The organism is Clostridium sp. J1101437_171009_A5, assembly GCF_015547905.1.
Taxonomy (GTDB): Bacteria; Bacillota; Clostridia; order Oscillospirales; family Oscillospiraceae; genus Pseudoflavonifractor_A; species Pseudoflavonifractor_A gallinarum.
The window spans coordinates 169,088-226,758 of record NZ_JADMVY010000003.1 but is presented as its reverse complement, the minus strand read 5'-3'; the positions used below and the strand labels follow the sequence as shown (position 1 = coordinate 226,758).

46 protein-coding genes (2 of these 46 running past the window's edge) are annotated in these 57,671 nt (G+C 61.8%); 17 read left to right on the top strand and 29 right to left on the bottom strand.

Features of this window, described 5'->3' with window-relative positions:
* Together ybaK and I2C21_RS06450 are read left to right on the top strand one after the other, a co-directional pair.
* On the top strand, positions 1 to 20 hold the 3' end of the coding sequence (gene ybaK, locus I2C21_RS06455) for a Cys-tRNA(Pro) deacylase (protein WP_101692381.1). 457 nt of this gene lie to the left of the window's left edge; the window shows 20 of its 477 coding nt (coding positions 458-477); the start codon falls outside the window, past its left edge; it ends in the stop codon at positions 18 to 20.
* A gap of 145 nt (positions 21 to 165) precedes the next feature.
* The gene (locus I2C21_RS06450; RefSeq protein WP_195278829.1) at positions 166 to 2,322 is read left to right on the top strand and encodes a YcdB/YcdC domain-containing protein; all 2,157 of its coding nucleotides are present in this window, start codon (positions 166 to 168) and stop codon (positions 2,320 to 2,322) included.
* A gap of 79 nt (positions 2,323 to 2,401) precedes the next feature.
* Here the strand turns inward: I2C21_RS06450 and I2C21_RS06445 are convergent, their stop codons facing one another.
* Positions 2,402 to 3,346 carry a putative ABC transporter permease gene (locus I2C21_RS06445; protein ID WP_101692383.1) on the bottom strand — a complete coding sequence of 315 codons (945 nt, stop codon included), beginning with the start codon at positions 3,344 to 3,346 and terminating at the stop codon, positions 2,402 to 2,404.
* Between the two features lie 171 nt (positions 3,347 to 3,517).
* On the opposite strand from I2C21_RS06445, the gene I2C21_RS06440 reads away from it, so the two are divergent.
* The 3 genes from I2C21_RS06440 (at position 3,518) to I2C21_RS06430 (ending at position 6,306) form a co-directional block, all read left to right on the top strand.
* On the top strand, positions 3,518 to 4,312 hold the full coding sequence (locus tag I2C21_RS06440) for a DUF4358 domain-containing protein (protein WP_195278828.1): 795 nt from the start codon (positions 3,518 to 3,520) through the stop codon (positions 4,310 to 4,312).
* Positions 4,313 to 4,457: 145 nt separating this feature from the next.
* Positions 4,458 to 4,943, top strand: coding sequence for a MarR family winged helix-turn-helix transcriptional regulator (locus I2C21_RS06435; protein WP_101692385.1), 486 nt, complete (start codon positions 4,458 to 4,460; stop codon positions 4,941 to 4,943).
* Positions 4,924 to 6,306, top strand: coding sequence for an MATE family efflux transporter (locus tag I2C21_RS06430; protein ID WP_195278827.1), 1,383 nt, complete (start codon positions 4,924 to 4,926; stop codon positions 6,304 to 6,306). The genes I2C21_RS06435 and I2C21_RS06430 overlap by 20 nt, the downstream gene beginning before the upstream one ends.
* 62 nt (positions 6,307 to 6,368) lie before the next feature.
* On the opposite strand, the gene I2C21_RS06425 is transcribed toward I2C21_RS06430, so the two are convergent.
* Together I2C21_RS06425 and I2C21_RS06420 are read right to left on the bottom strand one after the other, a co-directional pair.
* Positions 6,369 to 8,153: an ABC-F family ATP-binding cassette domain-containing protein gene (locus I2C21_RS06425; RefSeq protein WP_195278826.1), complete on the bottom strand. Its 1,785-nt coding sequence runs from the start codon at positions 8,151 to 8,153 to the stop codon at positions 6,369 to 6,371.
* Between the two features lie 83 nt (positions 8,154 to 8,236).
* Complete coding sequence (locus I2C21_RS06420) at positions 8,237 to 9,097, bottom strand: LysR family transcriptional regulator (protein WP_193535852.1); 861 nt, start codon at positions 9,095 to 9,097, stop codon at positions 8,237 to 8,239.
* A gap of 109 nt (positions 9,098 to 9,206) precedes the next feature.
* On the opposite strand from I2C21_RS06420, the gene I2C21_RS06415 reads away from it, so the two are divergent.
* A complete protein-coding gene (locus I2C21_RS06415) occupies positions 9,207 to 10,238 on the top strand; it encodes a YeiH family protein (RefSeq protein WP_193535850.1) in 1,032 nt (343 codons plus the stop codon).
* 56 nt (positions 10,239 to 10,294) lie between these two features.
* On the opposite strand, the gene I2C21_RS06410 is transcribed toward I2C21_RS06415, so the two are convergent.
* Complete coding sequence (locus I2C21_RS06410; protein WP_243207906.1) at positions 10,295 to 10,663, bottom strand: hypothetical protein; 369 nt, start codon at positions 10,661 to 10,663, stop codon at positions 10,295 to 10,297.
* A 212-nt stretch (positions 10,664 to 10,875) separates the two neighbouring features.
* Here I2C21_RS06410 and I2C21_RS06405 point away from each other — a divergent pair, with 212 nt between their 5' ends.
* Entirely contained in the window at positions 10,876 to 11,361 is a 486-nt protein-coding gene (locus I2C21_RS06405; protein ID WP_101692391.1) for a deoxycytidylate deaminase, read from the top strand.
* 58 nt (positions 11,362 to 11,419) lie between these two features.
* Here I2C21_RS06405 and I2C21_RS06400 read toward each other — a convergent pair whose 3' ends face one another.
* The 7 genes from I2C21_RS06400 to dpaL form a co-directional block, all read right to left on the bottom strand.
* Positions 11,420 to 12,757 (bottom strand): uracil-xanthine permease family protein, encoded by a 1,338-nt coding sequence (locus tag I2C21_RS06400; protein ID WP_195278825.1) that lies wholly within the window; start codon positions 12,755 to 12,757, stop codon positions 11,420 to 11,422.
* Positions 12,758 to 12,963: 206 nt separating this feature from the next.
* Positions 12,964 to 14,304: a uracil-xanthine permease family protein gene (locus I2C21_RS06395; protein ID WP_186963140.1), complete on the bottom strand. Its 1,341-nt coding sequence runs from the start codon at positions 14,302 to 14,304 to the stop codon at positions 12,964 to 12,966.
* Positions 14,305 to 14,556: 252 nt separating this feature from the next.
* Complete coding sequence (locus tag I2C21_RS06390; protein ID WP_186963141.1) at positions 14,557 to 14,931, bottom strand: Rid family detoxifying hydrolase; 375 nt, start codon at positions 14,929 to 14,931, stop codon at positions 14,557 to 14,559.
* A 95-nt stretch (positions 14,932 to 15,026) separates the two neighbouring features.
* The gene (gene arcC, locus I2C21_RS06385; RefSeq protein WP_195278824.1) at positions 15,027 to 15,968 is read right to left on the bottom strand and encodes a carbamate kinase; all 942 of its coding nucleotides are present in this window, start codon (positions 15,966 to 15,968) and stop codon (positions 15,027 to 15,029) included.
* Positions 15,969 to 16,267: 299 nt separating this feature from the next.
* Positions 16,268 to 17,467: a knotted carbamoyltransferase YgeW gene (ygeW, locus tag I2C21_RS06380; RefSeq protein ID WP_101692397.1), complete on the bottom strand. Its 1,200-nt coding sequence runs from the start codon at positions 17,465 to 17,467 to the stop codon at positions 16,268 to 16,270.
* A 145-nt stretch (positions 17,468 to 17,612) separates the two neighbouring features.
* Entirely contained in the window at positions 17,613 to 19,025 is a 1,413-nt protein-coding gene (locus tag I2C21_RS06375; RefSeq protein ID WP_101692398.1) for a YgeY family selenium metabolism-linked hydrolase, read from the bottom strand.
* Positions 19,026 to 19,152: 127 nt separating this feature from the next.
* A complete protein-coding gene (gene dpaL / locus I2C21_RS06370; RefSeq protein WP_193535846.1) occupies positions 19,153 to 20,406 on the bottom strand; it encodes a diaminopropionate ammonia-lyase in 1,254 nt (417 codons plus the stop codon).
* 357 nt (positions 20,407 to 20,763) lie between these two features.
* Between dpaL and xdh the strand changes: the two genes are divergently transcribed.
* The 3 genes from xdh (at position 20,764) to I2C21_RS06355 (ending at position 26,096) form a co-directional block, all read left to right on the top strand.
* Entirely contained in the window at positions 20,764 to 23,337 is a 2,574-nt protein-coding gene (gene xdh, locus I2C21_RS06365) for a selenium-dependent xanthine dehydrogenase (protein ID WP_101692399.1), read from the top strand.
* A 487-nt stretch (positions 23,338 to 23,824) separates the two neighbouring features.
* The gene (locus I2C21_RS06360) at positions 23,825 to 24,898 is read left to right on the top strand and encodes a BMP family lipoprotein (protein ID WP_195278823.1); all 1,074 of its coding nucleotides are present in this window, start codon (positions 23,825 to 23,827) and stop codon (positions 24,896 to 24,898) included.
* 154 nt (positions 24,899 to 25,052) lie between these two features.
* Positions 25,053 to 26,096, top strand: a complete 1,044-nt coding sequence (locus I2C21_RS06355) for a BMP family lipoprotein (protein ID WP_195278822.1) — start codon at positions 25,053 to 25,055, stop codon at positions 26,094 to 26,096.
* Positions 26,097 to 26,155: 59 nt separating this feature from the next.
* On the opposite strand, the gene I2C21_RS06350 is transcribed toward I2C21_RS06355, so the two are convergent.
* On the bottom strand, positions 26,156 to 27,094 hold the full coding sequence (locus I2C21_RS06350; RefSeq protein WP_193535840.1) for a selenium metabolism-associated LysR family transcriptional regulator: 939 nt from the start codon (positions 27,092 to 27,094) through the stop codon (positions 26,156 to 26,158).
* A gap of 115 nt (positions 27,095 to 27,209) precedes the next feature.
* On the opposite strand from I2C21_RS06350, the gene selD reads away from it, so the two are divergent.
* The 4 genes from selD to I2C21_RS06330 all read left to right on the top strand — a co-directional run bounded on the left by selD (position 27,210) and on the right by I2C21_RS06330 (position 30,111).
* Complete coding sequence (gene selD / locus I2C21_RS06345) at positions 27,210 to 28,265, top strand: selenide, water dikinase SelD (RefSeq protein ID WP_101692403.1); 1,056 nt, start codon at positions 27,210 to 27,212, stop codon at positions 28,263 to 28,265.
* 311 nt (positions 28,266 to 28,576) lie between these two features.
* Positions 28,577 to 29,641 carry a YedE family putative selenium transporter gene (yedE, locus tag I2C21_RS06340; RefSeq protein WP_195278821.1) on the top strand — a complete coding sequence of 355 codons (1,065 nt, stop codon included), beginning with the start codon at positions 28,577 to 28,579 and terminating at the stop codon, positions 29,639 to 29,641.
* A gap of 22 nt (positions 29,642 to 29,663) precedes the next feature.
* Complete coding sequence (locus I2C21_RS06335) at positions 29,664 to 29,867, top strand: sulfurtransferase TusA family protein (protein WP_101692405.1); 204 nt, start codon at positions 29,664 to 29,666, stop codon at positions 29,865 to 29,867.
* Position 29,868: 1 nt separating this feature from the next.
* Positions 29,869 to 30,111, top strand: a complete 243-nt coding sequence (locus I2C21_RS06330) for a putative Se/S carrier protein (protein WP_101692406.1) — start codon at positions 29,869 to 29,871, stop codon at positions 30,109 to 30,111.
* A 50-nt stretch (positions 30,112 to 30,161) separates the two neighbouring features.
* Here I2C21_RS06330 and cuyB read toward each other — a convergent pair whose 3' ends face one another.
* From cuyB to I2C21_RS06265, 13 genes are all read right to left on the bottom strand, one after another.
* A complete protein-coding gene (cuyB, locus tag I2C21_RS06325) occupies positions 30,162 to 30,878 on the bottom strand; it encodes a cysteate racemase (RefSeq protein WP_101692407.1) in 717 nt (238 codons plus the stop codon).
* Between the two features lie 20 nt (positions 30,879 to 30,898).
* Entirely contained in the window at positions 30,899 to 32,107 is a 1,209-nt protein-coding gene (locus I2C21_RS06320) for a carboxylate--amine ligase (protein WP_186963147.1), read from the bottom strand.
* Positions 32,108 to 32,183: 76 nt separating this feature from the next.
* On the bottom strand, positions 32,184 to 34,421 hold the full coding sequence (locus I2C21_RS06315) for a RelA/SpoT family protein (protein WP_195278820.1): 2,238 nt from the start codon (positions 34,419 to 34,421) through the stop codon (positions 32,184 to 32,186).
* A 33-nt stretch (positions 34,422 to 34,454) separates the two neighbouring features.
* Positions 34,455 to 36,524: a single-stranded-DNA-specific exonuclease RecJ gene (gene recJ / locus I2C21_RS06310; RefSeq protein ID WP_195278819.1), complete on the bottom strand. Its 2,070-nt coding sequence runs from the start codon at positions 36,522 to 36,524 to the stop codon at positions 34,455 to 34,457.
* 475 nt (positions 36,525 to 36,999) lie between these two features.
* Complete coding sequence (locus I2C21_RS06305) at positions 37,000 to 37,743, bottom strand: MFS transporter (protein WP_195278818.1); 744 nt, start codon at positions 37,741 to 37,743, stop codon at positions 37,000 to 37,002.
* A 137-nt stretch (positions 37,744 to 37,880) separates the two neighbouring features.
* On the bottom strand, positions 37,881 to 39,770 hold the full coding sequence (locus tag I2C21_RS06300; RefSeq protein WP_195278817.1) for a glycoside hydrolase family 13 protein: 1,890 nt from the start codon (positions 39,768 to 39,770) through the stop codon (positions 37,881 to 37,883).
* 36 nt (positions 39,771 to 39,806) lie between these two features.
* Entirely contained in the window at positions 39,807 to 42,038 is a 2,232-nt protein-coding gene (locus I2C21_RS06295; protein WP_193535827.1) for a penicillin-binding transpeptidase domain-containing protein, read from the bottom strand.
* A 54-nt stretch (positions 42,039 to 42,092) separates the two neighbouring features.
* The gene (locus I2C21_RS06290; protein WP_193535825.1) at positions 42,093 to 42,605 is read right to left on the bottom strand and encodes a rod shape-determining protein MreD; all 513 of its coding nucleotides are present in this window, start codon (positions 42,603 to 42,605) and stop codon (positions 42,093 to 42,095) included.
* Between the two features lie 12 nt (positions 42,606 to 42,617).
* A complete protein-coding gene (mreC, locus tag I2C21_RS06285) occupies positions 42,618 to 43,460 on the bottom strand; it encodes a rod shape-determining protein MreC (RefSeq protein WP_101692415.1) in 843 nt (280 codons plus the stop codon).
* Positions 43,461 to 43,478: 18 nt separating this feature from the next.
* Entirely contained in the window at positions 43,479 to 44,075 is a 597-nt protein-coding gene (locus tag I2C21_RS06280; RefSeq protein WP_101692416.1) for a Maf family protein, read from the bottom strand.
* Between the two features lie 15 nt (positions 44,076 to 44,090).
* Complete coding sequence (gene dut, locus I2C21_RS06275) at positions 44,091 to 44,540, bottom strand: dUTP diphosphatase (protein ID WP_101692417.1); 450 nt, start codon at positions 44,538 to 44,540, stop codon at positions 44,091 to 44,093.
* Between the two features lie 33 nt (positions 44,541 to 44,573).
* Positions 44,574 to 46,655: a U32 family peptidase gene (locus tag I2C21_RS06270; protein ID WP_195278816.1), complete on the bottom strand. Its 2,082-nt coding sequence runs from the start codon at positions 46,653 to 46,655 to the stop codon at positions 44,574 to 44,576.
* 81 nt (positions 46,656 to 46,736) lie between these two features.
* A complete protein-coding gene (locus tag I2C21_RS06265; protein ID WP_101692419.1) occupies positions 46,737 to 47,051 on the bottom strand; it encodes a cell division protein ZapA in 315 nt (104 codons plus the stop codon).
* 241 nt (positions 47,052 to 47,292) lie between these two features.
* On the opposite strand from I2C21_RS06265, the gene I2C21_RS06260 reads away from it, so the two are divergent.
* Together I2C21_RS06260 and I2C21_RS06255 are read left to right on the top strand one after the other, a co-directional pair.
* Positions 47,293 to 48,273, top strand: a complete 981-nt coding sequence (locus I2C21_RS06260; RefSeq protein WP_195278815.1) for a DnaD domain protein — start codon at positions 47,293 to 47,295, stop codon at positions 48,271 to 48,273.
* A 3-nt stretch (positions 48,274 to 48,276) separates the two neighbouring features.
* The gene (locus I2C21_RS06255) at positions 48,277 to 49,284 is read left to right on the top strand and encodes an ATP-binding protein (RefSeq protein WP_101692421.1); all 1,008 of its coding nucleotides are present in this window, start codon (positions 48,277 to 48,279) and stop codon (positions 49,282 to 49,284) included.
* Positions 49,285 to 49,334: 50 nt separating this feature from the next.
* Here I2C21_RS06255 and I2C21_RS06250 read toward each other — a convergent pair whose 3' ends face one another.
* Complete coding sequence (locus I2C21_RS06250) at positions 49,335 to 50,549, bottom strand: amidohydrolase family protein (protein ID WP_195278814.1); 1,215 nt, start codon at positions 50,547 to 50,549, stop codon at positions 49,335 to 49,337.
* Between the two features lie 43 nt (positions 50,550 to 50,592).
* Positions 50,593 to 51,840, bottom strand: coding sequence for a M16 family metallopeptidase (locus tag I2C21_RS06245; protein WP_193535814.1), 1,248 nt, complete (start codon positions 51,838 to 51,840; stop codon positions 50,593 to 50,595).
* 163 nt (positions 51,841 to 52,003) lie between these two features.
* On the opposite strand from I2C21_RS06245, the gene I2C21_RS06240 reads away from it, so the two are divergent.
* Entirely contained in the window at positions 52,004 to 52,777 is a 774-nt protein-coding gene (locus tag I2C21_RS06240) for a protein-ADP-ribose hydrolase (RefSeq protein WP_195278813.1), read from the top strand.
* 61 nt (positions 52,778 to 52,838) lie between these two features.
* On the opposite strand, the gene I2C21_RS06235 is transcribed toward I2C21_RS06240, so the two are convergent.
* Together I2C21_RS06235 and nifJ are read right to left on the bottom strand one after the other, a co-directional pair.
* Entirely contained in the window at positions 52,839 to 54,212 is a 1,374-nt protein-coding gene (locus I2C21_RS06235) for an MATE family efflux transporter (protein WP_195278857.1), read from the bottom strand.
* A gap of 418 nt (positions 54,213 to 54,630) precedes the next feature.
* Positions 54,631 to 57,671, bottom strand: the 3' portion of a protein-coding gene (nifJ, locus tag I2C21_RS06230) for a pyruvate:ferredoxin (flavodoxin) oxidoreductase (RefSeq protein WP_195278812.1). Its footprint extends 496 nt past the window's final position; 3,041 of the gene's 3,537 nt are visible here — the last part of the coding sequence; the start codon falls outside the window, past its right edge; its stop codon occupies positions 54,631 to 54,633.

Below are 57,671 nucleotides of genomic sequence, written 5' to 3'. Positions count from 1 at the left end.
TCGCCCCCGTGGCAAAATAGTATACCCCCGCCTGAAGTCCCGGACCTGTCGTCCGGGACTTTTTCATAATTTGGAACTCTTTGGGTTTCTTTTCGTCTATCTCTATGATAGCATGGAGGTGAAAACCCCTGCAAAAACGGCAGACAACGGAAAAAGGAGGTACTTATGAAAAAGCTGCTCTCTCTGCTGCTCTGTGCCGCACTGCTGACCGGAGCTGCCCTGCCCGCGCTGGCGGCGGAGGACTCTGCCGACGCCCAGCTGGCCCGGGTGACCCAGGCCGTCAAGTCCACACTGGATCCGGACACGGAATGCTACACATCCTTCCACGGGGAACGGCAGGAACAGACCCTCGCCACCCTCTGGTCCCTCTACTGGGAGGGGGAGGAGGGCTCTCTCGCCGTCAGCGCCCTGGAGGACGGCACCATTGTGGAGTACCGGCTGGACACCCCGGAAGCAGAGCCCCTCTCCCAGAATTCCCTGCCCGCCTTTCCCGCTGGAGATCCGGCAGAGGCCCGAGCCTCCGCCCAGGCCTTCCTGGACCGGGTGCTGGACCCCACGTCGGAGTCAGTCACGCTGGAGGACCCGGCCGCCCCGGACCGGTTGGACAGCGATTCCTACCGCTTTTCCGGCTCGGTCCTCCTCCACGACCTGCCTTCTCCGCTGCACTACTCTCTGACCGTCCGGGCGGAGGACAGTACGGTCACCCGCTTCTACCGGGATGTGCCTGAGACCCTCTTCCTGGGCAATGTGCCCTCTCCCGTCTCCCGGACCGATCTGGACAAAGCAACCCAGGCCCTCCATGATACCCTGGAACTGCGTCTGGAATATGTGCGCCTCCAGGAAGAGGACTCCGCCGCTACACTGGTCTACCTGCCCGAGTCCAGCCACCGCTTCTACGTAGACGCCCAGACCGGCCGGCTCACCGATCTCACGGAGCTGGAGCGGGATATGTCTACCGCCGGCGGCGGCAGCAACGGCGATGCCGCCGCCCCGGAGGCCGCTCCGGACAAGGGGCTCTCCGAGGCCGAACAGGAGGGCATCCGCAAACTGGAGGGGGTTCTCTCCTCCGACGCGCTGGACCAGAAGCTGCGCTCTGTTCCCGCCTATGGTCTGGATCGCTATGAGCTGGTCTCCGCCGTCTTTTCCCTGGAGGAAGCACCGGAGAACCCGGAAAAGCCCGCGGTCCGCTGTGTCCTCCGGTACAGCCGCTCTGCCGACGCGGGCGTCTACTCCCGCACCTTTGTGGTCGACGCCCGTACCGGCGCGGTGCAGTCTCTCTTCTCCTCCCGCCCCTGGGAGGAAGAGTCCAGCCCCGCCCTCTCTCAGGAGCAGGCCCTCCGCCGGGCCGAGGCCTTCCTGGGCGAGTTCTGCGGGGAGCGGGCCGATCATCTGGCCCTCTACCAGCCGGAGGAGGCCGGGAAGGAGGCACAAGCCGTCTACTCCTTCCAGTTTGCCCGTCAGGAAAATGGATACTTCTTCCCGGAACACTTCTACGCCCTGGAGATCGACGGGGAGGACGGCTCGGTGTGCGGCCTGTCCTTCCGCTATGACGAGGCGGTCACCTTCCCGCTTCCCGAGGATCTCTGCACGATGGAGGAGGCCCTGGCCATCTGGGCGGAGACCTATCCGGTGACCCTGGGCTATCTGCTGGTGCCCCAGACGCTGGATCCGTCTGACCCCGCCGCCCTGCGGCTGTCCCAGATGGGGTGGACCTCCTACTACACCCTGCGCCTGGGCTATACCATGGACCAGGAGGAGGCCTATCAGGGCGTCCATGCCGGGACCGGCGAGCTCATCCGCTTCGACTACACCAGTTCGAGCGACACCCTCACCTATGACGATCTGGAGGGCCACTGGGCCCGCGCCAGCATTGAGCGTCTGGCCCAGTACCGAGTGGGGTACGAGGGCGGTTCCTTCCGCCCGTCCCAGACTCTGACCCAGTGGGATCTGGTCTGTCTCCTGTTCAGTCTCCGCTATCGTCCCCTGGACCCGGCAAATGCCACCCCGGAAGAGCGAGACACCGCCTATTCCGCCGCCTACGAACTGGGATTCCTCACCCGGGAACAGCGCTCCGAGGAAGCTATCCTCACCCGCGCCGACCTCATCCGCTGTCTGCTGGACGGCGCCGGATACGGTCCCGTGGCCCGTCTGGAGGGGATCTTCACCTGCTCCTATCCCGACCGCGCCGCCATCCCTGCCGCCGATCTGGGCTATGCCGCCCTGGCCCAGGGCCTAGGTCTGGTGAGCGGCCCCTGGTCCGGGACCCGGAATGCCACCCGGGGCGAGGCTGCCGCTCTTCTCTGCCGCCTGATGGAGCGTTGATCTCGCAAAACGACACAGCAAATACGCCCGGCCCCTCGTCTGAGGGACCGGGCGTATTTTATAAGTACGTATATTTCTCCTATGTATCCTCTTCGTCCTTTTTCCGCATGCCGCGGGCCCGTCTGCGCAGCTCTTCCAGCGCGGCGGCATACCGGGTGGAGGTCATATGGGGGAAGGCCCGCAGCAGACGCCGCTGGCCAAAGCCATAGGTGGAGAGCAGTTCCTCGTTGGCGGCCTTGAGCTCGGCCAGCGCGGCCTCCCGCCGTTTGAGAGCGGCCTCCCGGGCGATACGCCGGGCGGTCTGCTCCGCCTCCCGGGCCGCCAGACGCTCCGTGAGGTCCTCCCGAAGATCGGCACCCCGCTCGGCCAGGTCATCCCGCAGGTCGTTCAGGTCCTCTTTCAGGTCGGCTCCCCGCTCGGAGAGGGAGAGGGTGGCATCCGCCAGGTTCTCGCCCAGCTCGTTGGAGGCCGCCTTGATCCGGGCCGCCATCTCCTCCAGCTGACGCAGACGCTTGTTCAGGCCGATCATGGAGGCCACCGTGGCGGACAGATCCACCGCCGTCAACACAAGGAACAGCACCAGAAGCACCAGCCCCACCGGACGGGGGATGTGCCGCACCATCCCCATCACCGCCGGGTGGATCATATCCATGATGATCAGGCAGGCAAAGCCCCACAGCAGAGAGAAAAGGGGGCAGATATAGCCGTTGAGATTAAAGGGTTGGTCGGAGTAATCCCACCACTTTTGATGAAAGAGCTTTTCCAGCACAAACCCGGTCACCCACTCCAGCGCGCTGCACAGCACCACCGAGCAGAGGAAGAGCAGCAAGAAGCGCTCCCGCACCGGGGCCAGCAGGGAGGTCACCAACACCACGCCAAAGCCGTAGATCGGGCAGAGGGGGCCGTTGAGAAATCCGCGGTTGACAAATTTCCCGGTCCGCAGGGCCGCATAGCACACCTCACTGCACCACCCCAGAAAGGCGTACACAAAAAAATACCATAGAATCGGATAGATTTCCCGCATCACAATCTCCTTCTTTTGACTGGGGGACTGGCCCCCTGCTTTCAAAACCTGATAAAATTATTTTAACATATTTCTGCAGCGAACAGGGAACTTTTTTGTCCCGTCCCCGTCTAACCCTGCGACCAACTTTTCCGGCCCCTCTGCCGGAGGACACAAAGGAGATATAACGGTATGAAACAGCTCGGCACATTTGCTCTGGCCGCCGCCCTGACTGGCAGCCTTCTCACTCCCGCCCTGGCCGCAGGCTATGCGACCTCCATCACGGTCAACGGTACCGCGCTGGACACCTCCGCGCTTCCTGAGGCCCAGGGGCTTCCGCTCCGGCTGGTGGCTGAGGCCGATCACGGCTCCGCCTCCTGGTTCGCCGAGGAGAACTCCAGCTCCTTCTATTTCAGCAAGCACCGGGTGGAGGTCTCCTTCCAGGACGGCTCCATCACCGTGGACGACAACCTGGTGGAGGATGCCGTGGCGCAGGTCGTGGACGGCGTGACCTTTGTCCCCACCACCGTGCTGGACGGTCTGGACGGCATCACGCTGGAGGAGACCGAGGCCGGTGTGAGCATCACTACCCCCAACAACTCCCCCCTGGTCAAGCTGGCCTATGAAGTGGCCGATGCCGGCGGAGTTGGCTACGGCATGGCCGTGGACGCCGAGAGCCTGGACACCTATGGCATCCACAGCGACAGCTTCACGGAGGCGGCCGGCTTCTTCCCCATGATCACCTCCCCCGACACCATCATCATCGGCAAGTTGGCCGAGGGTAAGGAGGAGCAGGCCAAGGCGGATCTGGAGGCCTATCGCCAGCAGCAGGAGGACACCTTCTCCTGGTATCTCTCCCAGAACCTCCCCAAGGTGCAGGACGCCCGCACGGTGGTGAAGGACGGCTATTTCCTCTTTGTAATCGCCGAGAACGCCGATGAGGCTGTGGCCGCCTTTGAGCGCGGACTGGCTGGCCTGGAGGGCTGATTCTCTCCAATTCCCTTTGCAGACTCTATCCTGCAACCTCCCACGCAGCTGCGTGGGAGGTTTTTTTGCCTACTATTTGCTTGCGCAAGCAAATAGTTTTTGCTATAATAAGCCTGCCAAAACAGGGAGAAGGGGGTGAACCGGGATGAAACTGATCAAATGGCTCTCGATTTCCGACCGGCACACCAAGATGTACCTGGACCGCTCGCTGGCTCCGCTGGGGTTAAACAGCAGCCAGCATATGTACGTCGTGAAAATCTGCGAGATGCCGGGGGTCACACAAGATCAATTCATGCACTTTTTTTATGTCCACCCCAGCAATGTGACCCGGGCTCTTTCCGCGTTGGAAAAGGCCGGCTTTCTCCGGAGGGAGTCCAACCCGGAAGACAAGCGCACCTGCCGGCTCTTTCCCACCCAGCGGGCCCTGGATGCCCGCCCCCAGATCCTCTCTCTGGTACGCCAGTGGCAGGAGCAGGTCATGGAGCCCTTTTCCCCGGAGGAGCGGGAGATCTTTCTGACCCTCCTCCAGCGTGTGGGGGAGCGGTCCGTCTCCCTCGCCGGGGCCGACTATGCCCTGGCCCCCATCAGTCTGATCGGAAAGGAAGAGGAATATGGAGAATCATCTCAGTAATCCACTGGGGTATGAGCCGCTGCCCAAACTGCTGCGCAGCTTCGCCGTCCCCAGCGTCATCGCCATGCTGGTCAGCTCTCTGTACAACATTGTGGACCAGATCTTCATTGGGCAGGGTGTGGGCTATCTGGGCAATGCGGCCACCAATGTGGCCTATCCCCTGACCACCATCTGTCTGGCCATCGCCCTGCTCATCGGCATCGGAAGTGCCTCCCGCTTTTCTCTCTCCCTGGGCGCAGGGGAGCCGGAGCAGGCCGCCCGGGTGGTGGGCAACGCCATCGCCATGATGGCGGTCCTGGGCATCCTCTATGCGCTGCTGGTAGAGCTCTTTCTGCACCCGCTTCTCCTGGCCTTCGGTGCCACGCCCGATGTCATGCCCTATGCCATCGAGTATACCCGGATCACGGCTCTGGGCATGCCCCTGCTCATCGTGACCAATGCCATGAGCAACCTGGCCCGGGCCGACGGCAGTCCCAAATACTCCATGACCTGTATGCTGGTGGGCGCGGTTATCAACACGATCCTGGACCCTATCTTCATTTTCGTGTTTCACCAGGGGGTGGCCGGCGCTGCCCTGGCCACGGTCATTGGTCAGTTCTTCTCCTTCCTGTTGGCTGCGCGCTATGCCTTCCGCTTCCAGCACATTAACCTGCGGCGGGAACACCTGCGCCTGAGCCTGAGTGAGAGCCTTCAGACCGCTTCTCTCGGCATGAGCAGCAGCCTCAACCAGGTGGCAATCACCTTTGTACAGATCGTCATCAACAACTCTCTGACCCACTACGGCGCCAGCTCGATCTATGGCACCGACATCCCCCTGGCCGCCTGCGGCATCGTGATGAAGACCAACGCCATCCTGCTGGCTGTCGTCATCGGGATCTCCCAGGGCTCCCAGCCCATCATTGGATTCAACTACGGCGCCAAGCAGTACGACCGGGTCCGTGGAATCTATCGCCTGGCCATCGGATGCAATCTGGTGGTCTCCCTGGTCGGCTTCCTTCTCTTCCAGTTCTGTCCCCGTCAGATCATCTCTATCTTTGGCAGCGGCAACGCGCTCTATTTTGAGTTTGCCGTCCGGTTTATGCGTATTTTCCTCTTTATGGTGCTGGTCAACGGGGTACAGATGCTCTCCTCCAGCTTCTTCTCGGCCATTGGAAAGCCGGTCAAGGGCCTGGTCCTCTCCATGACCCGGCAGGTCCTTTTCCTGATTCCGCTGCTGCTCCTTCTGCCCATCCTGATGGGCGGGATCGACGGCATTCTCTTTGCCGGACCGGTGGCCGACACCATGGCTTTTCTCACCACGGTATGTCTGGTCTCCCGGGAAATGAAGCGCATCCGGGGACTGGAAGCCCAAAATGCCGGATAAATCGCTCCAACTGTAATAAAAATGCGGGCAGCCTCTTCAGGCTGCCCGCGTTTTTTTGTGCCCTACTGGGCGGCGATGCGCTCGGCCAGATCGTTGAGATAGACCCAGCGCTCCATCTTTTTCTCCAGCGCGCTCTCCAGCTGACTCTGCTCCTCCTGGAGCCGCTGCAGGGCCACATAGTCGCTGCCGCATGCGCTCTGCTGGGCCTGATTGTCGGCCAGCTGCTCCTCCAGCGCTGCGATGTCTGCATCGATGGTCTCGTACTCCCGCTGCTCCTTGTAGCTGAACTTCAGCTTCTTGGGCGCGGAGGGCCGGGACTCTTCCTTTTTGGGGGCCGGTTTCTCGGCCTTCTTCTCCGCCCGGCGCCGCTCGGCCAGGGCCGCCAGATAGTCGGTGTAGCCTCCGGCATAGGGGGTGACCCGGCCGTCCCCCTCCACCACGAAGATGCGGCGGGCCACCTTGTCCAGGAAATAGCGGTCGTGGGAGACCGCCACCACCGCCCCCGGGAAGGTCTCCAGATAGTCCTCCAGAATGGTGAGGGTCTCGATGTCCAGGTCGTTGGTGGGCTCGTCCAGCAGCAGGATATTGGGAGCGGAGGCCAGGATAGAGAGGAGGAAGAGCCGCCGCTTCTCCCCGCCGGAGAGCTTATCGATGGGGCTCCACTGGACATCGGCGGGGAAGAGGAACTGCTCCAGCAACTGGCTGGCCGTGATGACGCCGTCCACCGTCTCAATGCGCTCCCCGATCTCCTTCACATAGTCGATGACCCGGGTCTCGCCGTCCATGGACGGGTTTTCCTGGGAAAAGTAGCCGATCTTTACCGTCTCACCCACGATGACTTCCCCCTGGTCAGGCGAGAGGCGCCCGGCGATCAGATTGAGCAGAGTGGACTTGCCGCTGCCGTTGACCCCCACGATGCCGATCCGGTCATCCCGCAGGAGCATGCAGTCAAAGTCCCGCAGCACCTGCCGCCCCTCAAAGGACTTGGAGACCCCCCGGAGCTCCACCGTCTTTTTCCCCAGGCGGCTGGCCACCGAGGAGAGCTCCAGCCCGGCCCGCTCGGTGGGGCCGCTCTGATTTTTCAGGGCCTCGTAGCGCTCCAGACGCTCCCGGCTCTTGGTGCCCCGGGCGGTGGGGCCCTGCATGACCCACTGGTACTCCCGCCGGAGGATGGACTGCCGCTTGCGCTCACTGGCCCGGGCCGACTCCTCCCGCTCTGCCTTCCGGCGGAGGAAGTCCTCATAGCTGCCCTCGTAGAAGTAGAGCTTTCCCCCGTCCACCTCGGCCATGCGGTTGGTGACCCGCTCCAGGAAGTAGCGGTCATGGGTGATCATCACCAGCCCGCCGGCAAAGCGCTGGAGCCACTCCTCCAGCCAAGTGACCATCTCGCTGTCCAGGTGGTTGGTGGGCTCGTCCAGGATGAGCACGTCACAGGGCCGGGCCAGAGCAGCCGCCAGGGCCACCCGCTTGCGCTGCCCGCCCGAGAGCTCCTCCACCCGCTGCTCAAAGCGGGTGATCCCCAACCGGGTCAGGATGGTCTTGGCCTCGTACTCCGCCAGGGCACGGGCATCGGTGGAGAGGCCCAGCAGCACCTGCTCCAGCACCGTGGTCCCCGGGGCAAATTCCGGATTCTGGGGGAGATACTCCAGGCGCACATTGGGGAAGCGGGTGACACAGCCGGTCTCAGGCTCCTCCGCCCCGGCCAGAATGCGCAGCAGGGTGGACTTGCCCGCGCCGTTGACGCCGATGACGCCCACACGCTCCCCGGGCTCCAGATAGAAGGACACCCGGTCCAGCAGGACCCGGGTCCCATAGGTCTTCGTAATGGATTCTGCGGATAACAGCATACAAACGCTCCTTTGCTCGGTGCATCACAAAAGGTCACACCAGTATACACGAACGGGAGAAAAAAGACAACCGCTCCGGGGCCTTACGCCATCCAGTCCTCCCACTCCCCGGCAAAGAGATTGTCCCGCAACCACACAAAGTGGAAGGCCCCGCTCAGGGCCTGCCCGGCCAGATCAAAGCGGGCCAGCTTGCCGGCGGCCAGCTCCCGCTCCACCACCGGGGCATAGAGGAAAGAGACCCCCAGGTTTTCCACCACAAGGGCCTTGATGGTGGAAAAGTCGCTGATCTCCACCACGCCGGAAAAGCTGCGCAGGGTACAGTGGTTCTGCCGCAGGGCGGCCTCCAAAATGGCCCGAGTACCCGACCCCGCCTCCCGGACCAGGAGGCGCTCGCCCAGGACCTCCGCTAAGGGGACCGTCCGACCCGCCAGGGGATGCTCGGGCGCACACACGCCGAAAAAGGACTCCCTCCGGTAGAGGCGCACGGCATACCGCTCCCGGTCAAAAAAGCCCTCCACCAGCGCGAAATCCAGCCGTCCTTCCTCCAGTGCCCGCAGCAGAGCACGGGTATTCTCCACCGTCAGGGAGACCGTCCCTTCCGGATGGCGGCGCAGAAAGCGGCTGATGAGCGGGGCAATGACAAACTCTCCGATGGTCTTGGTGGCCCCCACCCGCAGGATCCGGGGCGCTGGAACGGCCATGGCCTGCTCCATCTTCCGGCTGTTGTAGGCCAGGGAACGGGCCATCTCCCGCAGGCGCACGCCCGCCTCCGTGAGGCGCAGGGTCTTTCCCTCATAGGAGAAGAGCCGGCAGCCATAGTGCTCCTCCAGCGCGCGGATCTGATGGGTGACTGCCGGCTGGGTCACGCACAGCCGCTGGGCCGCCCGGGTATAGTGCATGGTCTCGCACAGGACCAGGAAGGTATGGAGTTTGGGATCCAGCATACAATCACCCATTACAGAAAATTATGGAAAGATAAAAAATCATCATTTTATTTTATCGTCAGGCCGTACTATAATCAAGGGGAAAACGAAAACAAAGGGGCGTTCTGATATGAACTTTGTCAAACAGAAAGGACCTGGCCTGCTGCTCTGTCTGGTTATCGCGCTGCCCTCCTGGTGGCTGGGCAAGCTTTTCCCGGTCATTGGCGGACCGGTCTTCGCCATTCTCTGCGGCATGATCATCACCCTGCTGCTGACCGATAAGACCCGGTTCCAGCCGGGCATCGCCTACACCTCCAAAAAGATCCTGCAATATGCGGTCATCCTGCTGGGCTTTGGCCTCAATCTCTCGGAGATCGCCAAGGTAGGGGCAAAATCCCTGCCCATCATCTGCTCCACCATCGCCACCTCCCTCATCATCTCCTTTGTGCTCTATAAGCTGCTGAAGATGCCCGCCAACATCTCCACCCTGGTTGGGGTGGGCTCCTCCATCTGCGGCGGCTCCGCCATCGCGGCCACCGCTCCGGTCATCGGAGCCGACGATGAGGAGATCGCCCAGGCCATCTCGGTAATCTTCCTCTTCAACGTACTGGCCGCCCTGCTCTTTCCCACCTTTGGCGGGGCCATTGGCCTGAGCAACGAGGGCTTCGGCCTCTTTGCGGGGACCGCCATCAACGACACCTCCTCGGTCACCGCTGCCGCGTCCACCTGGGATACCCTCCACGGCACCAACGGCGCGGTGCTGGAGTACGCCACCATCGTCAAGCTCACCCGCACCCTGGCCATCATCCCCATCACGCTGGCCCTCGCCTTCTGGCGGACCTGGCAGGTCAAGCGGGGCAGCAATACCTCCAGCGGCACCTTTGATCTGAAGAAGATTTTCCCCTTCTTCATCCTCTTCTTTGTGCTGGCCTCGGTCATTACGACTCTCTCCACCTCCTGCGGTGTGCCCTCCGCCTTCTTCCAGCCCTTCAAGGAGCTGTCCAAGTTCTTCATCATCCTGGCCATGGCCGCCATCGGTCTGAACACCAACATCGTCAAACTGGTGCGCACCGGCGGCAAGCCCATCTTCATGGGCGTGTGCTGCTGGGCCGGTATCACGGGTGTGAGCCTGGGCATGCAGCATCTGCTGGGCCTGCTGTAATCCCGGACATAAGACAAGGCGCGTCCCCGATCGGGGACGCGCCTTACAGCGTTCACTCAGCTTTTTTCCTCAAAGCTCACGCCGCAGTTGCGGCAATTGACCGTGATCTTTCCTTTTCCTCTGGGGACCCGCAGATATTGTCCGCAATTGGGGCACTTGAAATAGCGGTGTTCCTTATCCCGCGAGATGGTCCGGCGCATTTTACACCAACGGATGGCCGGTCCAGCCAGGGTAAGAAAGCGGGCGTTTTCCGCCCGGCGCTTGGCATACTGCCGGGAGAAGATGCGGTAAAAGGACCAGAACAGCACCGCAAGCGCCAGCCAGGACAAGAGCTCCAGATGGGGCAGTCCGGACAGAACTACCAGGAGCACATAGACCGCCAGAAGAAACCAGGAGAGTTGATCGCCGCCATATCGCCCATACATGAATCTCCGAAGCCAGTTCATATGTGCGGTCGTCTCCTTTGCTGTGAAGTATGGGGACGCAGATGCGTCCCCGAATTATTTTCTGTTCTAATGATACTGCCTGACCCCCCAATCGTCAAGAAATCAAACGTAAACAATATGTGAATTGTGCTTGCGTGGGGCGGACAAAACCGCTATACTAAAAAAAATAGATCCCTCGGGAGGGAATTATCATGGCTCGTATTGACAAAGAAAACTATTACCTGGACATTGCGGAGACCGTACTGGAGCGCTCCACCTGTTTACGCCGCTGTTACGGCGCCATCATCGTCAAAAATGATGAGATTGTCTCCACCGGGTACAATGGCGCCCCCCGTGGACGGCGCAACTGCGGGGATCTGGGCTACTGCACCCGGGAGGCTATGAATATCCCCTCGGGCGAGCGATATGAGCTGTGCCGCTCGGTCCACGCGGAGGCCAATGCCATCATCTCTGCCGCCCGCAGCCAGTCCATCGGCGCCACGCTCTATCTGGCCGGCCGGGACGCCAAGACGGGAGAGCTGCTCTCCGATGCCACCTCCTGCTCCATGTGCCGGCGCCTCATCATCAACGCCGGGATCGACCGGGTGGTGATCCGCCGCACGAAAGAGGACTACTCCGTGGTCCACGTGGAGGACTGGATCCGGGAAGACGATTCTCTTCCCAGCTCTGTAAAGTGACAGATCAGAAAGGCGCGCACCTGATAAAACAGGTGCGCGCCTTTTTTCATGCAGACAATTATACGCTCTTGCTCTCCTGCACCGGAGCATCCTTGGGAAGCGCCAGGTTGAGGATGATGGCCATGATGGCGGTGACTACCACGGGGCTGCTGCCGAATACGGTGGTGACCCACTGGGGGAAACCCTGGAGGCAGTCCTGCACCTGCGTGATGCCCACGCCCAGTGCCACAGACAGACCGACTACCGTGCTGCTGCGCATGGTGAAGTTCTCAGAGGTGATCATGCGCATACCGGTCATGGTGATCATAGCAAATACAGACACCGTCGCGCCGCCGATGACGCTCTGGGGAATGGTGGTGAGCAGAGAGGAAAACTTGGGAACAAAACCCGCAATCGCCAGAATAATGGCGGCAAAGGCAAACACGGCCCGGTTAATGACCCGGTTGACCGTCACAATACCCACGTTCTGGCTGTAAGTGGCCGCAGGCAGGCCGCCGAACAGCGCGCCTACGATGCTGACGATACCCTGGGCAATGATGCCGCCCTGAAGCTCCTTGTCGGTGGGCATACGGTCCATACCACCCATGGTGGTGGAGGAGAGATCTCCGATGGTCTGCACCGCGTTGACCACATACACGATACCCAGGGAGATAATGGCGCTCACATTAAAGGAAATATCAAAGTGCAGAGGCATGGGGACCTGGAAGAAGCCCGCCTCGCTCACCGCGTCAAAGCTCACCATGCCCAGGAAGAAGGCCAGCACATAGCCGATGATCATGCCCCAGAGAATGGCGCCCAGCTTGAGCACGCCCTTGGAGAAGTTGTTGAGGATGACCACCACCAGGAAGGTCACAATGGCCACCAGCCAATTCTTCATGGAACCAAAGCCCTCGGTGCCTGCGCCGCCGGCCATATACTTAATGGCCGTGGGGTACAGGGAGAGGCCAATGGTAAAGATGACCGTACCGGTCACCAGAGGCGGGAAAAAGACCCGGATCTGCTTGACAAAAATACCAAACAGGATGGCAATGATACCGCCAAAGATTTCCGCGCCCAAAATAGTGGGCAGATCAAATTGCCCGCCAATGGCCAGCAGTGTGGGGACATAGGCAAAGCTGATGCCCATAACCACCGGAAGGCGCGCGCCGATGCGCCCAAAAATGGGGAAAAGCTGGATCAGGGTCGCCAGCGCCGTCACCAGCAGAGAGACCTGGATCAACAGTGTTCGGTCCGATCCGGTAATGTTGCAGGTATTGGCCACCAGAATGGCCGGGGTCACGATTCCTACTACCGCGGCCACCACATGCTGAAGTCCCAGAGGGACCAATTGACCTGGAGCAGGTATGCCCTCATATTGGAATACGGACGCCCGCCCCTCACGGGAAGTCTGCTTCATCCAAATCACCTCATTAATTTTTTTTAGTTTTCATAAAATATTTTCTTTAATAAAATGATACCCCCATTCTTTTTCATTTTCAAGAAAAATATGTCCGGCAGATCATCAAATTATCCCCAATCTTTTTGTGCAAAAAACAATATATCGCCCTGGTCAATCCAACCAGAGCGATATATTGACGGATTTTGTCCAAACTCAAGATAAAATCACTTTGTCTCAGGGTCAGGGTCCTTCGGCAGGATCAGGTTGAGGATCACAGCCACCACCGCGGCCCCCACAGGTGCAAAGGAGCCAAACACATTCTGCACCCACATGGGGAAGAGCTCCAGGCAGCCAGGGGCCATGGTCACACCGATCCCCAGGGCCGCCGCCAGTCCCACGATGGTGCGGTTGCGCATGGTGAAGGGGCCGGCAGAGACGATCATATTGACGCCGGTCATGGCAATGATGGAGAACACCGAGATAGTGGCGCCGCCCAGAACGGCATTGGGAATGGTAGTGAGCACCGCCGAGAACTTGGGCACCAATCCGGCCACACCCAGCACCACCGCTGCAAAGGCGAACACACTGCGGTTAATGACCTTGTTCATGGTCACGATGCCCACGTTCTGGCTGTAAGAACAGGTGCTCAGTCCTCCAAACAGAGCGCCGATCACCGAGGTGACACCCTGGGAGATGATACCTCCCTGAAGCTCCTGATCGGTGGGCATGCGCTCCATGCCGCCCATGGTAGTCGAGCTGATATCTCCAATGGTCTGGAGGGAGTTGGCAATGTAGAGGATGGCCATGGCCAGGATCGCGGAGCCGTTAAACTCCAGGCCAAAGGATTTTACCGGCGTTGCCACGGCAAACCATCCGGCGCCGCCCACGCTGCTAAAGTCCACCATTCCCAGGAGCAGGGCAAGAAGATAGCCTCCCACCAGGCCCCACAACACGGCGCCCAGCTTCAGAAAGCCCTTCCCGAAATTCTGGAAGGCCAGCACCAGTGCAAAGGTAAAAATGGCCACGCCCCAGTTCTTGGGGGAGCTGAAATCCGGGGTACCTGCGCCGCCCGCCATGTATTTGATGGCCACGGGATAGAGGTTCATGCCCACCGCCAGAATAACGGTACCCGTCACCAGAGGCGGGAAGAGCTTCCGGATGGGCTTGATGCACAGTCCAAAGAGAATCGCCACCACGCCTGCAATGATCTGGGCCCCCAGGATCTCCGGCAGGGTAAAGGTCTTGCTCATCAGCGTGGGGATGGTAAACCCTACGCCCATAATGACCGGCAGGCCGGAGCCGATGTATTTGGTAACGGGGAAGAGCATCAAAATGGTGGAAAACGCGGTCATCAGAAGGGCCATCTGCACCAGCAGGGTGGTGGTGGCATCATCCAGTCCGCAGTTCTTGGACACCATCAGGGCCGGTCCCACCGTGCTGACCACAGCTGCCACCACGTGCTGCATGCCCATGGGCAGTATTTTGGGGAGAGATGCTTTTGCCTTCCACTGGAACAGTGGATCTGCTGCCGCCACCGGTTTTGAGACACCTTGTGCTTTACTCATACTTGGTTACCTCCTAATTCCTCTTCTTCTGTATCCAATGTACGGGAGGGGTAACGCGATTAATACATCAGATGACTATATCACTATAACACATTGCACAATTGCCCGCAAGAAAAAACCATTGCTCATTGTCAAAAATTCTAACCTTCCATTTTGTGGATAATCACAATGGTAGTACCAGATCAGCGCATAAAAAAAGATCCCATTCCCGAGACGGGAATGGGATCCATTGTACAACGTCAAGGATGCCGCTTACTTTACCGCAATGGCCTCGATCTCAAAGAGCGCGCCCTTGGGCAGATTCGCCACCTGATAGCAGGAGCGGGCGGGGGGATCGGTGTGGAACACGCCGGAGTAGATGGCGTTGATGGTGGCAAAATCGTTGATGTCGGCCAGGAAGACCGTGGTCTTCACCACATCGGCATAGCTCATGCCGGCCTCCTCCAGAATCGCACCCATGCTCTTCAGGGCCAGAGTGGCCTGCTCGGATACATCCTTGCCCAGGGTGCCGGTGGCCTTATCCACGCCCAGCTGGCCGGAGATGAAGAGCATGTTGCCCGCCTGCTTGGCGTGGCAGTAGGGGCCGGTCGCGGTAGGGGCGGCGGCAGCGGTAATGGTCTTGTTCATGGGAAAACCTCCATTCAGATGCGGGAGTTTCTCTCCCGGATAAAACTACGGAAGGGCCGGGGCGTGTTACGCCCCGGCCCGGTAAATACGGAAAATCAGCAGTGGATGCTGGTACCGGTCTTGCCGGCAACGCCGTCCTTAGCCTTCTCCAGCAGAGTGATGAGGGCGGTACGGCCGGGCTTGGACTCGGCAAACTGCAGAGCAGCCTGCACCTTGGGCAGCATGGAGCCGGGAGCAAACTCGCCGTCAGCGATGTACTTCTCAGCCTCAGCGGGAGTCAGCTCGTCCAGCCACTTCACATCGGGCTTGCCGAAGTGGATGGCCACCTTCTCCACGGCGGTGAGGATGATCAGGCAGTCGGCGTCCAGCTGCTGAGCCAGCACGCAGGAGGCGAAGTCCTTGTCCACCACAGCGGCAGCGCCGTCCAGACGGTTGCCCTCACCGTGGAACACGGGGATGCCGCCGCCGCCGCAGGCAACGACCACATGGCCGGCGTCCACCAGGGCCTTGACGGTATCGATCTCGGCAATGGCCTGGGGCTTGGGAGAGGCCACCACACGGCGGTAGCCGCGGCCAGCGTCCTCCTTCACCACATAGCCGCGCTCGGCAGCCAGCTTCTCAGCCTCTTCCTTGGTCATGAAGGCGCCGATGGGCTTGGTGGGATTCTCGAAGGCGGGATCGTTCTTGTCCACGATGACCTGGGTCAGCACGGTGGCGCAGGGCTTGTTGATGCCCCGGTCCAGCAGCTCCTGCCGCAGGGCGTTCTGCAGATCGTATCCGATGTAGCCCTGGCTCATGGCCACGCACACGGACAGGGGGCAGGGGATGTACTTCTCGGGATTGGAGCGGGTCAGCTCGGTCATGGCGTTCTGGATCATGCCCACCTGGGGACCGTTGCCGTGGGCAATAATGACTTCATGGCCCTCCTCGATCAGGTCGGCAATGGCCTTGGCGGTCTGCTGCACCGCGATCATCTGCTCGGGAAGGTTATTGCCCAGCGCGTTGCCGCCCAGGGCGATGACGATTTTTTTACCCATTAGTCGCACCTCATTTTTCCGTATTATTAAAATACGCAGTCTAATTTGATAAAGCTATCATAAAGCCAAAGTCTTCAGATGTCAAATGGTATTTCAGACAAAATTGTAAACTCTTCTAATTTCTTTTCTCTTTCCCGCCGCGCAGCACCCAGAAATTGGTTTGGCCCGCCCGACAAACCATGATTCGTCAAGCGGGCCTTGCCTTGCGCAAAGGGGTTATATAGCAGGCGTGAGGGCCGGAGGCGAAACCGGTCGCGCCATACTATTGAGAAAAACCGTGAGGTATCTCCAAAAAAGACTTACTTCTGGAACCAACGGGCCATGCCGCGCTCCTCCAGGGCCTTCAGAGTGGCCTGGGGATCCTTCACCTTGGCCAGGAAGATCATGGCGGCGATGATGTAGGGCTTGAAGGAAGCCTCCTTGTACAGGGGGTCACGATAGCGGTCGAACACGGAAGCCTCGACCTCGCCGTCCTTGCAGGAGACGTCGTTGATGTCGGCGGGCAGGCAGTGCATGTACAGAGCCTTGCCGTTCTTGGTGGTCTTCATGAGCTCCTCGGTGCAGCACCAATCCTTGTGGTTGGCGTTCTGAGCCAGCAGCTCCTTCTCCAGAGCCTTGATGCCCTCGCTGTCGCCCTCGGCGTACAGGTTGGTGCGCTTCTCCATGGCGGCAAAGGGAGCCCAGCTCTTGGGATACACGATGTCGGCATCCTTGAAGGCCTCGGCCATGGAGTGGGTCTTGGTGAAGGTACCGCCGCTCTTGGCAGCGTTGGCCTTGGCGACCTCCTCGACCTCGGGCATGACCTCATATCCCTCGGGATGGGCCAGGACAACGTCCATGCCGAAGCGGCTCATCAGGCCGATGATGCCCTGGGGCACGGAGAGGGGCTTGCCGTAGGAGGGGCTGTAAGCCCAGGTCATGGCGATCTTCTTGCCCTTCAGGTTCTCCACGCCGCCGAACTCATGGATGATGTGCAGCATGTCGGCCATGGCCTGAGTGGGGTGGTCGATGTCGCACTGGAGGTTGACCAGAGTGGGCTTCTGCTCCAGGACGCCGTCCTTGTTGCCCTGGGTCACGGCCTCGACCACTTCCTTCTGATAGGTGTGGCCCTTGCCGATGTACATGTCGTCACGGATACCGATGACGTCGGCCATGAAGGAGATCATGTTGGCAGTCTCACGGACGGTCTCGCCATGGGCGATCTGGCTCTTGCCCTCGTCCAGATCCTGCACCTCGAGGCCCAGCAGGTTACAGGCGGAGGCGAAGGAGAAACGGGTACGGGTGGAGTTGTCGCGGAACAGGGAGATGCCCAGGCCGCTCTCAAAGATCTTGGTGGAAATGTTGTTCTCACGCATGTAGCGCAGGGCGTCGGCCACGGTGAAGACAGCCTCGATCTCGTCGTCGGTCTTGTCCCAGGTCAGGAAGAAGTCACCCTCGTACATCTCCTTGAAGTTGAGCTTGTTGAGCTTGTCAATATAAGCCTGCAGTTTGGCATCCATAATCTTGTTCTCCTTTATATTTGAGTTTTCAGTTCAGTTCTGTATGGACCGGAGGCGAATCGGGTCGTCACAGATTCAGATGGAACAGGGAGGAGGGGGCCGCCGGACCTTCCGGCGGTCCTCCGCCTGTATGCACAGGAAAAACTTACTTAATGTCGTTGTCGGTCAGGGTGGCGCGGAACTGGGTCACGTCGTCGGTCTTGTTCTCCTCCTTGTACAGGCCGGGCACGGCGGAGTACAGGGCGGCGCAGCGGACCAGATCGTCCTTCCAGGTGATCTCGTTGGGGGCATGAGCCTGGCTCTCAGCACCGGGGCCGAAGCCGACGCAGGGGATGCCGTAACGGCCCTGGATGGCCACGCCGTTGGTGGAGAAGGTCCACTTGTCGGTCAGAGGACGGCCCTCGCGCAGATGCATGGCATCGCGCTTGGGATCGGCGTCGGTGTGGCCCAGACGCTTGTCGCCGAACAGGCCGTGGTGAGCGTCCACCAGAGCCTGCACGTGGGCGGCAGTCTCCTTATTGATCCAGGTGGGGAAGTAGCACTCGGTCTCATAGACCTCGCCGGTCCACGCGGGACGGTCGTACATGTACATGGAGACCTTCACATCATCGCCGTACTTCTTCACGCTGGGCAGCTGACGGATCTCCTCCAGGCAGGAATCCCAGGTCTCGCCGGCGGTCATGCGGCGGTCGATGGAGATGGCGCAGGAGTCAGCCACAGCGCAGCGGCTGGGAGAGGTGTAGAAGATCTGGGAGGTGGTGCAGGTGCCGCGGCCCAGGAAGCGGGCATCCTCATAGTGCTCGGGGTTGTACTTGGGGTTGAGCATCTTCACGAGGCCCTTGATCTCGGTGGAGTCGGCGTCGTCGTTCTCGTTGAGGGCGCGGACATCCTGAAGAATGTCGGCCATCTTGTAGATGGCGTTGTCGCCGCGCTCGGGAGCAGAGCCGTGGCAGGAAACGCCCTTCACGTCCACGCGGATCTCCATACGGCCGCGGTGACCGCGGTAGATGCCGCCGTCGGTGGGCTCAGTGGAGACCACGAACTCGACCTGCTCCTTCTTGATGCCGTTGGCGGGGAAGAACTTGTTGACGATGTACTGCCAACACATGCCGTCGCAGTCCTCTTCCTGAACGGTGCCCACCACCATGATCTTGTATCCGGGAGGAATCAGGCCCAGATCCTTCATGATCTTGGCGCCGTAAGTGGCGGAAGCCATGCCGCCCTCCTGGTCGGAACCGCCGCGGCCGAAGATCACGGCGTCATCCTCGTAGCCCTTGTAGGGGTCGGCTTCCCAGTTGTTGATGTTGCCGATGCCCACGGTGTCGATGTGGGAGTCAAAAGCGATGATCTTGTCGCCCTCGCCCATCCAGCCGATCACGTTGCCCAGGCCGTCGATCTCGACCTTGTCGTAGCCCAGCTTTTCCATCTCGGCCTTGATGCACATGACGACTTCCTTCTCCTCGCAGCTCTCGCTGGGATGGGAAATCATGTCCCGCAGGAAGCGGCTCATGTCAGCGCGGTAGCTCTCGGCTGCGGCCTTGATCTTTTCAAAATCCATGACTAATCCTCCAAATTACATATATGACTTTTTTTGTAAACAATGGGTAAGCAATCCGGCGGCCCCGCGGCCACGGGGCCGCCGTTTGCTGAGAGACGTCTGTTCGCTTGTATCGCAGGAACCAGTCTTACTTGTTCAGTCGATAACCTTCGTACTCAGCCAGCGGCGTGCTGGTGGTGGGATATTCGCCGTCCCAGATGATGCGGCGGAACTTCTGAGGATCGGTGTTGCCCTCGGTGGAGATCATCAGCACCTGGCTGAAGCGGTCCAGGCCCAGATAATCCTTGAGGTCCTTGTAATCGGGGTTGTTCATGATGGCATCCAGGCAGCCCATGCCCACGGCGCCGGACTCGCCGGAGATGACCACGGGGTCGCCGTCGCAGGGAACGCCCAGCATACGCATGCCCTTGGCGCTGACCCAGTCGGGGCAGGAGGTAAAGACGCTGGAGTGGTTGCGCAGGATGTCCCAGCCGATGATGTTGGGCTCACCGCAGGCCAGGCCGGCCATGATGGTCTTCAGATCGCCGGTGACGATGCGGGGATTGCCGTCGCCCACCAGAGCGCCGCGGAACAGGCAGTCGGCCGCGGAAGTCTCCATGATGACCACCTTGGGAGGATCATTGGGGAAGAGGTTGTGGAAGAAGCCCTGCACCGCGCCGGCCAGAGAACCCACGCCCGCCTGCACGAACACGTGAGTGGGACGGTTCACACCGATCTGACGCAGCTGCTCGGCCGCCTCAGAAGCCATGGTGCCGTAGCCCTGCATGATCCAGGAGGGGATGTCCTCGTAGCCCTCCCAGGCGGTGTCCTGCACGATGACGCCGTTCTCGCACTCGTCGGCCTCAGCCGCAGCCATGCGCACGCAGTCGTCGTAGTTCACGTCCTCGATGGTGACCTTGGCGCCTTCCTTGGCAATGTTATTGTAACGAGCAATGGAGCTGCCCTTGGGCATATGGACAACAGCCTTCTGACCCAGCTTGTTGGCAGCCCACGCCACGCCGCGGCCATGGTTGCCGTCGGTGGCGGTGAAGAAGGTGGCCTGACCAAACTCCTTGCGCAGCTGCTCGCTGGTCAGGTAGTCATAGGTCATCTCGGACACGTCCTTGCCGGTCTTCTGCGCGATGTACCGGGCCATGGCAAAGGAGCCGCCCAGCACCTTAAAGGCGTTCAGGCCAAAGCGATAGGACTCATCCTTAACATAGATGCCGCCCAGGCCCATGTAGGTGGCCATCCGCTTCAGGTTGGCCAGAGGGGTCACGGAATACTGAGGGAAGCTGCTGTGAAACGCGCGGGCCTTGGCCACGTTCTCCAGGGACATGACTTCCAGCCACTTGTCGTCGCTCTTGGGCATCCGATTGGGTACCCACTTAATCTGTTCCATCTCCATTTTACTTCATTCGCCTCCGTAAAAATTTGAGAGATTACCTCGCGGAATTTCTCCCGCTTTCCGCAACCATAATACCATATTATACTGATAAGTCAAGTGGTATCCTAAAAATTTTTTATTTTAACTAAAACTATTTTTGAATTTTGTTTATTTTACCTACAAGCCCAATATTGCCTTTCCAAAAAATTAGTGCTAAGCTATAAACAAGAAGGAAAATAGGCTTATTTTGAGATTGGAATGTGCAAAATGCAGATGGGCTGTATCGCCCCCGCCGGATACGTTCGATCCGCATCTACACCCCACTCCCGCACGGTAAGAACCATCTCAAAGGATTTAAAGGAGGCAACTCAGATGTTCACTCTGAACGTCAACGGCAAGACCGTAACCGTCGAGCAGGACCGCAAACTTATCGATGTCCTGCGCGAGGACCTGAAACTCACCTCCGTCAAAGACGGCTGCGACCAGGGCGCCTGCGGCGCCTGTACCATTCTGGTGGATGGCGCCCCCATCAAGGCCTGCGTCCAGAAGGTCTCCAAATTTGAAGGGAAGGAAATCCTCACGGTCGAAGGACTGAGCGAGCGGGAGCGTGAGGTCTATGTCTACGCTTTCGGCGAGGCCGGAGCCGTCCAGTGCGGCTTCTGTATCCCCGGCATGGTCCTGTGCGGCAAGTCCCTCATCGACCGCAATCCCAATCCCACCCGGGATGAGATCGCCTTTGCCATCCGCAACAACATCTGCCGCTGCACCGGTTATAAGAAGATCATCGACGCCATCGAGCTGGCCGCCCGCCTGATCCGGGAGGACCGCCGAGATCTCAAGCCTCCGGTGGTCACCGGCGTGGGTCAGCGGGCCCACCGGGTGGACGTGGCCGAGAAGGTCCTGGGCTACGGCCAGTATACCAATGACATCCAGATCGACGGCATGTTGGTGGGCTCCGCTCTGCGCGCCCAGTATCCCCGGGCCCGGGTACTCTCCATCGACACCAGCGCGGCCAAGGCCGTGCCCGGCGTCCATGCCGTCCTCACGGCGGCGGATATCCCCGGTTCCTTTAAGGTTGGCCATCTGAAGCAGGACTGGGACGCTCTGGTTCCCGTGGGCCATGTGACCCACTACCTGGGCGATGCCGTGGCCCTGGTGGCTGCCGAGACCTGGGAGCAGGTCCAGCAGGCCAAGGCCCTGATTAAGGTAGAGTATGAGGTGCTGCCCGGCATTTTCGACGCCCGGGAGGCCCTGAAAGAGGGCTCCCCGCTGGTCCACGAGAGCAGCAGCAGCAATATCCTGGCCCATGAGCATCTGGTCCGCGGCAACGCCGACGAGGTGCTGGCCAAGTCGGCCCATGTGGTCACCCGGTCCTACTACACGCCTCCCACCGAGCACGCCTTCCTGGAGCCCGAGTGCGCCGTGGCCATGGTGGATGACGAGAATCAGGAGGCCCTCATCTACTCCAGCGACCAGGGCACCTACGATACCCAGCATGAGTGCTCTCTCATGATGGGCTGGAAGCCGGAGCAGATCCACGTGATCAACGCCTTGGTGGGCGGCGGCTTCGGCGGCAAGGAGGACGTGAGCGTACAGCACCACGCCCTGCTGCTGGCCTACCATACCCACCGCCCGGTCAAGGTCAAGCTGACCCGGGATGAGAGCATCCTCATCCATCCCAAGCGCCACGCTGCCTGGATGGAGTTCACCACCGGCTGTGATGAGAACGGCTACCTCACCGCCATGAAGGCCGTGGTGGTCACCGACACCGGCGCCTATGCGTCCCTGGGCGGCCCCGTGCTTCAGCGCCTGTGCACCCACGCCGCCGGCCCCTATAACTATCAGGTCATCGACATCGACGGCACCGCCGTCTACACCAACAACCCGCCCGCCGGCGCCTTCCGCGGCTTCGGCGTGACCCAGAGCTGCTTTGCCACCGAGTGTAACCTGAACCTGCTGGCAGAAGCAGTGGGTATCTCTCCCTGGGAGATCCGCTACCGCAACGCCATCCGTCCGGGCCAGGTCCTGCCCAACGGTCAGATCGCCTTCCCCGGCACTGCCCTGGCGCAGACTCTGGAGGCCGTCAAAGAGGTCTATGAGAACCATCCCAGAGCCGGCATTGCCTGCGCCATGAAGAACGCCGGCGTCGGCGTGGGACTCCCCGACTGGGGCCGCTGCCGCATCACGGTGGAGGACGGAAAGATCTGGCTGCGGGCCGGTGCCTCCTGCATCGGACAGGGCCTGGGCACCGTTCTCACGCAGATCGCCTGCGAGACGCTGGGCGTGCATCAGGACGTGGTGGTCTATCCCCAGGCCGAGACCAACAATGCCCCGGACGCCGGTACCACCTCCGGCTCCCGTCAGACCCTCATCACCGGTGAGGCCTGCCGCCGGGCCTGTCTGGAACTCAAGAAGGTCCTGGACGCCGGCAATTCCCTCGCCGATTTGAATGGCCGGGAGTTCTATGGCGAGTATCTGGCCGCCACCGACAAAATGGGCGCCGACAAGCCCAACCCCGTATCCCACGTGGGATACGGCTATGCCACCCAGGTGGTCTGCCTCAATGAGGACGGCACCATCGAAAAGGTCGTGGCCGCTCACGACGTGGGCCGGGCTATCAACCCGCTGAGCGTGGAGGGCCAGATCGAGGGCGGCGTGGTCATGAGCCTTGGCTATGCGCTGACCGAGGACTTCCCCCTGGTGGAAGGCAAGCCCACCGCCAAGTTTGGTACCCTGGGACTCTTCCGCGCCAACAAGACGCCCCCGGTGGAGGCCATCATCGTGGAGGCCAACCAGGACTCTGAACTGGGCTATGGCGCCGTCGGCATCGGTGAGATCACATCCATCCCCACCCCTCCCGCGGTGCAGGGTGCCTATTATAAGATGGACGGCCAGTTCCGTACCACCCTCCCCCTGGAGAACACCCCCTATTCCCGCAAAAAGTAAATTTTACCCTGACCGAAAGGCGGCGTGCAGATGAACTGCACGCCGCCTTTTTGAAGTTCCATAAGGTAAACTCCTCATTTCATTTTTGTCTATTTTGACAAATACCTTTTAAATAATCACCTTTATTTTATTTAAATAGACCATTTCCTCTTGACTTTTTTTCATTCGTCCTTTAGAATAGTGGCAAGTTCACCACATATAGTCTTCATATGATATAATCTTTTTGTGATTCTTGACGATATCACTGTGGTGAGCCATTCCTTTCACCCACGGGGGTATGACCTTGGACGGACGCAACTCTGTCCCCATGCCGAAGGGTCTCAGAGGTTCTCCAAGCCTGTGCCCGCATCTTCCATCTGGAGGTGCATACAGGAGGCATATCCGGCGGTGTCTGTCACACCGGCGAATCAGCCCGCTCTCATGGGCGCGTATCCCACTGCATAGACTGGATGCACCCAGTCATGCCAATCAAAAGGAGGATAATGTAATGAAAAAGCTGATTCCCTTGTTCCTCGCCGGCGCTCTCATGGTGGGGATGTCCGCCTGCGGCGGCTCTTCGGCCGAGCCGTCCACTGCTCCCACAGGCGATTCCGGTGCTTCCGGCGGCTCTGAGTATGATGACATCAAGATTGCCGTCATGCTCTCCGGCCCTCCCACCGACGGCGGCTACTGCCAGCAGGGCGCCGACGGCGTACGTGCCATTCAGGAAAAATACGGTCTGGATGACAGCCAGGTCGCGATTATCGACTCGGTCACCACGGCCGACATGGCCCGCTCCGAGGCTGAGAACATGGCCGCTGAGGGCTACAAAGTCATCTTTGGTCAGGGCGGCGAGTTTGCCGAGTACTTCTCCGAAGTGGCTCCCGACTATCCTGACACCTGGTTCGTCACCAACGGTGGTTCCGTGGTGGGCGAAAATCAGTTCCCCATGTGCATGAGCACGGAGGAAGGCGGTTATGTCTGCGGCGTGATCGCTGGCATGATGACCAAGACCAATACGCTGGGCGTAATTGCCGGCGGTGACTGGCCCTCCTTTACCAAGCCCGGCGTGGGCTTTGCCCTGGGCGCCAAGAGCGTCAACCCCGATGTGACGGTCAAATCCGCCGTCCTCAGCGCCACCAACACCAACGAGGCCTATGAGACCGCGCTGAGCCAGATCCAGAGCGGTGCCGACTTCCTGTTCCCCAACGCCAACGAGGGTACCTCCGGTGCCATCAAGGCCGTGTCTGAGAACCCCGAGGTCTATGGCTTCGGCGTGTTCGGCGACTACATCTCCGGCGCCCCCAACCAGGTCATCGGCAACAGCCTGCCCGACGCCCCCGGCGCCTATGTGGCCGTGTTTGATGCCATCATGAACGGCGAGACCACGGGCGACATTATGTTCCTGGGCATGAAGGAAGGCGTCATCTCCTTCGAGTGGAACGAGGACCTGAAGGCTACCCTGCCCGAGGATGTGGTGGCTGCTGCGGAGCAGACCATCGAGGACATCAAGGCCGGCAAGATCGACATCCCCAACGAGTATGAGATCGGCGAGACCGGAACCGAGGTCTATTTCAACTAAATCACACCATCAAAATGGGCCCGTTTGGATGACCAAACGGGCCCATTTTACCGCCGTTTCCCTTGACGGCGGAATCCTTTTTGATTATGATAGTGGTATCGGAAAATTCTTCTGATGACCCCGCGCACTGATTCATTTTGAGGAGGATACCCACATGAAAAAGGCACTTTCTCTGCTCCTGTCCTGCTCTCTTCTCACAGCGGCTCTCTCCGGCTGTGGCGGCGGCGGGACCGAACCCACCCAGGCTGCTTCTGACGACCCCTCTACCTGGAAAGTCGGCGTCATGCTCTCCGGCTCTCCCACCGACGGCGGCTACTGCCAGCAGGGCGCCGACGGCGTGCGTGCCATTGAGGAGAAGTACGACTGCCAGGTGGCCATCATCGACTCGGTCACCACGGCTGACGACGCCCGGGCCGAGGCCGAAAATATGGCTGCTGAGGGCTACAAGATCGTCTTTGGCCAGGGCGGCCAGTTTGCCGAGTACTTCTCCGAAGTGGCTCCCGGCTACCCCGACACCTGGTTCATTACCAACGGCGGTGCCGTGACCGGTGAGAATCAGTTCCCCATGTGCATGAGCACCGAGGAGGGCGGCTATGTCTGCGGCGTTCTGGCCGGCCTGCTCACCCAGAGCGGCGTCATGGGCACCATCGTCAGCGGCGACTACCCCTCCTTTACCAAGCCCGGCGTGGGCTTTGCCCTGGGCGCCAAGAGCGTGGACCCCAACAACGTGGTCAAGTTCTCCGTCCTGAGCGCCTCCAACTCCAACGAGGCCTATGAGACCATCCAGAGCCAGATTCAGGGCGGCGCCGACGTGATCTTCCCCAATGCCGACGAGGGCAACAGCGGCGCCATCAAGGCCGTGTCTGAGTCCGAGGGTGTGTATGCCTTCGGCGTCTTTGGCGACTACATTTCCGGTGCTCCTGAGCAGGTGGCCGGCAACATGATGGTGGACGCCCCCGGCGCCTATGTGGCTGCGTTTGAGTCCGTCATGAACGGTGAGGCCTCCGGCGAGATCCAGTATCTCGGCATGAAGGAGGGCATTATCTCCTTCCAGTGGAACGAGGACTTCAAGGCCACCCTGCCTGAGGATGTGGTGGCTCAGGTCGAGCAGACCGTGGAAGACATCAAGGCCGGTAAGATCGATATCCCCAACGAGTACGACATCGGCGAGACCGGTATTACCGAGTATTTCAACTAAATTTCGCCCCTGAGAAGCGAACGGAAACGGCCCTGTCGCAGCTGCGGCAGGGCCGTTTTTTACGATGTCGGTTCCGCTTTGAGGCTGCCCGCCTCAATCTCCCCCTGAAAATACCGGGGGAGCTCCTGCAGCAGCATAGATGCGGCCGGGGAGTGGGGCCGGGTGCGGTGATGGATCAGATAGAACTGCCGGTCCAGCAGAGGACTATCGTAGTCGAAGGACAGGATACTGCCCATCTGTACATAGTCCGCCGCCGCCAGCCCAGACACAATGGAGATCCCCAGGCCGTTCTTGACCCCCTGCAAAATACTCTCCGTGCTCTGAAGCTGGGCCGCCAGGGTCAGCTCCCGGGGATCGATTCCAATGCCCCGCAGGAATTCCTCGCTGCGCTTGCGGGTACCCGAGCCGGGCTCCCGCACCAGGAAGGGACTGGCGCGCAGCACCTGTCCGGAAATGGTCCCGTCCAGTTCCCGGAATTCCGGCGTATTGGGCGTAACGATCACCATGCGCTCGGAAAAGAAGGGCGTACAGACGCATCCCGCCTTCTGTACCGGCGAGCCGATGATTCCCATCTCCGCGCCGTTTTCAAAGATGCGCTGGGCCACCTGGCTGCTGTCCCCCTGAAACACCTGGAAAAAGACCTTGGGATAGCGCTTGCGCAGATGGGGCAGAATGCGGGGCAGCAGGTACTGGGAGGGCACGGTGGAGGCCGCAATGGACAGGGCACCCTGGATGTCGGAGGAGGCCGTCTTGACCTCCTGCTCCGCCCGCTCGCACAGGCCCAGGATCTGGTTGGCATAGCCGTAGAGGATATTGCCGGTTGCGGTAAGCTGGATCTCCTTGGTGGAGCGGACCACCAGCTTACTGCCCAATTCCCCCTCCAGTGCGCTGATGTGGGCGCTGATGGTGGGCTGGGTCAGGTAGAGGGCGTCGGCAGCCTTGGAAAAGCTTTTGAGGCGGGCCACCTGCACAAAGACCTCCAGTTGCTTGAGTTGCATAATGATCGTTCCTCTCTCTTCTTCTCGGGTTGTGGTTGCTATTTGCAGGAAACAGGGTTAGAATAGAACACGCTCTCCCCCGGAGAGCCATAACACAAGAAAGTGGGTGCGGAATATGTCGTCGGATGTAAGCAAGATCAAGTTGACCGAGATGACCTCAGCCGGTGGGTGAGGGGCCAAAATAGGACCGGGTGTCCTTGGAAAACTGCTCGCCGATCTGCCCCGCATCTATGATCCGAATCTGATGGTGGGGTTTGACTCCAGCGACGACGCGGCGGTCTACCGCGTCAACGATGAGACGGCCATGATCGCCACGGTGGATTTCTTCCCTCCCATTGTGGACGATCCCTTCCAGTTCGGTCAGGTGGCCGCCACCAATGCCCTGTCCGATGTGTGGGCCATGGGCGGCACGCCGAAAATCGCCATGAATCTGCTCACCTTCCCCAACTGCCTGCCTCTGGAGGTGGTGCAGGGCATCCTGGCCGGCGGATATGACAAGGTGATGGAGGCGGGTGCCGTCATCGTCGGCGGCCACAGCATTGAGGACAAGGAGCCCAAATACGGGCTGTGCGTGATGGGATTTGCCCATCCGGACGAGGTTCTCACCAATGACGGGGCCAAAGAGGGCGATATCCTTGTCCTCACCAAGCCCCTTGGTACCGGCATTCTCTCTACCGCCGCTAAGGCTGGGCTTCTCACCCAGGCGGAGTATGACGAGATGCTCGCGATCATGACCACCCTCAACAAAAAGGGACAGGAGGCCATGCTCCCCGTGCATCCCACCGCCTGTACCGACATCACCGGCTTCGGCCTGCTGGGCCACGTGCAGGAGATGGCCAAGGGATGCGGCCTGAGCTTTGAACTCTGGGCCGACGCGGTGCCCATCGTCCCCAAGGCTCTGGAGCTGGCGAAAGACGGCATCATCCCGGGCGGCGCCTACAACAACATGGGCTATCTGGCCGATGATGTGGTGGTGGAGCCCGGTGTGGCGCTGGAGCGGTCCGACGCCATGTACGATCCCCAGACGGCAGGCGGCCTGCTCATCACGGTGCCCGAATCCCGCTCCGGTGAACTCCTCCAGCGTCTGAAGGACCTGGGCGTGCCCGGCGCTGCCATCGGCATGGTAAAAGCGCGCGGGGACAAGCTGGTACGTCTGCGTCCCGGCTATTGATTTTATGCTTCACGCGATAGAAAGACGGACTCCGGCTCAGCCGGGGTCCGTTTTTTTGCGCGGATCTCACAGGATGCTCCTCCCCATACTGTTCCCCCTCAGTATACACCTTCCGTTTGCACTTGGAAATATTTTATTTAAAAATAAAATAAATTATATTGTAATTATTCCACATGCTTCTTTATTGATTTTCTCAATATTACCACCATATTTATATCGTTGTTTTCAATTTCCATTCTGCGGAAAGGGCGGCTATAATAAACGAGTAAGTACGCATTGTGTGGCGTGCAAGGGTAAAGGAGGAACTTTTTATGTCAAAGCTGAAACAGCACGGCCTCATTATCGTGGCCGGCGCGGTGGTGGGCTTGATCGCCGCCATCCTCTCCTGGCAGGGGAATCCCTACAACATGGGCTTTTGTATTGCCTGCTTCCTGCGGGACATCGCCGGCGCTGTGGGACTCCACCGTGCAGAGACAGTTCAGTACATCCGGCCTGAGATCATCGGCCTGGTTCTGGGCGCTATGGGCATGGCCATGATGGGGAAGGAATTCAACGTCCGCGGCGGTTCGTCTCCGGTCCTGCGCTTTGTGCTCGGTTTTTGTGTGATGGTGGGCGCCCTGATGTTCCTGGGCTGCCCCCTGCGTATGGTCCTGCGCCTGGGCGGCGGTGACCTGAATGCGGTGCTCGGCCTCATCGGCTTCGCTCTGGGCATTCTGGTGGGCACCTTCTTCCTGCGCGCCGGCTTCACCCTGAAGAAATCCACCCCCCAGCCCAAGGCTGAGGGCTTCGTGATGCCCCTGATCTCCCTGGGTCTGCTGGTGCTGCTGGTGCTCCGTCCCGCCTTCATCTTCTTCTCCTCGGAGGCTCCCGGCTCCAAGGCCGCTCCCATCGCCCTGGCCCTGATCGCCGGCCTCGTGGTGGGCGCTCTGGCCCAGAAGACCCGCCTGTGCATGGTGGGCGGCATCCGCGACGCCATCCTGTTCCAGGACTTCCACCTGCTGCTGGGCTTCATCGCCATCTTTGTGGCCGCCCTGGTGGGCAACCTGATCCTGGGCAATCCGGTCAACTTCTCGTTTACCGATCAGCCCGTGGCCTATAACGACGGCCTGTGGAACCTGCTGGGCATGGTCCTGGTGGGCTTCGGCTCGGTCCTGCTGGGCGGCTGCCCCCTGCGGCAGCTCATCCTCTCCGGCAGCGGCAACAGTGACTCCTCCGTGGCCGTTCTGGGCATGGTCGTGGGCGCCGCCTTCTGCCACAACTTCGGTCTGGCCTCTTCTGCCAAGGGTCCCACCGCCAATGGCCAGATCGCTGTGATCCTGGGTCTGATTGTGGTGGCCGCCATCGGCGCTGCCAACCTCAACCGCAAGAAAGCCTGATTTCGGAAAGGAGCATAGAACCATGAATGAACTGGACGCCCGGGGCTACTCCTGCCCCGAACCCGTTTTGATGACCAAGAAGGCCCTTCAGAAGGGCACCCCCCTCAAGGTGCTGGTGGACAGCATGACTCCCGTGCAGAACATCACCCGCTTTGCCTCCAACGCCGGCTATCAGGTGAGCCACCGGGCCGTGGGCGAGGACTTTGAGCTGACCATTACCAAGTAAGATGGAACAGATCGCCACCTTTCACACCCACTTCGGCGCCCTGACCTTTCAGAAGAAACTCCGGGCGCTGGGAGACAGCGCCGCCATGATGCCGGTGCCCCGGGCACTGTCCGCCTCCTGCGGCACCTGTGTCAAGTTCGGTATGGACTTTGACCCTGCCATGGCCGACGAGGACCTGGACGCGGTCTACGCCGTGGAGGGAAGCGGGAAGTACCGCCTGCTCTTCCAAAACGAAGAGGAATAAACAGCAAAAACCCCCGCCGTTCCAATTGGAACGGCGGGGGTTTTCCACATTTAGCACTCCCGCAGTGGATAACCGCAGGCGGTCACACAATGACGGGCCAGTACATCCAGGGCGTCCAGATAGAATTCCGGCAGGCCGTGGAAGGTCCGGAAGACCGACAGCTCGGTACAGCCCAGCACCGCGCCGTCGCATCCCAGTTCCTCCCGCACGGCCCGGTCAATGGGGACAAAGTCCTCCGGTGTGCCTCGCCGGCCCCGCTTGATCTCATCGTAGATGATGGACATGACCCGGCGCTGGATCTCCTCCGGCAGCGGGGGACACTCGATCCCCAGCGCCTGGAGCTCCCGCTGATAGACACCGGTGCGCACCGTGCCGTCGGTGGCCAGAACGCCCACCCGGCGGCATCCCCGCCGGGCCAGCACAGCGGCCGATTCCCGGACCATGTGGAGCAGCTTCATGCCCCCCAGGTCCTCCTGGAGCCGGGCGGCAAAGTAGTGGGAGGTGTTGCAGGGAATGGCCAGAATGGAGCAGCCCGCCCCCTCCAGCACCCGGCCCCCGGACAGGAGGGCCTCATAGCACCGCTGGGCATCGCCGCCCAGAATGGCCCCGGTACGGTCGGGGATCCAGGTATCGTTGTAAATCAGCGTGGGGATATGGTCCTGGTCCCGGTCGGCGTCGGTATAGTCCACGATGCGCTGGCACAGCTCCAGCGTGGCCTGGGGGCCCATGCCGCCCAGGATACCCAGCTTCGGTCGGTCGTTTGCCATGGGCTCCTCCTCTCGGTCGGTCAGTTGGCTTTCTCCATGGAGCTGGCATAGCGCTTCTTGTAGCGCCACTGATCCCGGATGATGCGCAGCTTGTGGATCAGATTGCGGTCGGCCTTGTAAAAGAGGGGGTTGACCACCGCGTTTTGCTCTTCCAGGGCCTTCATCTCCCCGTGGAAGCGCTTGGGAATGTAGTCGTAGGCCACACTCCGGGGAATGACCCGCCACATATGGCGGTTCTTCGTGATGGTCAGCTCGCAGCTCTTGTGCTCGATGCGGTCCTCCACCAGATATTTGGCCAGGTTGTAGCCCGCGCCGGTGACGTAGTAGTTGCTCCGTCCCTGGCGGGTATTGATCTCAAAGACCTTGAACTTGCCGTCCCGCTGGTCGTACTTCACATCGAAGTTGGAGAAGCCGGTATAGCCGATGGCCTCCAGGAAGGAGCGGAGCTTCTCGCACAGCTCGGGCTCGGGCTCGGTGATGATGACGGCGTGGTTGCCGATGCCGTGGCGGGTATGCTCCTCCAGGAGCACGTGGCCCACGCACATGAGACGCACCTTGCCGTCCTCGCCGGAGTAGTTGGTGACCACCCGCATGAAGCTGTCATCCCCGGGGATGAAGTCCTGAATGATGAGGGAGTCCTCATAGCCGTGCTCATAGATCTCGTCCAGCACCCGGTCTACCTCCTCCCGGGTCTGGAGGATATAGGCCTTCTTCTGGGTGTCAAAGGGATGGTCCCAGTAGGTGGCCGACTCGGCCGGCTTCACCACGAAGGGGCCGGAGAAGGGGAGGGTGAAGTCGTGCCCCATGCCCTTTTTGTAGACAAAGGTGGCGGGGTGGTCGATGCCGTGCTGATCGCACAGCTCGTAGAATTTCTCCTTGTGGATCAGGACCTCCATGGTGGCCAGATCGATATAGGGCGCAATGACATTTTCCGGGAAATGGGGCAGATTGCAGGCGATGGAGGTCAGATAGTTGTCTCCGCAGCCCAGCACGATGACCTTCCGGTCGGAGAACTCGGCGGCCACCTTCTTCACATTCTCCAGCACCACCTCCGGGGCGTCGTTGTTGGCGCACACCCGGTAGTCGATGATGTCGCTGCCTACGCAGGGGCCGGAGGGATACATCCCATAGGCCACGGTACGCACGCCGTAGGCCTCATGAAAGGCCCGGGCCATGCTGTACACATTGATATCCGCCCCCAGCAGAAGGGGCACAAAACGCTTTTCCATTGAACACGCCTCCACAGCGGAGGGAGCCCCTCCAACGGCGGTACTCCCTGGAATAATGATTGTATAACGGACTGGCTCAGCCCGTGGTACGCTTGACCTGATAGACCCCCTGGATCTGCCCCAGCTTGTTGATGACGCTGGTCAGCTCGTCCTGGTTCTTGACCTCCAGCAGAATGGAGGCAATGGCGTAGCCGTCGGGAGTGGCGTGGACGTTGAGTCCGTTCACCTTCACCTTGGCGGCGGAGAGGACCATGGCCACATCCAGAGTCAGGCCGTCCCGGTCCTTGGCCGAGATGTCCAGCGCGGTCTGGTAGGTGGTCTGATCTCCCGCCACCCAGGAGACCTTGACCCAGCGCCCGGCCTCCTCGGGCTTTCGCTTCTCCGGGGCGCAGTTGGGACAGTCGGCGCGGTGGACCGATACGCCGAAGCCCCGGGTGATAAAGCCCACCACCGGGTCCCCGGGCACGGGGGTACAGCACTTGGCAAACTTGACCAGACAGTTGTCCAGTCCCTCCACCACGATGCCGTTGGAGGAGCGCTTGGGGGTCTTGGCCGCGGCGGGCTCCTGCTTGGGCGGTGTGCTCCGGCCGGGCAGGATGACCGGGGTCTGCTCCGCCTGGAGGGCGGCGCTGCGCTCGGCCTGCACCCGGTTGAGGCGGCTGATCTCGTCTTTGATGCGCACCACCGCCTTCTGGGCGCTCATACCGCCGTAACCGATGGCGGCATAGAGTTCGTCCAGAGAGCCGAAACGCACCTTCTTGAGGATGTGGGGGAGCATCTCCTCCGTGGTAATAGAGGCCAGAGAGATCCCCGCGTGCTTGAGCTCGGACTCGAAGGAGGCCCGGCCGGTGGCGATATTCTCCTCCCGGCGCTCTTTCTTGAACCACTGGCGGATCTTGTTGCGGGCCTCGTTGGATTTACACAGCTTCATCCAGTCACGGCTGGGGCCGTGGGCCGACTTGGAGGTGATGACCTCCACGATCTGGCCGTTCTGGAGCTGGGTATCAAAGGGCACCATGCGGCCGTTGACCTTGGCCCCTGTCATGTGGTTGCCCACCGCCGAGTGGATGGAGTAGGCAAAGTCAATGGGGGTGGCCCCGGCGGGCAGGTTGATGATGTCGCCGTTGGGAGTGAAGACGAAGACCTCGTCGGCAAAGAGGTCCACCCGCATGGAGCGCAGGAATTCCTCCGCGTCGGTGGTCTGCTGGGCCTCCAGGAGCTTGCGCACCCACTCGAAGGCCGACTCGCTGCCCAGATTCTGGTTGGCCATGCCCTGCTTGTACTTCCAGTGGGCGGCGATGCCGTACTCCGCCGTGTGGTGCATCTCCCAGGTGCGGATCTGCACCTCAAAGGGAAGGCCCTCCCGGCCGATGACGGTGGTGTGGAGGGACTGGTACATGTTGGGCTTGGGGGTGCCGATATAGTCCTTAAAGCGGCCCAGCACCGGCTTGAACATGTCGTGGATACAGCCCAGCACATTGTAGCAGGAGGGAATGTCGTCCACGATGACCCGGAAGGCGTAGAGATCAAAGATCTCATCCATGGTCTTGTTCTGCCCGTACATCTTGCGGTAGATGGAGTAGGCGTGCTTGATGCGCCCGTAGACGGTGGCCTTGATCCCCTCCTCGGCCAGCCGCTCCTCGATCTTCCGCTGGATGGTGGCCATAAACTCCTCGTGGGCGGCGGCCCGGGTGGCCAGCTCGTCGCTGATCTCCTTGTAGCCCACCGGGTCCAGGTACTGGAGAGAGGTGTCCTCCAGCTCCCACTTGACCCGCTGCATGCCCAAGCGGTGGGCAATGGGGGCATAGATCTCCATGGTCTCCAGGGCCTTTTCCCGCTGCTTCTTGGGGGACTGGTACTGCATGGTACGCATGTTGTGCAGGCGGTCGCAGATCTTGATGAGGATAACCCGGATGTCCTTGGCCATGGCCATGAGCATCTTGCGCAGATTCTCCATCTGCTCCTCTTCCTTGGAGACATACTTGACCTGGGTCAGCTTGGTCACACCGTCCACCAGATCGGCCACGCTCTTGCCGAAGCGCTTGGCCACGTCGTCATAGGTGGCGTTGGTGTCCTCCACCGTGTCGTGGAGGAGCGATGCGATGATGGAGTCGGTATCCAGCTCCAGCTCCGCGGCGATCTCGGCCACGGCCAGCGGATGGGTGATATAGGGGGATCCATCCTTGCGCATCTGCCCCGTGTGGGCATTGTCGGCATAGGAGAAGGCGTCATAGAGCCGCTTGGTATCCACCCCGGGGTTGTAGGCTTTGATCTTATCCTCCAGCGCCTGATATCGCTCTAAAATAGGGTCCATACGATCACCACATTTCGTTGAGATGGGCGGCCCTCAGCCGCTCATCAGCTGTCGGAGCCGTTGCAGAATGGCGGACTGCTCCAGATCCACCTTTCCCTCCACCTTCTGGAGGGAGATCCGGAAGCAGCCGGCGTGTTGTTCCAGGGAAATCAGCCCCCGCTCGTCAAAGACCTCCAGGCACACCAGGGTGCGGGGCAGGGGGGCATGGCGTCCGAAATCCCGGGACAGGTTCCGGGTCAGACGGCGGGGCGTCTCCTCCAGCTCTGCGCCGCCGGAACGGACCTTCAGATAGCGCCAGAGGGTGACGAACTCCTCCCGGCTGGGCAGGAGAAAGGCGGCCTCCTGTGGGCTCAGATCTTCCCCCCGGGCAAAGCGCTCATAGAGGGCCTGTTCACTCTGGGCCCGGGTCATCCCGGGACGCAGATCCGTGATCTGGAGCTGCACCGAGCGCCAGCCCCGGTACTCGTTGATCTGGGGACAGAAGGCGATATCCACCCGGTCCCCGGGCCGCACCCCCGCCTCGGCGGCGGTGGCGGCAAAAAAGATAGCGTCAAAGGGCTTTCCACCCGCCAGGAGGCGGAGTTTGAGGTGGCGTCCGCCGCCTACCTCATTGAGGGAGGAGACCGTACAGCCCCCCAGGAAAAAAACTGGCTTCTCATTTCCCGCGCCATAGGGCTCCAGGATGTCCAGTGCCTCCACCTGTTCCTGGGTGAGGATCGAGGGGTCTGGAATATCCGCGTCAATCTCCAGCTCGGAGACCATTTCCTCTCCGCCGGTGCGCAGACGCACCAGCTCGTTCATCCGGCGGCGGAAGGCCGGGATCTGTTCCTCCCGGATGGTAAAGCCGGCGGCCAGCTCATGCCCGCCGAAGCCCTCCAGCAGCTCGGCACAGGACTCCAGCGCGGCAAAGAGGTTGAACCCTCCAAAAGACCGGCAGGAGCCCTTTCCGTGCCCGTCCTGAAGGCAGATCATGAAGGTGGGGCAGGAGTACTTCTCCGACAGGCGGGAGGCCACAATGCCCACCACGCCCTGGTGCCACCCCTCTCCGGCCAGGACCAGAGCGCTTCGCTCCTCCGGCGGCGCGCTCTCGGCCAGGCGGGCACACTGGGTAAAGATATCCGCCTCAATGGACTGCCGCTCCCGGTTGAGGCTGCACAGCTCCTTGGCCAGCTCCTCGCCCCGCACCGGGTCGGCGGTCAGGAGCAGCTCGGCCGCCACCCGGGCGCATCCCATCCGCCCGGCGGCGTTGATGCGGGGGGCCAGGGTGTATCCGATGGCCATGGAGGTCAGGGGCTTTTCGCTCAGTCCCGCCTCCCGCAGCAGGGCGGCCAGTCCGGGGCGGCGGGTATGGCGGAGGGAGGAGAGTCCCATCTGTACGATGGAGCGGTTCTCTCCGGTCAGGAGCATCACATCGGCCACCGTGCCGATGGCGGCCAGGTCGGCATACTGCCGCAGGAGCGTGGGCCGCTCCTCCATCTCTCCCAGGGCCAGCACCAGCTTGAGGGCAACCCCCACGCCGGCCAGGGACTTGAAGGGATAGGGGCAGTCGCCCCGCCGGGGGTCCACCACCGCGAGAGCGGCGGGCAGTTCCTCCTTGCACTCGTGGTGGTCGGTAATGACCAGATCCATGCCCAGCTCCGCGGCGTGGCGAGCCTCCTCCACCGCGGTGATCCCGCAGTCCACGGTAATGATCAGGGTGACTCCCTGGGCGTGGAGTGTGTCCACGGCTGCACAGCTGAGTCCATAGCCCTCCTCCATCCGGTCGGGGATATAGGGCACTACATCCGCCCCCCGGCTGCGCAGAAAACTGGTGAGGAGGCAGGTGGAGGTAATGCCGTCCACGTCATAGTCTCCGTAGACAGCCACCAACTCTCCCTGCTCTACCGCGCGCCGGATGCGCTCCACTGCCCGGTCCATGTCCCGGAGCAGGAGGGGGTCCTCCAGGCGCTCGGGTCCGCCCGCCAGAAACTCCCTGGCCTTCTCGGGCGTGTCAATGCCACGGGCCGAGAGGACCAGGGCGGGAAGAGCCGGGATGCCCGCCTCCTCCAGGGCCGCCCGGCCCGTTCCGTCTCCGGCGGGGCGCTTCCACTGCTGATATTTCATTGGCTTCGCCCTCCTTTCCGGTAAGACGGTAAAAATTACCCTTTATTATATCAAATATACCCCAAAAATACAAGTCAACGGCGTCTTTCATCCTGCCAAAGCAGAAGGCTTCCCGCCCAGCAGAAGACCGCCCCCAGCAGAAAACCTCCGGGCAGCCACTGTTCCGCTGTCCAGCCCAGGACCGGGGCCAGCAAAACCCCGGTACATTCCAGCACCATGGCATTGCAGGAGAGCCGGGCAGCCCGTCCACCGGGGCCCACCCGCTCATTCTGCACCGCAAGGGCCAGGGGCGCTGCACAGGAGCGCAGGGCAGCCAGCAGGGGGATACCCAGGGCGGAGACGGCCGGCGCGGTGGTGACGGCCAGCAGCAGACAGACTGCGCCCCCCACCGTAATCAGCCGCCGACAGACCCGCTCCGGCCCGCCCGGCCCCACCATCCGGTGGGCCAGAGCGCCGCTCAGCCCGGCCCCGGCACTCAGGGCCGCCAGGACTCCAAAGGCCCCCTCTGCAATCCCACAGCGCCCGTACTGGAGCTGGCTGAAAAAGGTGACTGCCGCCTGGGCCGTCTGATCGAAGAGGGCCACCCCCAGCAGAAAGGCCAGCATCCTCCGGCTCTCCCGCAGCATCTCGCCCAGAGGCGGCGGGGTTCCCGGGCCTGCTCCTCGGCCCGCTGTCCCTCCGGCTCCCGCAGCAGTAAGGTGACTCCAAGGGCCAGGGTATAGCTCCCCACGGTCAGCAGCGCGGAGAGGCGGTAATCCCCGCCCAGCAGGGGCCATGCCAGGGAGGCCAGCAGCAATCCCGCCACCTGCACGCCCTGCCAGCGGGCAAAGGCCCGGCGGTGCTCTTCCGGGTCCCGGCAGCAGGCATAGAGATAGGCCGTGTCACAGCCGCTCAGCCCGGCCTGGGCAAAGGAAAGCAGCAGCCGTTCCGCCAAAAAGCCCCATACCGTCTCGGCCCGCCAGAATACCACCTTGGAGAGGGCCAGCACGCCGAAGCACAGTACCATGGACCGCCGGTGCCCGATCCGGTCAGCCCAGCGGCCCCAGTGCACCTCCAGCCCCAGCATGACCAGCAGGGAGATCCCCTCAATGACCTGCATCTGGGTGAGGGTCACCCCCGCTTGCAAGCGGTAGAGGGTGGCGATGGGGTTATAAAATACCATGCCCTGGAGGGCATAGGCCAAAAAAAGAAGCGTCCGGTTTCGTCTGTTCCGTTCCAATACCGATTCCTCCTGATCCGGATGTTTTACACATGCCAAAGCACGCCCTCCCATGGGAGGGCGCCTCCGGTATCCGATCAGTTGGCATCAGATGGGACGGTACATGGCGATTCCGCGCTCCTTTTTTGCATCATCTTTCAAATCGTTTCCTTCGCCCGGCAGGCAAGATGCAGGCGCAGGGGAACCAGCAGCCGTGCCGTACGGGGGGGCAGGGCCGCCTCCATGGTGCGGGCACCGGGGGCGGGGAAGACCTCTCCGGTGAGCAGATCCTTCATAGGACCGGAAAGAGGCAGGGAAGCCGGTTCCGCTCCGGCGTTCAGAGCCACCAGCACGCTCTCCTCCTCCCAGGTACGCCGGAAGGCCAGCACCGGTCCGTCGGCCTCTACATAGGAAATATCTCCCTTTCGCAGGGCCTGGGACCAGCTGCGGATGCAGCCCAGAGCGGTGAACCAGCTCACCAGCTCACTGTCCTCCCGTCCCCAGGGGAAGGTACGGCGGTTGAAGGGATCTTCAAAGCCCTCCATCCCGGCCTCATCCCCGTAATACAGGGTGGGGGAGCCCGGGAAGGCGTAGAGCAGCACCGCGCCCAGCTTGAGCCGGGCCTTGCCCCGGGCATACTCCTCTTCGCTCATGCGGAAGTCGGCCCGCCAGGATTTGGGGTACTCCGTGCAGGGGGAGCCCACCCCCAGCAGGGTGAGGATACGGGGGGTATCGTGGGTCCCCAGGGCGTTCATGGCGGAATAGTAGGCGGTGGGCGGATAATTGGCCCGTAACCCCTCCATGGTCTCCCGGAACCAGCGGGCGTCCCCGCCCAGCAGATAGGAGATGGCCGCGTTGCGGAAGGGATAGTTCATCAGTCCGTCGCAGTGTCCCCCCAGAATGTGCTTGCGCCGCACCCCGTAGGCGATCTTGTTGGAGCCGTCCTCCCACACCTCGCCGATGACCACCGCGTCCTTCTTGGCCTCGCGGGCAGCGGTGTGAAGGGCGTGGACAAAGGAGTCGGGCAGCTCGTCGGCCACGTCCAGCCGCCAGCCGTCCGCCCCGGCCCGCAGCCAGCGCTTGACGATGCTGTTTTCCCCCCGGATGATATAGTCGAGATAGGTGCTCTCACTCTCATTGACCGCCGGGAGGGAGTAGATCCCCCACCAGGAGTCGTACCGGTCTGGCCAGTGGGTGAAATGATACCAGGGATAATAGGGGCTCTCCGTGGACTGGGCCGCACCGGGCACCTCTGAGGGATAAGAGTTGTCCCCGTTGAAATAGCGGCTGATATAGCCTGTGTGGTTGAACACACCGTCCAGCATAATGCGCATCCCCAGGTGGTGGGCCTCCTCACATAGGAGGCGGAACTGGGCCTCGTCCCCCAGCATGGGGTCAATCTTCTCATAGTCGCCAGTGCCGTAGCGGTGGTTTTCCACCCCCTCAAAGATGGGGCAGAAGTAGATGGTCTCCACCCCCAGACGCCGCAGATAGGTCAGCTTCTCCCGGACCCCGGCGAGGCTCCCGCCGAAAAAGTCCCGGTTGCGGATCTCTCCGTGCTCATCGGGAAGGTAGACCGGCTCCTCCTCCCAGCTCTGATGGACGGTACGTCCGCCCACCATGCCGGTCGGGTCGGGAATGGCGCGCCGGCGGAAGCGGTCGGGAAAGATCTGGTAGGTGAGCCCCTCTCCAAACCACCCGGGGACCGTCTCAGAGTCGTCATAGACGGTGAGCTGATACTTGCCCAGCTCCGCACTGCGTCCGTCCAATCCCTCCAGGCGCAGGGTATACCAGACCAGCCCCACGTATTCCCCTGTCTCCAGCGTGCCGGTGAAGACATCCCGGGCGCCCTCGATCCCATGCCAGAGCAAGATGCGCTCCACCACGGCATTGTCCCGGCTCTCAAACCGGGCGGTGAGGATCACGCGGGAGTATCCCCCCGCCCGGGGCGGGCGGACGGTAAAGCGTACCTGGGTCCCCGCCGGGACCGCGCCGTAGGGAAACTTACTCTCCGGGTCCCGGGGGTCGAAGATAAAGGGGTTCGTCATGGGCATTCCTTCCAATCTTCCAAAGTTGAACTGCGCTCAGCGGATGAGCACGCCCTCGCCATTGACGGCCTGGGAAGTGCCCGACTGTCCGAAGTAGACCGAGAGCACATCGGCGGCCACTGCTGCCAGTCCGCCGCCCGAGTCACCGTGCTCGGCCACCAGGGCGATGGCGATCTCCGGGTCATCATAGGGGGCAAAGCACACAAAGACGGCGTTGGCCTCGGTGGTCTCCGAGCCTACCTGGGCGGTACCGGTCTTGGCACCCACCTCTACGGGCAGGTCTTTAAAGTACTTGGATACGCTGCCCTCGGTGCCCAGCAGGTACATGCCGTACTTGACCGCCTCCAGGTTCTCCTCACTGATGTTGATGGTGTCCAGGGGCTCCGGCTCATTCTCCAGCACCACCTGGGAGTAGTCGCTGCTCTTGACCGTCTGGAGCAGGTGGGCAGGATAGTGGTTTCCGCCGTTGACCAGCGTGGCGATGTAGTTGGCCAGCTGGAGGGGGGTACACAGGGTATTGCCCTGTCCGATGGCAGCCGAGAGGAGTAGTCCGCCATACCATTCCTGATTCAGACGCTCACTGGTCTCCGGTCCGGCCACATAGCCGGTATACTCGGGCACCTCGATGCCGGTGGACTGACCCAGACCGAACATGGCGGCGTACTCATCCAGCAGGTCGATCCCCAGCCGGTCGGCCAGGGTAAAGAAGAAGACGTTGCAGGAGTCCTCAATAGCATGGGCCATATCCTCCCAGCCATGGGTGCCTCCCTGCTGGCGATAAATCCAGCATTTCGGATGGTAGTCTCCGTAGGGGTATTTTTCTCCCTCCGGATAGCGGAAATAACCCGTATCCAGGATCTCCTCATAGGGGGTGGTCAGCCCCTCCTGAAGGGCGGCCACACCGGTGATCATCTTAAAGGTGGAGCCGGGGGAGTAGAGTCCCATGGTGGCCCGGTTATACAGGGGACGCAGGGGGTCCTTGAGCAGCTCGTTGTAGAGGCTGCTGTCCTTATAGGCCTGGGATATGTCGAAGGTAGGATAGGAGGCGATAGCCTTCACTCCGCCCTTCATGTCGATGACCACGCCTGCCGCACCCTCTACCGTGTCGGAGAGTCCGGGTACCCGGGTAGCCAGAGACTGCTCCAGCGCCTCCTGAAGGCGCAGGTCAATGGTGGTGACCACATTGTTGCCCGGTTTGGGGGCCATGGGCTCTCCGGTCTCGGGGTCGGTCTTCCAGGTCTCGCTGACCACCTTCCCCTCGCTGTTGAGCTCCACGATCTGGGTGCCCTCCTCGCCCCGGAGATAGGACTCGAAGGCCTTCTCCATGCCTTCCTTTCCCACAATGTCGTCCATTTTATAGCCGTTATTCTTGTAATAGGAGTCCTCCTCGTTCCACTCCTCCGCAAAAATGGGCCCCACGCGCCCCAGGATGTGGGCGGCGTAGGAGGTCTCATAGACCCGGGTGGTGGTGGGCTCGATCTTGACGCCCTTGAGGCCCTGCTCCTTGACAGCGGTGATAAAGCGGATATCCACATCCTGGGCAAAAATATATTCGCTGGTGGCCGCGCCTTTGCTGCGCAGGGTGAGCTCATAGAGCACGCCGATCAGGTCCCTGGCCTCCTCATCGGGCATGGTGGGATCGATGCCGAAGTGATCCTTCATCTTGGCGATGAGAGGGGCGGCTGAAACCGTATCCTCCGGCGCGGCGGGGGTCTCCGCCGCCTGGGTCCCGGTCTCGGTGGTCTGGGAGGCGGCATCCACCGCCTTCCGGTAGGCCTCCCACTCCTCGCCCAGCGCCACGCCGGAGGCTGACGCGGTCTCCCAGCTGCTGTTGTTCTCGCTCAGGATATCCATGAGCTTGAGGAAGGCCCGGCGGTTGGTCCCCGTGGCGGTACCCAGCGTGTACTCAAAGGGAGGTGCGCCGGTGACCGGCAGGGTGTCCGTCCAAGTCACACCCTGCTCCCGGCAGATCTGAAGCAAGGCGGTGAGAATGGCGTTGCGCTCCTCCTCCGTGCCCATCACACTGGTGTTGAGGCGCACCTGGTAGGTGGAGCGGTTGGAGACCATCACCCGGCCATTGCAGTCCAGGATCTCGCCCCGGACGGCCTCCACCGTCTCGGTCTGGGCGTTTCGCTTGGTAGCCTGGGCCCGGTAATAGGGGCCCTGGATGATCTGAAGCTGATAGAGCACGCCCACAAACAGGAAAAACAGCAGGCCCAACACACCCGACACCACATATACACGCCGTTGAAATTGTTTTTTGTCCATAGGGCAACCTTTCTGTTACGGGAACTCCAAATAAAACGCAGGGACAGACGCGGCTCAGAAGTGGGTCCGTTTGGGGACCCGGCGATACACCCATAAAAAGACCGCGTACACCGGGATCACAAAGGGGAGGGAACAGCCGATCTCCATCCCGGTCAGACGGAGCATGGGCCCCAGTGCATATTCCCCCCAGGCCAGGCGCAGCAAAATCCGCACGCCGTCCACAAAGGCCAGGGCCAGCAGGGCGCACACCAGGCAGCCCCACAGGTTCTGGCGCAGCACATACTGGGCCAGCAGGCCAGCGCCCAGGCCGACCAGGGCCAGGCCCAGGGGCATCCACTCCTCCATCCCTGGATAGAAGCAGGCGCACAGCAGACCCACGCCCAGGCCAAACCCGGCCCCGCCGACACAGCCCTCCAGTACGGCTACCGCCACCACGGCCAGGGGCAGAAGCATGGGCTGCACCGCCGTCACCGGCAGGCGGGTGAGGAAATACCCCTCAAAAAACCAGACGGGCAGGAGGGCCAGGGCATACACGCCCCATTTCACCAGAAAATCATGGCGGGTCAAATGGCTCCCCCCTTACTCAATAATATCAAAGCTCTTGATGACAAAGACCTGCTCCAGCGAATTGAGATCGGTCTCCGGTACGATGACCGCATAGCGGGTCATGCCCGAGGCATCGGTGAGGACCTCTTCCACGTGGCCCACCACCAGGCCGGAGGGATAGATGCCGCTCAGACCGGAGGTGAGGACCTGATCGCCCGCCATGAACTCGCTGTTCTCCGGCAGGTAGGAGAGCTTGAGCTTGCCCTCTCCCATCAGATCGAACTGTCCCTCCAGGATACCGGCGCTGTCGGTGCGGGCGATGAGGCCGCCCATCTCCAGGTCGGAGTCCACCACCGTCATCACCTGGGACCAGTTGACTCCCACTTCATCAATGATACCCACCAGGTTGCCGTATTCATCCACCACACAGTCTCCGGCCTCCACACCAACAGAGCTTCCCTTGCTGAGAATGAGGGTGGAATCCCAGTTGGAGGAGCCGTGGGAGGTCACCGTGGCCGACTCAAACTCAAAGTCCCGCCGCTTCTCCCGCAGGCCCAGCAGATTGCGCAGGCGCTCATTTTCCTCCGCGTCGCTCTCAGCCTCCCGGAGCTGCTCTTCCAGCTTGGCATAGTCCCGCTTGAGCTGCTCATATTCGGCCTGCATCTGATCCTGGAGGAACAGGCGCTGGTACTGCCCCTCGGTCCAGTTAGCCACCGCGTTGACGCCGTTGCGCACCGGCGTGGTCACGATCCCCACCAGATTGGACAGCGGATCGGCCACCCCGCCCATCAGCGCGGAGGTCACCGCCACGATGAGCGTGAGCAGCACGGCAATGATCAGTATGAGCACACCGTTGTTGCGCAGAAAATCTTTCATCGCCGCACCGTTCCTCTCTTAGCCATCCCGCTCAGCGGCCAGGGCCATACAGTGGACCCCCAGCCGCTCCAGCATACCGCCCAGGCGGCACACCGGCAGGCCCATGACATTGTAATAGTCCCCCTGGATGCCCTGGATAAAGAGGGCGCCATAGCCCTGGATGCCGTAGGCGCCGGCCTTATCCATGGGCTCCCCGGTGCGGATATAGTCCTCGATCTCCCGCTCGGACAGCTCCCGGAAGGAGACATCGGTCACCTCATACTCGGTGTACCGCTCCTCCCCCCGCAGCACCGTGACGCCGGTGTAGACCTGATGGCGGCAGCCCGAGAGGGTGGAGAGCATTTTGAAGGCCTCCAGCGCGTCGGAGGGCTTGCCCAGGACGGCGCCGTCCACCGCCACCACGGTATCGGCCGCAATGATCAGGGTATCTCCGCCCGCCCGCTCGGCCACCGCCTGGGCTTTGAGGGCGGAGAGGCGGCTGACCAGCTCCGACGGAGAGAGTCCGCCGCCCAGATTTTCGTCGATGTCGGGGGACATGGTCTTGAATCCGCTCAGCCCCATCCGGGAGAGCAGCTCTTTGCGCCGGGGGGACTGGGAAGCCAGAATGATGTTCATCTTTTGTAAACTCCTTTACTTTCCGGTGGAGCCGAAGCCGCCGGCTCCCCGCTCAGTCTCATCCAGCGTCTCCACCCGCTCCAGCTGGGCCTGCACCACCGGCATCACGGCCAGCTGGGCCACCCGGTCGCCGGGCTGGATGGTATAGGGGACGTCCGACTGGTTTACCAATCCCACCCGGATCTCCCCCCGGTAGTCGCTGTCGATGACCCCGACTCCGTTGGCCAGGGCCACTCCGTGCTTGATGCCCAGACCCGACCGGGCAAACACCAGGGCCACATAGTCCGCCGAGGGCAGGGCAATGGCAATGCCGGTGGGGAGGGACACGATCTGCCGGGGCGCAATGGTCACCGGCTCATCCATGCAGGCGCACAGGTCCATCCCGGCCGCGCCCGCGCTGGCGTAAAAGGGAAAGGGAATATCGGTCCCGATCTTGGGGGACACGGCTTTGATTTTCAGATTCATGCGTATCGTTCTCCTGTCATAGGGTGGGGACGCTTACTCCACGTCCCGGTAGTAGAGGCCCCGGGTATACTCCCTGGGTTCCCAGTCGCTCCGCCCCAGGTAGCGCTCCACCGCACGGACGCACTCGGCGGGGGATTCCACCGTGAACATGAGCCGCTGGGCCCACGCCCCGCAGCGGCGGACGTCGTTTTGTTTATTCCCCAGGAAAAGGGTTTTGGAGTTGAGGATCTCATTGCGGCAGCCGTAGGCCCGCACCACCGGGAAACGAGCTCCCTTGCGGTCGGTGAGGAGGTTCTCCTCCCCCTCGCAGGCGTGGCGGCACACGCCGCCGGTGCGGTTGCGGATGATGCAGTTTTCCATGATCATCAGGGGCAGGCGGCCATAGGTGATGATCTCAGTGTCCACCGCCTTGGAGAGATCCCGGATCTGGGCCAGCTTGAGCTCAAAGGACACGGCGGCCGACTTGAGCCCCATGTGGCGCAGCTCTTTGAGGGCCTGGGAGTTGAAGATCTCCAGGCCGAAGTCGCCCCGCAGGCCGAAGCCCATCTCCTTTGCCACATCCAGCATGCCCAGATTGCCCACCAGGGCATCCTCCACGCCCATATCCCGCACCCGGCGGAGCTGCTCGGTCATGGTCTTCCACTCCCGGTCCCAGGCGATGCGGGGGAGAGTGACGGCCAGATTGCCCCGCCCGGCCAGTTCCGGATGGGCGGCCAGCTCCTCCAGCGGCACATAGATCAGGGCGGGGGAGAGGGCCAGGAGGGCGCCCGTCACCTGCTCGGCCCGGCTCACCGATACGGTGAGGAGGGGCTCCTCCCGCCGGTTCTCATAGCGCACACCGGGCTGGAAGGTCCCTCTCCGCCGGACAGGGGGCGCCATACGCCGGGCAGAGAGCTCCTCCAGTGCCTCCCGCCGCAGGGCGTTGAGGGCGGCGGCCGGGAGGGAGAGTCCCTCGTCCACCACCGAGCGCACCCCCTCACAGCGGTAAGGCGTGCCGCCGGTGCGGGAGAGCTGCTTCTCCACCCCCTCCGGGGTGAGAGGCTTGGTGCGGGCCGCCTCGGGGACGGGGCCCTCCACCGTGACTACATTCTCCCGGTCGTCCTTCACGCCCACCTGGGCCGGCTCACCCTTTCGGATCAGGGAGTAGAAGGTGATGGGCACCCGCTGGCTCTCCCCGTCCTCATAGGTCTGCCGGGCCAGGGCAAAGAGCTCCCGGGGCTCCTTCTGCTCCTCCCGGATACCGAACATATCCGGTCCGGTCTTACCCTGATAGAAGCCCTCGGTAAAGCCCTGGCGGGAGAAAGCCTCGGTCAGCTGCCGCACCTCCTCGGCGGTGGGCTCCCGCCCCTCGCGGATGGCGGAGGCATAGACCCGGGTGATGACGGCCACATACTCGGGCCGCTTCATCCGGCCCTCCAGCTTCAGACAGGCCACGCCCATCTTCCGCAGCTCCCGCAGGTGTCCGGCCAGGGACATGTCCTTGAGGGAGAGGGGGTTGCCGTCGGCCTTCCCGTTCCAGCCATAGCGCATGCGGCAGGGCTGGGCGCACAGGCCACGGTTGCCGCTGCGCCCGCCGATGACCGAGGACATGAAGCACTGTCCCGAGTAGCACATGCACAGGGCGCCGTGGCCAAAGACCTCGATCTCGATGGGGGAGTGCTCACAGATGTAGGCGATGGCGTCCCGGGACAGCTCCCGGGAGAGCACCGCCCGGGTCATGCCGAAATCGGCCATCTTCTTCACGCCGTCCAGGTTGTGCACCGTCATCTGGGTAGAGGCGTGGATGGGCACATCGGGGGCGGCCTGACGCACCATGCGCAGCACCCCCAGGTCCTGGACCAGGATGGCGTCCACGCCGATGTCGCTGGCGTCGGCGGCACACTCGGCGGCCGCGGGCAGTTCCCGGTCTCCCAGCAGGGTGTTGAGGGTCAGATAGACCTTACAGCCCCGGAGATGGCAGTAAGAAACCGCCGCCGCAAACTCCTCCCGGGTGAAGTTCTTCGCGTTGCGGCGGGCGTTGAAATCGCCGTATCCCATGTAGATGGCGTCGGCGCCGTTCTGTACGGCAGCATGGACGGCCTCCATGGAGCCGGCGGGTGAGAGCAATTCCAGCATACGTCCTCCTTTGTGGTATCTGGGATGGATAAAGGCAGAACACGGGGCGGCCGGAGACCGCCCCGCATCCTGCCCGGCGTCTTATTTCCGGTTCTGGAGCTTGAAGATCTCCCGTTTGGCCTCGGAGAGCTCCATTTTCAGCTTGGTGCCCTCCTCCAGGTACTCCTTGAGCTGGCGGCGCAGATTCTCCGACGCCTCCTGCTCTTTATAGTATTCATCGGCAATGTTCAGTGCCGCCAGCACCACGCTCTCCACCAGGGAAGCCCGGCCGCTGGAGAGCACTTCCTGTACTTTATTGTCCACATGACCGGCCACCCGGCGGACATAGTTTTCCTCCTCGGCGGCCACGATGGTATACTCCTGTCCCGCAATGGTGACTGTGATGTGGTTCCTCATAGCTGTGTCCTCCCGCCTGTTCTCTCGTTATAATTATGTCAACCCAATAACTCGGGTGTTCAGACTTGTCAATAGTATAACACACGCCGCCCCAACTAAAAAGCCTGATATTGTGAATTTTCCGGCCCGCAGGCCCTCCGACCGGGCGGAAGGAAAAGATTTCTCCCACCCCCGCCTTTCCCCCCGGTGGATTTTGTGGTATGATAATGTGTAATTCTGTACTGGAAAGGGGGGAGGCTCCATGGCCGGAAAACTGCTCTATCCCGGCGCCATCCTGTCGCTCTCGGCTGACTGCGCCGACCGTCTTTGCTCTGCGGGAAACGGAGACGCCGCGCTGCTCTATCTCCATCTGCTGCGCCGGGCGGGTGAGTTTGATCCCCGCCGGGCCGCCCACCTGCTCCACTGGTCCCCCGACCGGGTGGAGGAGGCCTTTGAGGCCCTGGTGAAGCTGGGTCTGGCCGACCGGAGTGAGAAGGTCTCCCCGCCGGCCGCCCCCCAGGAGCCTGAAGAGCCCCCCGAGTACACCGCCGCCGACCTCACCCGGGAGCTGGAGGACGGCTCCTCCCCCTTCCCCGGGCTGGTGGGCGAGGTCCAGCGCCGCCTGGGCAAGATCCTCTCCGCCTCCGATCTGAAGATGCTCTACACCCTCTACGACTTCCTCTCCCTCCCGGCGGAGGTCATCCTTCTGCTGGTCAACTACTGTGTGGAGGAGATGGAGCACAAATATGGGCCAGGCCGCAAGCCCCGCCTCTCCCAGATCCGCAAGGAGGGCTTTGTCTGGCGGCGTCTGGGGGTGGACACCTTTGAAGCGGCCGACGCCTATCTGCGCAAACAGGCCACTCTGCGCACCCGCACCGCCGCCGTCCTGCCCCTGCTGGGCATCACAGGCCGCGCGCCGGTGGAGGCCGAGCGCAAATACATCGCCGCCTGGCTGGACATGGGCTTTGAGGACGGGGCCATCCGCCTGGCCTATGAGCGCACCGTCCTGCAAAAGGGCAATATGAACTGGCCCTATCTCAACTCCATCCTGAAGAGCTGGCACCAGAAGGGGCTGCACACCGTGGCCCAGGTCCAGGCCGGAGATTCCGACCGGCCCCGGGTCTCCTCCGCGCCCCAGCCCATGCCCACGCCCCCCGGCGAGGCCGACCGCCGGGTGCGGGAGGACCTGGAGCGGATGCGGGAATACCTGCGCCAGCAGAGCGACGATCCCAAGGGAGGTTAAGTCATGGCATACGACTCCAATGTGCTCCGCCGGGCCACCCAGCGGCTCTCCGAGGAGCGGCGGCTCCGGGAGGAAATGCAGGACCGCCGCCGGGCTGAGATCTATCAAAAGCTCCCCCAGGTGGCCCAGATCGACCAGCAGCTGCGCCGCACCATCGTGGACATCATCGCCGCCTCCCTGCGCAGCGGGGATGACCCCGCCCCCGCCATTGGGGAGGTCAAGCGCAAAAACCAGGCCCTTCAGGAGCGCCGGACCCAGCTGCTTCTGGAAAACGGCTATCCCGCCGACGCCCTGGACGCCCGTCCCGCCTGCCCCACCTGCGGGGATACCGGCTGGGTGGGTGCCAATATGTGCTCCTGCCTGAAAAAGCTCTGCGCCCAGGAGCAGATCCGGGAGCTCTCCAAACTCCTGGACCTGGGGGAGCAGTCCTTTGACACCTTCTCCCTGGACTATTACAGCGACCGTCCCTGGCCCGGTGAGCTGGAGTCTCCCCGGGAGCGGATGGAGTTCATCCGGGACGTGTGCTACAACTATGCCAGCCGCTTCCCCAAATTCGTCTACCGCAACCTCTTCCTCACCGGCGCCCCCGGTCTGGGCAAGACCTTTCTCTCGGCCTGCATCGCCCGGGCGGTGGCTGAGAAAGGGTACTCTGTGGTGTACGACACGGCGGTGAACATTTTTGCCCGGTTTGAGGAGCAGAAGTTCTCCCGGGATGAGCTGGATATCCGGGATGCCCGGGATGAGACCCGGCGCTACCTCCACTGTGACCTGCTCATTCTGGACGACCTGGGCAGTGAGATGACCACGCCCTTTGTCCAGTCCGCCCTCTATACCTTGGTCAATACCCGCCTCACGGCGGGACGGCGGACCGTGATCTCCTCCAACCTGTCCATGGACGAGGTGCGCCGCCGCTACTCCGGTCAGACCGCCTCCCGTCTGGAGGGGGAGTACCGGGTCCTGCCCTTCTACGGCGAGGACATTCGCCTGCTGCGCAAGCAGCGTCCCATCTGAACAAAAAGCTTCCCTTCCGGCCGAATGGCCGGAAGGGAAGCTTTTTTCTGTCAGGAGAGGATCTGGCCGTCTTTCGCCACCAGGCGTCCCTCTTTGAACACATAGAGCCGTCTGGAGTGGCTGATGATGGCCTCCTTCGCAGTGGGCGCGTCCAGCACCACCAGGTCGGCCCGGCACCCCTGGGAGAGCCCGTAGTCTTGGAGCAGGGCGTTGCGGGCCGGACCAAAGGTCACCATTTCCATGACCTTTTCCAGCTGTTCCCCCGTGCCGTACTGGAGCACCTGGGCCGCAAAGAGGGCCTCCTCCAGCAGATCGCCGTTTCCAAAGGGGCGATAGGGGTCCCGCACATTGTCCGAGGCCACCGCCACGTTGACGCCCGCCCGCAGCAGCTCGTCCACCCGGGTCACACCCCGGCGGATGGGCTGATGGTCCTTGCGGCCCATCAGGTACATGTTGCAGGAGGGGAGGGTGATCACATGGACGCCGGCCTCGGCGCACTCCCCGATGGCCCGGCGGGCCAGGTCGTCGTCCACCGCGCTCAGGGCCGTCACATGGCCGCAGGTCACCCGGCCGGCCATGTGATACTCCCGGGCGCGCTGAAGTACCTGGAGGAAGCAGTCGATGTTGGGCCGGTCATGCTCGTCGATGTGGAGGTCCAGGGGAAGGCCGTACTCGTCGGCCAGGGCAAAGAGCCGGTCGATCTCCCCCATGGGGTCAGGGGTAAAGAGGGGATAGCCAGCCAGGAAATCCACCCGGCCCGCCCGGGCAGCCGCCCGGAATTCGGCGTCATACTCCTCCCGGTACTGCACGATGCCCAGCAGGTCCAGTCTGCCCCGGTACTCCTCCTTCAGCTCCTCCAGGGCCTGAAGGGAGGCCATGCCCCACTCGGGACAGACCAGTACATGGGTCTTGACTGTGCCGGTGCCGGAGGCCAGCTCCCAGTCCAGCACCCGGCGGGAGCGGGCCTTGATGTCCTCCACCATGCCCCCCTCGGGAATGCGTGCCAGGTAGCGGGCAAAGATCCCGTAGGCCTCCTCCAGATTGGGGGTGTCCTCCTCCACGGCGGTCAGAGCCTTGTCCAGGTGGGTGTGGGACTCCACAAAGCTGGGAATGACCAGCTTACCGGCCGCCTCCACCTCCATGGCCCCCGTATCGGGCAGCCCTTCGCCCACGGCCTGAATCCGGCCCTGAGAAATGGCGATGTCCAGGCCCTTTCCCACGCCGAACACCGTCGCTCCACGGATCAACACATCACAGATACCCATCGCTTGCTCCTCCTTATTTGGATTGGACGCGGCCCCTTCCGCGTCAGTGGATGATACTGCGGTACATCTCCTCGCTCCCCACACGCCCCACGGCGGACAGGGAGACCTGCTGGAAGTCAAAGAGCTCCTGGGCCAGGGCGCGGATCTGTTCCCGCTCCACCGCGTCATAGCCCCCGATGATCTCGTCCGGGGTGAGGACCCGGCCGTAGAGCAGCTCCCCCCGTCCCATATGGCTCATACGGGCCTGGGTGGACTCCAGTCCCATGAGAATATTAGCTTTGGCCTGCTCCCGGGCCCGGGAGAGCTCCTCCTCCGAGATCCCGTGCTCGGCATAGTCCCGCACCGCGGCGCAGATGGTGCGCAGGGCCTCCTCCTCCATCTCCCGGCCCAGGGCGGTATAGATGGCGAAGAGGCCGGTCTCGGCGTGGCCCGCCGTGTAGGAGTAGACCGAGTAGCACAGTCCCCGCTTCTCCCGCACCTCCTGCCACAGCCGGGAGGACATTCCGCCTCCCAGAGTGGTGGAGAGGAGCTGAAGGGCAAAGCGCCGGTCATCGCCGTAGGGGAGGCCCGGGAAGGCCAGGGTCAGGTGGTTCTGCTCGATGGCCTTTTTCTTGAGGGTGAAGGCCGCCTGGTAGGCTCCCGGCCGGGAGGCGGGGGATTTGCCCGGCTCCAGCGCCGAGAAGCGCTCCTTGAGTTCCTCCACATCCTGACTCCGGAAGCTTCCCGCCAGGGAGACCACGATCCGGTCCGGACGGTAGTGCTCCCGCATATAGGTCCGCAGCCACTCGCCCGTCATTTTGCTGAGGGTGGCCTTCCGGCCCAGGATGGGCCGGGCCAGGGAGGAGCCCCGGTAGACCTCCAGGGCCAGCCGCTCGGCACACAGGTCCTCGGGGTTATCCTCATACATGCCGATCTCCTCCAGGATGACCCCCCGCTCGGTCTCCACATCCTCCTCGGCAAAGCGGGAGGAGAAGAACATATCACAGAGAATATCGGTGGCCAGGGGCAGGTGGGTGTCCAGTACCCGGGCGTGGAAGCAGGTGCACTCCTTGGTGGTAAAAGCGTTGACCTGTCCACCGATGGCGTCCATCTCCTCGGCCAGGGCGGCGGCGGTGCGCCGCTGGGTCCCCTTGAATACCATGTGCTCAATAAAATGGGCCGCCCCGTTCTCGCTCGCCTTCTCATGGCGAGAGCCGGTGCCCACCCAGATGCCCAGCGCCGCCGAGCGCACGCCGGGCACCGCTTCGGTACAGATGCGCACGCCGTTGGGCAGTAAAATCGTCTGATCCATACAATTCCTTTCTTTTTGTCCCTTTCACAGGACATATGGTCGGATGGTGTCATTATAGCACCATCCGACCCCCCTGTCAGCAGGAAAGATCCCCTTGTGGCTGCCATTTCTCCCCCAAATTGTGCTATACTGGGGAAAAATCCATCTGGAAGGGGGCCTTCCCATGACCTACGACGCTGCGCTCCGGGTGCTGCTCACCGCCCTGCTGGAGGAACAGGGGAAAACCGCGTCTCTCCCCGCCGGGCCAGAGGAGCGGCGAAAGCTCCTGCGCGCGCTGATGAACACCCGCCCGCCAAAACCCATTGCCCCAGAGCTGCTGGTTTTGCAGGACCAGATCCTCCAGGATGACCTCTCCCGCCGCGTGCTCACCGACGCAGATACGCTCCCGCCGGTCCCCCTGGACCGCCGCATTTCTCTCTGGCGTGGAGACATCACCGCCCTGCGATGCCAGGCCGTGGTCAATGCGGCCAATCCCGCCCTGCTGGGCTGCTTTCGTCCCCTGCACAACTGCATTGACAATGTGATCCACTCGGCCGCAGGCATTCAGCTCCGCCTGGCCTGCCACGCCCGGATGGAGGCACAGGGCCACCCCGAGCCGCCCGGAAAGGCCAAGCTCACCCCGGCCTACAACCTGCCCGCCCAATATGTGCTCCACACCGTGGGCCCCCGGGTGGAGGGGGAGGTCACCCCGGCAGACCGGACCGCGCTGGAGAACTGCTACCGCTCCTGCCTGTCCCTGGCGGCCAAAAACCAGATCGAGCAGGTGGCCTTCTGCTGCATCGCCACCGGGGTATATGGCTTTCCCGGGGAAGAGGCCGCCGCGCTGGCTGTGGCCACCGTTCGGGAGGAGCTGGACCATCTCCCACAAATCCGGCAGGTGATCTTCAACGTCTTTACCCCCCGGGACGAGGCGCTCTACCGCGCCTTGCTCTTCTGAATCGCTCCCAACAGAACAGCACCCCCGGCCATCCGAATGGATGGCCGGGGGTACATTTTATTTATCGGCCGGCTCGATTCTCTTTCCACTTTCCGGAGAGATAGTAGCCGATGATCACACACAGGGAGCCGGCGGAGGCCACCGGGGCGCCCACGCCCACGCCCATCATGCCCCAGTCCAGCACCAGCGAGAACAGGATGCACGCCGGGATGCGCAGGATCAGAGAGGACATGAGGTTGTTGGTCAGGGAGAAGGTGGTGTGCCCGCTGGCAATGAACAGGCCGTTGATGCAGAAGCAGAAGGGCACGAACAGATAATCAAAGCAGAAGGTATTCATATAGACCACACCGTACCCCACCAGTTCCGGGTCCCGGTTAAAGAGGGCGATGATCTCGGCCGGGAAGATCCGGGTCACCAGGAAGATGAGCACGCTGATGATGGCAGCAATTCCGGTGCCGATCCAGCAGGTCTTGACCGCCCGGTCCCAGCGGTCGGCGCCGATGTTCTGTGCACAGATGGTGGAGATAGAGGCCGCCAGCGCCACGGCAGGCATAATGGCAAAGCCGTTGAACTTGGACACCACACCCACAGCTGCCGAGGCGTTGACTCCGCCGATGTAGTTGGTGAGTACCGTGATGATCAGGAAGGAGAAGCTGGTCACTCCATTCTGCACCGCAGAGGGCAGGCCCAGGCGGAAGATCCGGCCCACATAGTGCCGGTCCACCCGGAGGGATTTGGGTTTAAAGTCAAAGACAAAGTTGTCCCGGGCCAGGGTCACCATACAGAGCACCACACTCAGCCCCTGGGAGAACACCGTGGCGATAGCGGCGCCCAGCGCTCCCATGTGGAAAATGGCCACCAGCACATAGTCCAGCACGATATTGGTCACACAGGCGATGAGCACAAAGTAGAAGGGGCGCTTGGAGTCTCCCATGCCCCGCTGCACCGCGCTGAGCACATTGTAGGCAAAAATGAAGAGGATGCCTGCGCAGGTCACCACCAGATAGCAGTTTGCCTCGTCAAAAGCCTCCTTCGGCGTTTGGATCAGCCGAAGGATGGGCACCCGTAGAAAGATCATCAGCGCCGTGATGATGACGCCCGCGATCAGCAGGGTGGTCATCAGAGTGGCCGTCACCTCTTCAATGGCCTTGCGGTCCCTGCGCCCCATGGCCTGGGCGATGAGGATGGTTCCGCCGGTACAGAGTCCCACCACGATGTTGGTCAGGATAAAGGTGATCTGACTGCCGATGTTGACGCCCGACATGCTGATATTGCCCGCAAAATTACCCACAATGAGCATATCTGCCACGCTGTACAGGGACTGGATCAGGTTGGAGGCCAAAAAAGGCAGGGCAAACAGGATGAGCTGTTTTACCACATGCCCCTCGGTCAGGTCCCGCTCGTAGCGGCTGTGCCGCTGTTTTTCTTCCGGCATAGACATATTCCTTTCTTCTCTCTTTTCTCTCAAAAAAATGGCTGTTCTATTAGGATATACGATTGGATATGGGTTGTCAATCCTGTTGACCGGTCAACTAATTATTTTCAAAAAGGATAAAAAGATCCCCGGACACATGGTGCCCGGGGATCTTGCAGATCTGGATTACTTGTACAGCTCGGTCAGACGCACCAGGTGCTCGTAACGAGCCTTGGCGGCCAGTTCCCGGCAGAGCCATGCTCTGCCGGGCCCCCAGAGAACAATTTGACTTGCTCGGGGCAAGTAAATTGCCCCTGCGCCAAGATTTTGCCTCCAGCAAAATGCTTGTACGGCGTGCCGCCCCGCCGCCGGCGGGGGAGGAGGCCGCCTATGAAAAGACCCCCAGACACATTGTGTCTGGGGGTCTCTTGGGTTCTGCTTACTTGTACAGCTCGGTCAGGCGCACCAGGTGCTCGTAACGAGCCTTAGCGGCCTCCTCGTTCTGAGCGAAGAGCTCCTTGGCCTCCTCGGGGAAGGAGCGGGTCAGGGAGGAGTAGCGGGCCTCGTTCATCAGGAACTCCTGATAGCCGCCGGCAGGGGCCTTGGAGTCCAGAGTGAAGGGGTTCTTGCCCTCGGCCTTGGCGGCTGGGTTGAACCGGAACAGGTTCCAGTAGCCGCACTCCACAGCCTTCTTCATCTCGCTCTGGCAGTTGGTCATGCCGCCCTTGATGGAGTGCATCTCACAGGGAGCATAGCCGATGATCAGAGAGGGACCGTGGTAGTTGACAGCCTCGTTGATGGCCTTCAGGGTCTGAGAGGGGTTGGCGCCCATGGCCACCTGAGCCACATAGACGTAGCCGTACTGCATGGCGATCTCAGACAGGCTCTTCTTGGCCACACGCTTACCGGCAGCGGCAAACTGAGCCACCTGGCCGATGTTGGAAGCCTTGGAAGCCTGACCGCCGGTGTTGGAGTACACCTCGGTGTCGAAGACGAAGACGTTGACATCCTCGCCGGAAGCCAGGACGTGGTCCAGGCCGCCGTAGCCGATGTCGTAAGCCCAACCGTCGCCGCCGAAGATCCAGACGGCCTTCTTGGAGAGGTACTCCTTCTCGGCCAGGATCTCCTGGCAGTAGTGGCAGCCGGGATCCTTCTCCAGCTCCTCCACCAGCTTGGCGGTAGCAGCCTGGTTGGCCACGCCATCCTCCAGAGTGGCCAGGTACTCGTGGCACGCGGCACGCTTGGTGTCGATGGTGGTGACCTCCTCCAGCTCGCGGACCTTGGCGATCAGACGCTCGCGGATGGCCTTCTGGCCCAGGTACATGCCCAGACCGTGCTCGGCGTTGTCCTCAAACAGGGAGTTGGCCCAGGCGGGACCCTGGCCGCACTTGTTGACGGTGTAGGGAGAGGTCGCAGCGGGGCCGCCCCAGATGGAGGAACAGCCGGTGGCGTTGGAGATATACATCCGCTCGCCGCAGACCTGAGTCACCAGGCGGGCATAGGCGGTCTCGGCACAGCCAGCGCAGGAGCCGGAGAACTCCAGCAGGGGCTGCTTGAACTGGCTCTCCTTGATGTTGGAGGTGCCCTCCATGTCAGCCTTGGAGGCAACCTCGGCCACCATGTAGTCGAAGACCTTCTGCTGCTCGGCCTCCTGCTCCTGGGGCACCATGGTCAGGGCCTGCACGGGGCAGACCTTGGCGCACACGCCGCAGCCCATGCAGTCCAGGGGAGAGACAGCCAGAGCGAACTTGTAGGTGCCCTTGCCCTTGCCGGCCTTGATCTCCACAGCCTTGGTGGCGGCGGGAGCCTTGGCGGCCTCCTCCTCAGTCAGGGCGTAGGGACGGATGGTGGCATGGGGGCAGACATAGGCACACTGGTTACACTGGATACACTTGTTCTGATCCCAGGTGGGAACATTGACGGCCACGCCGCGCTTCTCGTAGGCGGAAGCGCCCTGCTCGAAGGTGCCGTCCACATGGGCCTCGAAGGCGGAGACGGGCAGGGAGTCGCCCTCCATCTTGTTGATGGGGGTGAGCAGGTCCTTCACCATCTTCACGGTGGCGGGACGGCCGCTCAGCTCGGCGGTGCAGCCGCAGTCCTCGGCAGTAGCCCAGGAGGCGGGCACGTCGAACTTCTTGAAAGCGGTGGCGCCGGCCTCGATGGCCTTGTGGTTCATATCCACCACGTCCTGGCCCTTCTTCAGGTAGGAGTGGGTGGCAGCGTCCTTCATATACTGGATAGCCTCGGCCTCGGGCATCACCTTGGCCAGGGCGAAGAAGGCGGACTGCAGGATGGTGTTGGTACGCTTGCCCATGCCGATCTTGGCGGCCAGGTCGATGGCGTCGATGGTGTAGACCTGGACGTTATGCGCAGCGATGTAGCGCTTGGCCACAGCGGGCATATGCTTGTCCAGCTCCTCAGCGCTCCACTGGCAGTTGATGAGGAAGGTACCGCCGTCCTTCACATCGCGGACCATGGGATAGCCCTTGATGATATAGGAGGGGTTGTGGCAGGCCACGAAGTCGGCCTTGTTGATATAGTAGGGGCTGCGGATGGCCTTGTCGCCGAAACGCAGGTGGGACACCGTCACGCCGCCGGTCTTCTTGGAGTCATACTGGAAGTAGGCCTGGACGTACTTGTCGGTGTGGTCGCCGATGATTTTAATGGAGTTCTTGTTGGCGCCGACAGTACCGTCGCCGCCCAGACCCCAGAACTTGCACTCAATGGTGCCCTCAGCAGCGGTGTTGGGGCAGTCGTGCTCGGCCAGGGACAGGTTGGTCACATCGTCCACGATGCCGATGGTGAACTGACGCTTGGGCTCGGCCTTCTCCAGCTCCTCATAGACAGCGAACACGCTGCTGGGGGGAGTGTCCTTGGAGCCCAGGCCGTAACGGCCGCCGATGACGGTCTTGTCGGTGATACCGGCGTTGGCCAGAGCGGTGACCACATCCAGGTACATGGGCTCGCCCTGAGCGCCGGGCTCCTTGGTCCGGTCCAGAACGGCGATCTTCTTGGCGGTGGCGGGGATGGCAGAGAGCAGCTTGTCGGCCCGGAAGGGACGGTACAGGCGGACCTTCACCAGACCCACCTTCTCGCCGTGGGCGTTCAGGTAGTCGATGACTTCCTCGGCCACGTCGCAGATGGAGCCCATAGCGATGATGACGCGGTCAGCGTCGGCAGCGCCGTAGTAGTTGAAGAGCTGATAGTTGGTGCCCAGCTTCTCGTTGACCTTGCCCATGTACTCCTCGACAATGCCGGGAACGGCGTCGTAGTACTTGTTGCTGGCCTCGCGATGCTGGAAGAACACGTCGCCGTTCTCGTGAGAACCGCGCATGACAGGGTGCTCGGGGTTCAGAGCGCGCTTGCGGAACGCCTCCACAGCATCCATGTCCACCATCTCTTTGAGATCGTCATAATCCCAGATGGCGACCTTCTGGATCTCGTGGGAGGTACGGAAGCCGTCGAAGAAGTTGATAAAGG

Excerpts from the sequence above, each read along its gene's own strand:
- dut (WP_101692417.1), bottom strand. The coding sequence starts at position 44,540 with ATGAATCTGAAAATCAAAGCCGTGTCCCCCAAGATCGGGACCGATATT.
- mreC (WP_101692415.1), bottom strand. The coding sequence starts at position 43,460 with ATGAAAGATTTTCTGCGCAACAACGGTGTGCTCATACTGATCATTGCC.
- I2C21_RS06330 (WP_101692406.1), top strand. The coding sequence starts at position 29,869 with ATGGAACAGATCGCCACCTTTCACACCCACTTCGGCGCCCTGACCTTT.
- I2C21_RS06410 (WP_243207906.1), bottom strand. The coding sequence starts at position 10,663 with ATGTATGGGCGATATGGCGGCGATCAACTCTCCTGGTTTCTTCTGGCG.
- I2C21_RS06435 (WP_101692385.1), top strand. The coding sequence starts at position 4,458 with ATGAAACTGATCAAATGGCTCTCGATTTCCGACCGGCACACCAAGATG.
- I2C21_RS06350 (WP_193535840.1), bottom strand. The coding sequence starts at position 27,094 with ATGCAACTCAAGCAACTGGAGGTCTTTGTGCAGGTGGCCCGCCTCAAA.
- I2C21_RS06260 (WP_195278815.1), top strand. The coding sequence starts at position 47,293 with ATGGCCGGAAAACTGCTCTATCCCGGCGCCATCCTGTCGCTCTCGGCT.
- I2C21_RS06240 (WP_195278813.1), top strand. The coding sequence starts at position 52,004 with ATGACCTACGACGCTGCGCTCCGGGTGCTGCTCACCGCCCTGCTGGAG.
- I2C21_RS06245 (WP_193535814.1), bottom strand. The coding sequence starts at position 51,840 with ATGGATCAGACGATTTTACTGCCCAACGGCGTGCGCATCTGTACCGAA.
- I2C21_RS06250 (WP_195278814.1), bottom strand. The coding sequence starts at position 50,549 with ATGGGTATCTGTGATGTGTTGATCCGTGGAGCGACGGTGTTCGGCGTG.
- cuyB (WP_101692407.1), bottom strand. The coding sequence starts at position 30,878 with ATGGCAAACGACCGACCGAAGCTGGGTATCCTGGGCGGCATGGGCCCC.
- I2C21_RS06315 (WP_195278820.1), bottom strand. The coding sequence starts at position 34,421 with ATGGACCCTATTTTAGAGCGATATCAGGCGCTGGAGGATAAGATCAAA.
- I2C21_RS06440 (WP_195278828.1), top strand. The coding sequence starts at position 3,518 with ATGAAACAGCTCGGCACATTTGCTCTGGCCGCCGCCCTGACTGGCAGC.
- arcC (WP_195278824.1), bottom strand. The coding sequence starts at position 15,968 with ATGGGTAAAAAAATCGTCATCGCCCTGGGCGGCAACGCGCTGGGCAAT.
- I2C21_RS06360 (WP_195278823.1), top strand. The coding sequence starts at position 23,825 with ATGAAAAAGCTGATTCCCTTGTTCCTCGCCGGCGCTCTCATGGTGGGG.
- I2C21_RS06300 (WP_195278817.1), bottom strand. The coding sequence starts at position 39,770 with ATGACGAACCCCTTTATCTTCGACCCCCGGGACCCGGAGAGTAAGTTT.
- I2C21_RS06375 (WP_101692398.1), bottom strand. The coding sequence starts at position 19,025 with ATGGATTTTGAAAAGATCAAGGCCGCAGCCGAGAGCTACCGCGCTGAC.
- I2C21_RS06295 (WP_193535827.1), bottom strand. The coding sequence starts at position 42,038 with ATGGACAAAAAACAATTTCAACGGCGTGTATATGTGGTGTCGGGTGTG.
- xdh (WP_101692399.1), top strand. The coding sequence starts at position 20,764 with ATGTTCACTCTGAACGTCAACGGCAAGACCGTAACCGTCGAGCAGGAC.
- I2C21_RS06320 (WP_186963147.1), bottom strand. The coding sequence starts at position 32,107 with ATGGAAAAGCGTTTTGTGCCCCTTCTGCTGGGGGCGGATATCAATGTG.
- I2C21_RS06255 (WP_101692421.1), top strand. The coding sequence starts at position 48,277 with ATGGCATACGACTCCAATGTGCTCCGCCGGGCCACCCAGCGGCTCTCC.
- ygeW (WP_101692397.1), bottom strand. The coding sequence starts at position 17,467 with ATGGATGCCAAACTGCAGGCTTATATTGACAAGCTCAACAAGCTCAAC.
- I2C21_RS06415 (WP_193535850.1), top strand. The coding sequence starts at position 9,207 with ATGAACTTTGTCAAACAGAAAGGACCTGGCCTGCTGCTCTGTCTGGTT.
- I2C21_RS06355 (WP_195278822.1), top strand. The coding sequence starts at position 25,053 with ATGAAAAAGGCACTTTCTCTGCTCCTGTCCTGCTCTCTTCTCACAGCG.
- I2C21_RS06280 (WP_101692416.1), bottom strand. The coding sequence starts at position 44,075 with ATGAACATCATTCTGGCTTCCCAGTCCCCCCGGCGCAAAGAGCTGCTC.
- I2C21_RS06430 (WP_195278827.1), top strand. The coding sequence starts at position 4,924 with ATGGAGAATCATCTCAGTAATCCACTGGGGTATGAGCCGCTGCCCAAA.
- I2C21_RS06395 (WP_186963140.1), bottom strand. The coding sequence starts at position 14,304 with ATGAGTAAAGCACAAGGTGTCTCAAAACCGGTGGCGGCAGCAGATCCA.
- I2C21_RS06390 (WP_186963141.1), bottom strand. The coding sequence starts at position 14,931 with ATGAACAAGACCATTACCGCTGCCGCCGCCCCTACCGCGACCGGCCCC.
- I2C21_RS06420 (WP_193535852.1), bottom strand. The coding sequence starts at position 9,097 with ATGCTGGATCCCAAACTCCATACCTTCCTGGTCCTGTGCGAGACCATG.
- I2C21_RS06270 (WP_195278816.1), bottom strand. The coding sequence starts at position 46,655 with ATGCTGGAATTGCTCTCACCCGCCGGCTCCATGGAGGCCGTCCATGCT.
- I2C21_RS06235 (WP_195278857.1), bottom strand. The coding sequence starts at position 54,212 with ATGCCGGAAGAAAAACAGCGGCACAGCCGCTACGAGCGGGACCTGACC.
- I2C21_RS06400 (WP_195278825.1), bottom strand. The coding sequence starts at position 12,757 with ATGAAGCAGACTTCCCGTGAGGGGCGGGCGTCCGTATTCCAATATGAG.
- I2C21_RS06405 (WP_101692391.1), top strand. The coding sequence starts at position 10,876 with ATGGCTCGTATTGACAAAGAAAACTATTACCTGGACATTGCGGAGACC.
- I2C21_RS06445 (WP_101692383.1), bottom strand. The coding sequence starts at position 3,346 with ATGCGGGAAATCTATCCGATTCTATGGTATTTTTTTGTGTACGCCTTT.
- dpaL (WP_193535846.1), bottom strand. The coding sequence starts at position 20,406 with ATGGAACAGATTAAGTGGGTACCCAATCGGATGCCCAAGAGCGACGAC.
- I2C21_RS06450 (WP_195278829.1), top strand. The coding sequence starts at position 166 with ATGAAAAAGCTGCTCTCTCTGCTGCTCTGTGCCGCACTGCTGACCGGA.
- I2C21_RS06335 (WP_101692405.1), top strand. The coding sequence starts at position 29,664 with ATGAATGAACTGGACGCCCGGGGCTACTCCTGCCCCGAACCCGTTTTG.
- I2C21_RS06265 (WP_101692419.1), bottom strand. The coding sequence starts at position 47,051 with ATGAGGAACCACATCACAGTCACCATTGCGGGACAGGAGTATACCATC.
- yedE (WP_195278821.1), top strand. The coding sequence starts at position 28,577 with ATGTCAAAGCTGAAACAGCACGGCCTCATTATCGTGGCCGGCGCGGTG.
- recJ (WP_195278819.1), bottom strand. The coding sequence starts at position 36,524 with ATGAAATATCAGCAGTGGAAGCGCCCCGCCGGAGACGGAACGGGCCGG.
- I2C21_RS06425 (WP_195278826.1), bottom strand. The coding sequence starts at position 8,153 with ATGCTGTTATCCGCAGAATCCATTACGAAGACCTATGGGACCCGGGTC.